This is a genomic window from Autumnicola aciditolerans (genome assembly GCF_041679265.1).
Taxonomy (GTDB): domain Bacteria; phylum Bacteroidota; class Bacteroidia; order Flavobacteriales; family Flavobacteriaceae; genus Autumnicola.
In genome coordinates, this window is the sequence record NZ_JBGFSM010000019.1 from 1 (window position 1) to 47910 (window position 47910).

Consider the following 47910-nt stretch of genomic DNA (forward strand, 5'->3'; position numbering starts at 1 on the left):
TAGTTCAAAGTTTGTAGTTTAGAGTTCGGAGTTTTTTCCGCCAAACATTAAAATGGTAGAGAAGATTTTCTCGAATTATCCTTCCGTCTTTATCAGCAAAAACTGATAAAGCCACCTTCCCTTGAAAAAGGGGAAGGAGCAAAGTTAACCACCTCTTCATGATGGCCGAAAAATAGGCTCACAATTGCAAAAAGCTCCCCTCCTTTTTGCTCGAACTTTCTAGTTCAGAATTCAAAGTATCATTCTCAATAGTACAAAATACCCCGCTCCCCTCCCTTTTTTAAGGAGGGCCCGCCTGAATGACTGTCTCGGGCAGGGTGGCCGTAGGCCGGGGTGGTGTTAATAGTTCAAAATTTGTAGTTTAGAGGTCGGAGTTTTTTCCGCCAAACATAAAAATGGTAGAGAAGATTTTCTCGAATTTACCCTTCCGTCTTTATCAGCAAAAACTGATAAAGCCAACTTCCCTTGAAAAAAGGGAAGGAGCAAAGTTAACCACCTCTTCATGAAGGCCGAAAAATAGGCTCACAATTGCAAAAAGCTCCCCTCCTCTTTTGCTCGAACTTTCTAGTTCAGAATTCAAAGTATCATTCTCAATAGTACAAAATACCCCGCTCCCCTTCTTTTTTCAAGGAGGGCCCGCCTGAATGACTACGTCGGGCAGGGTGGCCGTAGGCCGGGGTGGTTTTTAAGTTCTTAGTCCAAAGTTTATAGTTGGGAGTTCTTATATGGCTCTTAAAAACCAGCTGAGTTCAGGCAGTACGTAACGTACAACAGAGTACAGAGACAGAGAATATATAACAGGCAACACACAAACACACCACGGGCAACAGAACAGCTTTAGTGTTCTTACTTAATCATACTGCTTCACCAAAAATCGCTTTAAAAACGGAATTTCCAGGAAGAATAAGGATACAAAAGCAATCGCATAAATCATGGTGCGGGACAGATTCCATTGAGGAAAAGCAATAGAACTCATAAAACTAAAGTAAGAACTTACAGAAGAACCGGAAGTTAGCATCGAAAGTCCGATAAGCGTTACCAAAACCACTACTGCTATAGCAACCCATAGCCCAGGGGAAATCAAAGGTTTATACTCTGTTACACGCTGCCTGTCTGCAATAGCCTTCAGCACATTTGCAGAAAAATTTACCGAAGGTTTTTCCAGTCCGGCAGTTTTTATTATTTTCTCTGCTAAAACTTCTTCTCTAGATCGATTTTCCATTTTTCTCGGGTATTTCTTTGAGCATGTATTTCTTCAATAGTGAAAATAAGGCTTTTCTGCTTCGGTAAAGTTTTACTTTAACATTATCTTCTGTTAAACCGGTGATACCGGCAATTTCTTTTACTGGCTGTTCTTCAAAATAATAAAGCGTAACAATTGCGGCATCCTGTTCCGGCAATTTCAATAAACATTTCTGAATTATTTCAGAACGCTCCTGCTCCAGCATTACTTCCAGTCCGCTTTCCAGTTTTGTTGCATCATCTGCAGTAATTTCCTCAATTAACTCTAAAGACGTATGGCGCGAATTTTTCCTTATCCTGTCCAGCGCTTTTCTATACGCAATCCGGTAGAGCCAGCTGGAAAATTTAGACTCGCCCCTAAACCCCGGGAGTGCTTCAAAAGCTTTTAAAAATGCGTCCTGAGCAACTTCTTCAGCTTCCTCCCTAACCTTCAGCATACGGTAAACTATGGTAAAAATGTAGTCCTGATACTTTTCCACCAATACTCCAAAGGCACGGGTATCTCCATGTACTGCCTTGTCTATATAATACTCCTCGGTGTATTGGTTCATTTTACATAAGACGCCAGCACTTCTAATAAGGTTACAGAAATTTAAGAAAAAAAGAAATGAACATTGTTGTAACCCAATCAAAAAAACCAACGTCCTATAGGCAAACGAACAGTAATTTAAACTTAAAAATGAATCATCATGGGATCTGAAGTAATTGTTTTACCCGTAATTTTTGGCTCAATATTCGGAATGTATTATTTGTACATCTCTGCCCGCAATCGTGAGCGCCTGGCTTTAATAGAAAAGGGGGCCGATGCGACCATCTTTTATAACAAGCACCGCAGGGTTACCCCCGTCTGGAGGGTGGTGGTACTCAACCTGGCCTTGTTGTGCATAGGAATTGGCCTGGGCATATTTTTGGCCAATCTCTTTATTTATAGTTTTAATATGGAAGAAGATGTTGCCTATCCTGCAACCATATTTGTTATGGCCGGAATTGGCTTACTTACAGGCTTCTATCTTAGCAAAAAAATGGATAGTGAAGCCTAACAAGCTCTAAAAAACAGGGATTTTACTTTTCCTCCGGGTTGTCCAGGCAAGCCGGGGGATTTTTTTTAACCTTCTGTTATAAATGCAAATAGGCTTTTAACAGGCATTTAGCAGCCAAAGAAAATTCCTGTTGCTAACTTTATAGGTGTAATATTCTAAGTAAATTATAATTATGAAGATTGAAGACAATGAGAAGAAAATCAAACTGGCTGAACAACAGGGAAAAGCACTAGGCGCAGCTGCAGATTATATGAAAAACATGGATAATTATGTTGAAAAGGAAGTACATGATTATATTGTTTCTGTAGTTTCTGAAGAAGCGGAAGGAACTTACCAGTTCCAGGATGGTGAATTGAAATGGCACGTCCCGCCCAAGGATTTTAATACCCACATGGAAATCCTGGTAAGGGATAAGCACGATAAACGTTTTCTTCCTGGTTTAAAAATTTCAGCGAAGGTGTTCGATGAAGATAACCAGCTGGTGGAAGAAAAAGATTTCCCGTTTTTCTGGCATCCTTTTTTAAATCATTATGGTGCTAATTTTAAAATTCCAAAAGAAGGAGAATATACTGTAGAGGTAAACTTTCCTGCACCAGAATTCCCCAGGCATGATGAGATTAAAGGAAAAAGATTTGAAAAAGGCGTAAGTGAAAAGTTTGGGCCGCTCACTCTGGAAGCGGGAAGAAAACCACATGGCCCTGAATAAAATAAACTAACTTTACCTCCACTTCCAGATAATCTAAACTATGCAGGAATCTAAACTTCACTCCAACAACAAAGTTTTATTCTTTAACAAAGATTACATCGCAGAGTTTGTTTATGGCGGAATAGACGGTGCCGTGACTACTTTTGCCGTGGTCGCAGGAGCTGAAGGTGCCAGCCTGGGAATTACGGTAGTGGTAATTTTAGGAATTGCAAACCTTATTGCCGACGGATTTTCTATGTCTGTCGGTAACTATTTTTCTACTAAGGCTGAAAGAGATGTGTACGAAAAGCATAAGCAGGTGGAATACTGGGAAATAGAAAATCTGAGGGAAAAAGAAATTGCTGAAATCCGGGAAATTTATGCTGCCAAAGGCTTTAAGGGAGAACTCCTGGAACAGGTGGTAGAAGTTATTATTGCCGATAAAGAGGTTTGGGTGGATACAATGATGAAAGAAGAGCTGGAAATGGTGAAGAGTGAAAAAACACCTTTTAAAACGGCCGGGGTTACTTTTTTTAGTTTCCTTCTGGTGGGCTCTGTACCGCTTCTTTCCTACTTTTTCGCCGGTACCATCCAGGGAAATGACCAGCAACTTTTTATATACTCCTGTCTCCTTACCGCAATGGCATTGGGACTGGTAGGAAGCCTAAAAACTCTGGTAACAGAAAAAAACATGCTTATAGGAATCCTGGAAACGGTTTTATTAGGCGGATTGGCTGCTATCCTGGCTTACTTTGTTGGGGACATCCTGGAAAACATGGTAATGTAAAGTAAGCCGAGCATACCACCGCTTAAATTTTTAAAATCTGCACGGCTGAAGCTTCCCCACAATAAAAATTGCTTCAAGTGTCTTAAACCGTTTTCAGGGCGATTATAAGATAATATTATGCTTCCCTTAACTAAGAATATTATAAGCTAACGAATATTGCTTTTTTGGTTAATTTTGCTCTACTAACCAAACCAAAGGCATGAAGAAGTTTAAAATAGAAATAAAATGGGGAATTATTTTTTCTTTTGCTTCCCTTTTATGGATGATGTTTGAGAAAAGGATAGGCTGGCATGATGAACTTATTGCAAAGCAGCCTATTTATACTAATCTCTTCGGGCTGGTTGCCATTGCCATTTTTCTCCTGGCTATTTATGATAAAAGGAAACATTTTTACGGCGGTAGAATGAGCTGGAGCCAGGGCTTTGTCTCCGGAATAATTCTTACCGTAGTTATTAGCCTGCTCACGCCACTGGTGCAATATATTACCAGTGCATGGATTACTCCGCATTTTTTTGAAAATGTAATTAAATATACTGTAGAGACAGGACAAATGAAGCGCGCTGCCGCTGAAGAATATTTTAACCTGAGGTCCTACATCCTTATGAGCACCTTTAGTGCACTGGCCATGGGAATAGTTACCGCCGCGATTGCAGCGCTTATTCTTCGGAAAAAATAACCTGCTAAATTTTAAGAAGAAGGTTTGGATCTGGGCAGTTACATAAATATTTTTCCAGTTCCAATTTTGAAGTGACTCCCGGAAAATCCCCAATATTCCCCATTAGATTTTCCATAATCTGAAAATGCAAATGTGGCGCATAATCCCCATTTTCTGAAGAATTTCCCAACGCCGCTATTTTTTCTGATTTCCTTACTTTTGCTCCTTCCTTTAAACCTTCCAGCGAATTCCGGCTTAAATGGCCGTAAAGCGTATAAAATTTTCTTCCATTCTTTTCGTGCTCCAAAATAATGGTGGGCCCATAATCCCCAAAATTGGCATTATCCCTAAAACTATGAATTTTACCCTCAAGTACGGCAAGCACCTCGGTTCCTTCTGCCGCCCAGATGTCCAGGCCAATATGGATGTTCCTGTTCAGGAATTCATCCACATTCCTGTTAAAAAGCCTGCTTCTTTTGTACAAATTCCGAACTTCGTTATAGCCTCCAAAAGCTGCTTTTTTTCCCGCCTTACGCAATGAATTATTTAAAAATAACGAGAAAGCTTCAGAAGATAACATTTCTAACTTCATCAATTCCGGGTTATTTTCAGAAAGATCTATAGCCACAAAATCATCATGATTAAAATTATCTCCCACCACTGGTGTGTAATCCACAGTTAATCCGGATATAAATTCAGCAAAATTTTCGGGTCCCATTCAGCAGTTTTTTTCAGCAAAAAAGATCGTCTTAAAGCAAATTCCCGTCTCATGAAACTATACTTACAGACGACCTTTTAAGGTGGCTAAAAATAAGGGATGTGTTTTACTTTACCAAGACATCGCTAAAACTTGCTTTAATATTTATACTGGCCTTGTCTTCTTTAGATTTATGGAAGCCATTCAATATTACATTATCGTAGGTTTTAGTGGTTTTTAACTGCAGGGCAGAAGGATAATCGATGTCACTCTGGGTGCCGTCATAACTAAAATTAAAGGCGGTATTAGGCAAAGCAAGTTCAAGATCACTGTTTTCAAGGCTAATCCTAAGCGTTTTGAAACCAGGGGCGAGTTTCATTATTTCCAGTTCTCCAAAGGAACCGGTAAGGATTCCTGTTTCACTTATTTCCCCTATAAGCACTTCGCTGGAATTGGAGTTAAGTTTTATACTTATGGCTTTTTCAATTTCACAATCCTGAACATAGCCGGTGGTGAGCACCCCATAATCCCATTGCTTTATTTTCACAGGCGAGTAGGAAACGTTTACATTGGTTTTATTACCTGTTAACCTGTTAGCTGCAAGGGAACCGTGGGAAACATTTGCATTAACATTAGAAGTGGTCCCGGTAAGATTAAGCTCGCCGTGCCTCACATTTAATTTTAACTGTGCGTTCTTAGGCACACTAATTTTAATGCTCCTGTTAGCTTTTGCAGAGTTAAATGGCAATACAATAACATTTGCATTGCTTCCTGCAAATTTGGCTTCCATTTCCTTGCCAAACTGCTCGCCCCATTTTTCCATTTCCTTGCCAAATTGTTCGCCCCAAACTTCCATGTCTTTTCCAAACTTTTCCCCCCATGCTTCCATTTTGGCACCATATTCTTTTTCCCACTTTTCAGAATTTTTCTCTATCTGTGCCGCCCATTTTTCCATATCTTTTTCAAAATCTTTCCCAAATTTATCTTCTACCTGGGCTTCCCACTTCTCCATATAGTCATCAGGATTACGCTGATATGCTTCATAATCAAAATTCATATCGCCCACTTTCGCGGTAAAGTTTTCGGGTAAAGGATTGGCGGCAATGTTCTGTATCATGGGCATAAGGTTCTCCATCATTGGCCCCAGCAATTCCTGCAGCCCCCCCAGGGATTCATTCAAACTGCTCATGTCCATATCATCCATATTAACTTCAGGATTCCAGTTGGCATTGCCGCCGGAAATAATACTCACATCGTTTAATGATCCCGAAGTTTCCAGTTTCCAGCTGTTAAGTAGTTCCTGTAGCTGCTTTTTATCTGAAGTTCCGGGGGTGAGATATGCCTCCACCCTAACTTCATTTCTGTCCCATTTTTCAATACTGATGTTGGTATGCTTGGCATCTACATTTACGTTTACTGTCCCGCTTGTATTGAAGGTTTTTTCCAGTTTTTTGGTTTGTGCCTGCAGCCCGGCGGTTAACAGGAGCAGCATTAGCAGTATATTAAGCCTGTAGGTTTTCATAGTTTTCGTTTTTTGATTCATTGATTTCTTTGATCTTATTCTTTAGCTTGAACAGTAATTCCAGCCTTAGCTGCAAATTGGCCACCATAGCTTCCACCGTTTGTTCGTTGGGGCCGCTTTCATTTAAATCGGCATTCAGGCGCTTGTATTCTTTATCAAGCTCAGCCAGTTTTTTCATAAAAGCATCTATAAGTGCCTTATTATCATCATTAATGGTAAGCTTTGCCAACTCCAGGTTCAGGCTTGCCATGTAATAATTTTCAATTTCCTTATACTGTGGCGACACATCGCTTAGCTGAAATTGTTTTTCGGGCTCATTGCCGCTAGTCTCTGCATTTTTCTCTACCGGAGTTTCCACGATCCTGGTTTCTTCAGCTCCGTTGCCCGGTTTTAAGAAAAACATTGCTATTCCAAAGGCCACTACTAACACAGCGGCTATTTTTAAATAAGGAAAGCGGTTGTTTGTCTTTTCCTGCGGTAATGCCTTGTCCAGTTTTGCTTCAAAGCGGTTTTGATGGCCGCTGCGCAGTTTTTCAGATTCGCGGCTTTCATCATTCCTGAACATATCTCTAATATCCTGTGCCATTTTTCATAAGTTTTAATTCATCCTGCAATTTTTTCTTTCCCCTGTGAACCAAGGTGCGGGAAGCCACCTGTGTGATATCTAATATTTCTGAAATTTCCTCGTGATCGTAGCCTTCAATTAAAAACAACATCAGCGGATATTTATATTTTTCCGGCAGTTGCTCTATCACGGCTTTTACTTCTTCTATTCCAATCCCATCCTCGATCTGCCAGTTATCATCCTCTTCCACCGTGGTCATTGTTCGCTCATTTATGGCCACTAATTCCATCTTTTTCGCCTTTAGCTTATCCAGGCATTTATTGATAACGATTCGTTTAAGCCAGGCTCCAAAGGTCACTTCCCCTGTAAATTGGTGAAGTTTCTGAAAGGCCTTTACAAAAGCCTCCTGCATGGCATCCTCGGCTTCAAAGGAATCCTGGATAAACCTCAGCGCCACGTAATACATACCCTGGCTGTACTTATTATAAAGCCTGAGCTGAGCCCTACGGTCGTTTTGCTTGCAAGCTTCTATTAACTGATGTTGTAACAAAATTCTTTTTGGTTTGGTTGCTATTCAAATTAAAGACGATTCTTTTTTTGACATGTTGCAAAATCGTGGTAATTTTTTCTGAAAAGTAACAGAAATGGGCGCAATATTGCTATTTTTCAGCTATTGACGCGTAAACAGTCTTTTGCTGAAGATCATAATTGCATATTTTTTGAACCTGATCCATAAATTTTCTAAATGAAACCTGTCCTTAAAACCGCTACAAAACTTGTTGCCGGTATTGCCGTATTAACCTTGATTATTGTATTTGTCCTGCGGTACAATACAAAAGCCCACAGCCCAGAAGACACTATACAATATGAAGATAATGGCTTTAAGATGGAGGTATTTTATAACCGGCCCTATAAGAAAGGCCGTGAAATATTTGGAGGCCTTGTGCCTTATGGAGAAGTTTGGCGCACCGGCGCTAATGAAGCAACTACTTTTGAGACCAATAAAGATATACTGGTAGATGGTTCCCTTCTAAAAGCCGGAAAATATACCTTATGGACTATTCCCGGAGTGGATTCCTGGAAGGTGATTTTCAATTCTCATATGTATCCCTGGGGAATTAATGTAGATAAAAGCGCTTACCGGGACCCGCAATATGATGCACTTATATTAGAAATTGGTGTAGATAAACTGCAGGAAGATGTAGAGCAGTTTACTATTTTTTTTACAAAAAGCAATGACCTTATTTTTATGATCTTAACCTGGGAAAACACCAGTGTGCCCATACCCATAAAACCTGAAAATTCCCGAAAGCAGAAACCATTTGACTAAAACATAAAAAAAAGAAGCACCGCGGGGATGCTTCTTTTAGATCATAAGGTACAGTATTTTATTCGTCTTCGTCCAGTAAAAGATTAAGAGTTACATCAATATTATCTCTGGTTGCGCGGGAATAAGGGCAAATTTCATGAGCCTGATTAACAAGTTTCTCGCCGGTTTCCACATCTACCCCGGGAATATAACAATCCAGAATTACCGAAAGGTCCAGGGCCTGTTCTTCTTCTTCCTCCTGCCCTATCGCTACAATTCCGGTAATACTAAAATCTCCTAAATCTACTTTATGACTTTTGGCAACCAGTTGCAGGGCACTACCAAAACAGGCAGAATACCCGGCCGCAAATAATTGTTCAGGGTTCGTATACTCTCCGCCTTCTCCACCCAGTTCTTTTGGCATACTCAGTTTTAAATCCAATACACCATCTTCACTGGTAGCTTGTCCATTTCTACCACCCGTGGTTGTGACGGTGGTTTTATACAATGTTTTCATCTTAGGGGTTATTTAAAAAATTAATTATTATCAGCTTCAATATACAAATAATATTGCCAGACAGAATAGATTCCTAACTTTGTGAAAAACCATCCCACTCTTGAGCAAAAATTCTGAAAAATCGGCGCTAAATGAATCAGGAAGCAAGCCTGCTTCTCCTAACATTAATCCTGATTCTGCCAGCCGCATAAGAGCTTTTCGGAAAAAAAGAGCTTCAGAGACAGACCTGCTGGACCAGCTTCTGGCCGGTAACAAAACAGCATTAGGCAGAAGCATCACTCTGGTGGAAAGCAATCAGCCTGAGCACCAGGAAAAGGCCCGCGTACTTGTTGAAGGCGCCGTAGCATTTGCAAGCCAATCCATACGTATAGGAATTACAGGAGTTCCCGGGGTGGGCAAAAGTACTTTTATTGAGAGCCTTGGGCGTTACCTTCTAAAACAGGGGAAAAAGGTGGCCGTTCTCGCCGTAGACCCCAGCAGCAGCCTTTCCGGAGGAAGTATTTTAGGAGACAAAACCCGTATGGAAGAACTGGTAAAAGAAGAAAATGCTTTTATACGGCCCTCTCCAAGTGGCGATTCCCTTGGCGGTGTGGCCAGAAAAACCCGGGAGAGTATTGTTTTATGCGAGGCTGCCGGATTTGATGTTATCCTTATAGAAACCGTGGGAGTTGGGCAAAGCGAAACCACCGTGCATAGTATGACCGATTTCTTTTTACTGCTGAAGCTTGCCGGTGCCGGTGACGAATTACAGGGAATAAAACGCGGGATTATTGAAATGGCCGATGCCATAGTAATTAACAAAGCTGATGGGGAAAACCAGAAAGCAGCCCGCGAAGCGCGGTTAGATTTTAAAAGGGCGCTTCAGCTTTATCCTCCTAAAGAAAGTGGATGGAAGCCAAAAGTGGCTTTATGCAGTGCACTTTATAGCAGCGGTATTGCTGAAGCCTGGCAAATGGTGGAAGAGTTTCAAAAGCTTACCATTAAAAATTCATTTTTTGAAAATAACCGCCATCAACAAAACAAACACTGGTTGCTACAAAACATTAATGAGCATTTAAAGCGGAATTTTTACCAGCATCCTGAAATAAAAGAAGCTCTTGAGGTACAACTGCAGGAAATTGCCCAAAATAAAACCACAGCCTTTGCCGCTGCAAATGTTCTGCTTCAAAAATACAGGGATTTACAGAAAATTTGATGGGTAACGGCCTCTATAAAGACGCAAACTCTACGGGTGCAATTGGGATTTCTCTTAAAAACCCTAGCCTGCCATACAAGAATCCGGGACATCCTCAAGATTTTCCATTTTTTCATTAAAGCAAATTCCTGCTTTTAATTCATATTAATACCTTTGCGTCCAATTTATTTTTATGGATTACGAATTTACCATCATCGTTCCGCTTTATAATGAACAGGAAAATTTAAGGCGGGTGGAAGAAGAGCTTGACAAATACCTTGAAATTGCAAATAAAAAGACTTGTGTACTTTTTGTAAATGATGGTTCTACAGACGAAAGCCTGGTGATTATTAAAGATATCTGTAAACGGAATATCCACTTTAATTACATTTCTTTTGAAAAGAATTGCGGATTAAGTGCCGCCATAAAAGCAGGTATTGATTATGCAAAAACACCGCTTATTGGTTATATTGATTCTGATTTGCAAACCGATCCGGAAGATTTTAATGTCCTGATGGATTATATAGAAGATTACGACCTGGTAACCGGCCACAGGGCAGACCGCAAGGATTCTTTTGTAAAAAACATGTCTTCTCTTATTGCAAATGGAATAAGGCGGAGTTTCACGCACGATGGTATGGACGATACGGGTTGTCCCCTTAAAATTATAAAAGCCGATTACGCCAAACGTATCCCCATGTTTAAAGGGCTGCACCGGTTTTTACCGGCCATGGTCCTGCTGCAGAAAGGAAAGGTAATACAGGTCCCGGTGCGGCACTACCCACGTATTGCGGGAAAGGCCAAATTTCATCTTATGAACCGCCTGGTGGGGCCGTTTATAGATTGCTTCGCCTATTTATGGATGAAAAGAAATTACATCAATTATAAGGTAGTGGCTAAAAATGAGTAGCTGGCAAATTTATGCAATTGGTTTTACCGCTCAAATCCTCTTCTCCGGCAGGCTGTTGATGCAATGGATACTTTCAGAAAGGCAAAAGAAGGTAATTACTCCTTCCCTTTTCTGGAAAATAAGCCTTTTCGCTTCCTTCCTGCTGTTTGTCTATGGCTATTTGAGGGAAGACTTTTCTATAATGCTGGGCCAGGCAGTTACGTACTTTATCTATATTAGAAACCTACAGTTACAGGGCGAATGGCAAAAGGCTCCAAAAATCCTGCGCTGGTTTTTATATTTTTTCCCGGTCCTGCTCACCATTTATTCTTATAATAACGGCACTTACGATGTACAGAAGTTGTTCTTTAATGAAGATATTCCGCTGTGGTTGCTCATTATGGGTTCCGGTGCACAGCTTATATTTAACCTGCGTTTCTTTTACCAGTGGTTTTATTCTGAAAAGCTGAAGGAATCTGTCCTCCCCCTGGGTTTTTGGATGCTTAGCCTGGTAGGAGCGCTCCTTATCCTCACCTATGCCATTATTAGAAGGGATCCCGTACTTTTTGCCGGCCATGTTCTGGGCAGTTTTATTTACGCCCGTAATATTCTTTTAAGCAGAAGAAATGTTTCCAGGGAAGTAAAGCGATAACTTCAGCTTCTCCCCTAAATCTACTTCCACGCTGCTTAAAATTTCTTTATTCTGAAAAATCAGGAAAAGATTTCACCAGCATAAATCAGGAACCTTGGGGCAAGTGGGAAATTCCTTTAAATTTCGAGCCAAGCCCCAGGAACTTATGCCCCTCCATGAGGGATTAAACGCGAAATTTCTTCCGCAGAAATAAATGAAATTGATAGAACATATAGCCTAGTATTGCTCCTATCAATATTCCGGTTACCACATCTGCCGGATAATGAACGCCCAGGTAAATACGGCTATAGGAAGCCAGCAGCGGCCAGAGCAGGATAAGGTAAATCCATTTTTTATAAATATTCCTGAAGACGAGAATAAGAAACAAAGCCACCCCGGTAGAATTAGAGGCGTGAGCCGAGAAATAGCCGTAATGGCCACATCGCACGGCCACAAAACGGGCCTGCTCCATAATTCCCTCCTGCCGGCAGGGCCTTAGTCTCTGAAAGCCATCCTTGAAAAGGTTTGCAAGCTGATCTGTAGAAGTGATTAAAAGCACAATCACCACAACGCTTACTACCGTATTCTTCCATCCAAAATGGCGATAGAGCAGGTAAATAAAGAAAATATACAAGGGAATACCGGTAAATTTATTGCTTATTGCCAGCCAGAAACCATCCCATGCAGGCGTTCCCAGATTGTTGAGGAACAAAAATAATTCATGATCCAGCCTTATTAATTCTTCCATCTCCTACTCTTCGTAACGGCTAACTTCACGGTCATAAAATTCATTAGCCTGCTCAATTAAAGATTCGGCTTCATTTGCCAGTTCTTCCTCATCACTGGAATCGAAATCCTCCAGCCATTCCACCTCATCATTTTCAAGATTGATGATAAAGCGGGGAAATTCAGTATGAATAATAAATACGGCATCCGGATAATCCGTATTATCGCCGAGTAAAAATTTTGGAAAGTCCATGATTAACTTTGATTTATATTAGATTGCAATTCTGGTTTAAATTTGCTCAACATCAACTTCTTACTCAGGTAAGCAAACCTAAGGTACAACATTAAAGCTGAAGAGGAGAGGCCTGCAAGCAAGCCCAGCCAAATTCCCATACTACCCATTCTCTCTTCACTGCCAAAATACCAGGAAACAGGAAAACCAATTATCCAGTAGGCTATAAAACAGATAAAAGTGGGAATCCTCACATCCTGCAGCCCTCTTAATGCCCCCAGGATTACCACTTGCAGGCCATCGCTTAATTGAAACAGAGCGGCCACAATTAGTAATTGTGCCGCGAGAAATACCACCTCTGCATTATCAATATAGAATGTTGGAAGGATATTTTTAAGCAAGATAAAGCCCACGGCAAAAACCGCTTCTATGAGAAAGACCAGTAAAAATGTGGAAATGGCAATTCTCCTTAAATCCCGAAAATGGCCCAGGCCTTTTTGATTTCCCACCCGTATAGTAGCGGCAACTCCCAAACCTACCGCCACCATAAACGTCATAGACGCGAGGTTTAAGGCAATTTGGTTTGCTGCCTGCGGATTGGTGCCCAGCTGCCCCGCAAGAAAAACCGTAGCTGTAAAAATGGCTACTTCAAAGAACATCTGGAGTGCCGTAGGAAAACCTAATTCCAGCAACCTGCGAAAAACTTTGGCTTCTAAAAATTCTTTTTTAGTCCATTTAAAGTATTCTGCGAATTTTTTCTTTCTTCTTAAAATCTCCCAGATGAACCATAACATAAAGAACCTGGAAATTAAGGTACCAATTGCCGCCCCTTCCAGTTCCAGCCTCGGGAAAATCCAAAACCCATAGATAAGGATGTAATTGAAAATTATGTTTACCACGTTGCTAAGCAAAGTGGCATACATAGAATATTTTGTTTGGGAAAGGCCATCGGCAAATTGCTTAAAGGCCTGAAAGAGCATTAATGGCAGCATAGAAAAAGCTACAATTTCAAGGTAAGGAATGGCCAGTTCCACAACTTCAGGCGGCTGATCTAAATAATACAAAAGCGGCTTTGCCCAAAGCAATAACAAGAAAAGAAGGATGCCATTAATTCCACAGAGAATGATCCCATGATGAAAATAGCTTCTGCCTTTTTCTATATCTCCTGCTCCATCAGCTTCAGCAATGAGGGGAGTTATGGCAAAAGAAAATCCTATTCCCAGGGATAGAGCGATAAAAACAAGGCTGTTACCCAAAGAAACCGCCGCAAGAGGGGCAGCTCCCAGCCTACCAATCATAATGTTATCCACCAATCCCACCATTACATGGCCCAGTTGTCCCAACATTACCGGGAAGGCAAGGTTAAAATTTTTGCCAAATTCTTTTGTATATGCCGATAATTGCAACCTAAGGATTTTTTGGTGTGCAAAGATAGCAGGTTTTAGCAGGTTAAAAATTTATTGACCTTCAAAAATAAAATACGATTAAGAGATACAGAAACAAAAATCCCGGGATAATACTTATGGTTTGCTCCCGGGATTGCTTTTGCTGAACAAAAAATTTTACATCTTCTCCTTCTTTACCGTATCTATATTTTTTAAACCATGCTTATCCACAAGGTACACCAGGGAAGCCATTGTGGCCGCGCCAAGTTCCAGCTCTCTCTTATTCACATGCTCAAAAGTATCGTTAGCGGCATGATGATGGTCAAAATAACGTTGAGAATCTGGACGTAAGCCTGCCAGTACCATATCTCCCTCTTTTAATGGCCCTATATCTGCACCACTTTCCCCCTGTTCGAAGTAATGGATAAGGTAAGGCTTGAAAAATTCCTGCCAGCTTTGGATTTGCGCGAATTGTGCTTTATCTGCATCCAGGGAAAAACCACGGGGGGTAAATCCTCCGGCATCACTTTCTAAGCCAAAAACGTGCTGCTCACCTTTGCTCCTGGCAACTTCGGCATATTTCTTACCGCCACGAAGTCCGTTTTCTTCATTCATAAATAAAACCACGCGCAGGGTTTTCTTCGGCTTATATCCCAATTCTTTGAAAAGCCTTAACACCTCCATAGACTGTACCACCCCGGCACCGTCATCATGAGAACCATCTCCCAGGTCCCAGGAATCAAGATGGCCGCCCACAACCATTATTTCTTCAGGGTTTTCGCTTCCGGTAATCTCCCCTATCACATTATAAGATTGTACTTCTTCATGCTGCTCGCAATTCATCTTGAAGTAAAACTCCAGCTCCTTATTCATTTTTAGAAGTCCGCTAAGGTATGCGGCATCATTGGTACTAATAGCCGCAGCGGGAATTCTTTGAGAAACGGGAGTATCTCCATAACTCATAGCGCCGGTATGGGGGAAATCATCCATTCTTAAGTTCATGGAACGCACAATTACTCCAACGGCACCATATTTAGCCGCTTCTGCCGCGCCGGAATAGCGTTGATCCACACAGCCACCATAAGCCTCAAAGGTATTGATTAGATCTGCCTGCATAGGACGGTTAAAAAACACTATTTTTCCTTTAATCTGTTCTTTACCATACCTTGCCAGGTCTTCTAATCCCAGGACCTCGATTACCCTGGCTTTAGTTCCACCTTGCGGAGTGGCCACGGAGCCACCAAGGGCAGTTACATTTACATTTTTTGTGACACCCGGAGAGGTTTGAATGTAAGCAAATTCTTTTGCCCCACGGGTCCATTTTGGAACCATAACAGGTTGTAACCAAACTTTATCCAGTCCTAATTCTTCCAGTTGAGCTTTGGTATATTCCACTGCCTGCTGTGCCTGATAAGAACCTGAAAGCCGCCCACCAATTTTGTTGGAAAGATAATCCAGCCAGTCATAACTTTTCCCGTTAAGAAGGGACATATCATAAATTTTGCGCAGCATTAAAGAATCTGCTTCTTCAGAATTCATTTGTGAAAAAGCTGAATTTGCACCTAATAGAATTAAAACGCTTAAAATAAATCTTTTCATTGGTGTTGTTCTCAAATTGAAAATAATTTTGCGGAAAGATAAAGATTATTCTTTTTCCAGTTGTTTCCTGTAATCGTCCAAATTTTTAAGGATTCCGGGAGACAAATTTGGCTCCTGTACCTCTTGATATTTGAATAGTTTCTCCTGCATAACTTTGGCAACCAGATAGCGTGCAGCGTGCTTACTGTCTGCCGGGATCACGTACCAGGGCAAATCTTCACCAGCCGTATTATTAATAGCTTCTTCATAACAGCTTCTATATTTATCCCAAAGTTTTCTTTCCTCAAGGTCCCCGGGAGAAAATTTCCAGTTTTTACTGGGCTTTCTTAATCTTCGCAAGAGCCGCTGCCTTTGTTCCTCCTTTGAAATATTCAGAAAAAATTTAAACACAATAATTCCGTTACGGCTGATGTGTTTCTCAAAATTGCGAATTTCTTCATACCTCTTATTCCAGAAGTTTTGATCTATATCGTTAACAGAAGTGATTCCGGGAAGCCTTTCATTTAAAATATAAGTGGGATGAACTTTAGTAACCAGCACATTCTCATAATGTGTCCTGTTGAAAACGCCAAATTTTCCTTTTTCGGGCAGGGCGCAGTAATGCCTCCATAAAAAATCATGTTTCAGCTCTCTTGAGGTTGGTGTTTTAAAACTGTGCACCACCACTCCCCTGCTGTTGAATCCCTTAAAAACCTCCCGCACCAGACTGTCCTTTCCTGCAGTATCCATTCCCTGTAAACAAACTAAAACAGCATAGCGGTTATGGGCGTATAATTTATCCTGCCAGTCTGCCAGTTTCTTTCTGGTTTCCTTTAGTAAATGTTTGAGCTCATCTTTTTCAGGCTTATTCTGGAGTGATGTGGGCAGGGATTCCAGTTGAACAGAATCTGTTATTTTAAATTTATTAATATTTATATCATTCATTTGGGATAAGCTTGGATTCCTAAAGATACAACCTTTAGGAGACTTATTTTTTTTATCTTCGCGGTTAAAGAACATCAGCTTGAATCCAGAAGAAAAAGAAGAAATAATTGAAAAGGTAAGCCTTTTGCTTAAAGAAGTGCCTTCTTCAATGGATATTGTAAAAAAAGGACAGAAAAGGGAAAGAAGGTTCAGGTATCTGGCCACCCATATGGTAGAAAAAGCCATAGAAAAAGATGCCCTTATTGTTTCTGAAAATCGCAAGGGAATTGCCATTCTCTTTAAAACCAGCAAAAAGGAAGAATCTTTCTGGAAAGATTTATGGCAGGAAATTGCTTTGGTATGGAAGGTTACGGGGATAAAAAATGCTTTTAAAATTCTTAAAAACCAGAATTATATCAAAAAACAACGCCCACAAAACGGAGAATATCTCTACTGCTGGTTCTGGGGAATTTTACCGGACTCCCGCGGCGCGGATACCCAGGTGGGAAAATCTATGAAAGATGAATTTTACCGGCAGGCCCGTGAGTATAAAATTCCCTTATACGCTGAAACGCGCATCAGGAAAAATGCCATTGTTTATCAACGGTTTGGATTTGAACTCTTTCATACCTGGCAGCATCCCAGCGGGGACACCATGTATTTTTTAAGGTATATCCCTGATAATATAAAGAAATAGCCTGCAAAAATATGGGTTCCCTATATTATCTTTAATTTTATTTATTCCGAAGAAACCTTACGCAACCTTTCTTACAATTTTTCATCTATACAATACCAAATGTTGATTTATGAAAATGTACAATTTTGCGATTTGTTTTATAACCGCCTGTTTGTTAAGCTGCGATCCAGGCCGCTATGATGAAAGTAACAATTCTATCTTATCAGGAAAATACTCGGGAATTTTTAAAAGAGGAGAGGAAACCGGAAACGTAGAATTAGATTTCTATAATCACAAATTTAAGGGACAGAGTGAAAAAATAAAGTTTCCTGCACTTTGTGAAGGAGCATATGTTATAGAAAAAGACTCTGTTTATTTCGAAAATTCATGCTTCTGGACGGCAGAGTTTGACTGGACACTTATTTTAAACGGAGCCTGGAAGTATGAAACCACAGAAGAGGAATTGGTCTTAACCAATAAACTTGGGGACCAATACATCTTAACACAGGAATAATTCGGCGTAAAGCTGCAGATAGGTATTTTACGGTCATTTTCACATTTCAGCAGAAAATAATTGCAACCGCCATTTCAACAGAAGCCTTTAAAATTTGCTGGCAAAAAGATTTACATCTTCGGCGGTGACCTTCTCTCCCCCAAGAATAATTAACCTTTCCACCACATTTCGCAGTTCCCTTACGTTTCCACGCCAGTCATATTCTTTTAAAATATCCAGCGCCTCCTGCGTAAATTCTTTTTTATTGGTGCCCTGTTCCGAGGCAATTTTGTCGCTGAAATGTTCCACCAGCAGCGGAATATCATCTTTTCTTTCATTGAGCGGCGGTACCTGGATAAGGATTACGGCCAAGCGGTGATAAAGGTCTTCGCGGAATTTATTGGTATCAATTTCAGCCTTAAGGTCTTTATTGGTAGCGGCCACCACGCGTACGTCTACCTTAATATCTTTGTCGCTTCCCACGCGGGATATTTTATTTTCCTGAAGCGCCCTTAAAACCTTAGCCTGGGCAGAAAGGCTCATATCCCCAATTTCATCCAAAAAAATAGTACCGCCATTCGCGGCTTCAAACTTACCGGCACGGTCTTTATTGGCTGATGTAAACGCTCCTTTCACATGCCCAAACAGCTCACTTTCTATTAATTCTGAAGGGATTGCGGCACAATTCACTTCTATCATAGGCCCCTTGGAGCGTTCGCTTTTTTGATGCAGCCAGTGGGCAACCAGTTCTTTTCCTGTTCCATTAGGCCCGGTAATGAGCACGCGGGCATCGGTATGGGCTACTTTTTCTATGAGTTCTTTAATGCGCAAAATGGCTTCAGACTCACCTATCATCTCATAATTTTTACCCACCTTTTTCTTCAGCCTTGAATTTTCCACCACCAGTTCTTTGCGGTCCAGCGCATTGCGAACAGTGTTAAGAAGACGGTTAAGGTCCGGGGGCTTGGAGATATAATCAAATGCTCCCATTTTCATGGTATTAACCGCGGTTTCTAAATCTCCATGCCCGGAGATCATTACCACGGGAATCTCCGGCTTAATCTTTCTAATCGCTTCCAACACCTCTACTCCATCCATCTTAGGCATTTTTATGTCACAAAGCACGAGATCGTAATCTTCATCCTTTATTTTCTCCATTCCTTCCAGGCCGTCAGCAGCTTCTTCAACAGCATAATTTTTATTTTCTTCAGTAAGAATTTTTATAAGTACTCTTCTAATTGCTGCTTCGTCTTCTATCAATAATATCTTTGCCATAAAAAATGCTCTTTTACTCTTTATTCATCCCCTTCTTCTTCAGCTCCTTTACCGGGCTTTGGATAGAACATGTGTATATCCCGCTGTGGGAAAGGAATAGTAATATTATTTAGCCTAAATTTCTTATCAATATTAAATCTTAACTCACTTTTAACTTTAGGATCCACAAAGCTGTCTGAAGTATAAAAATGCAAACCGAACAGTAATGCAGAATCTCCAAAATCCTCAAAAAGCACAAATGGCTCCGGAGTTTTAAGCACCCCTTTTTGCTCCTTTGCGCATTCCAAAAGCACTTTTCTCACTAACTGTGTATCGCTTCCATAGGCCACGCCAACCTTAACCGCTTCCCTTGTGGTTTTATGGTTTTGGGTATAATTAAATATGGTGTCGCTAATAAATTTGTGATTTGGGATCACCATCACCTTATCATCGCGGGTAAGGGTGCGGGTGGTCCTTAATTTTATTTCAAAGACGCGTCCCACCCTGCCATCTACTTCTATAATATCTCCTACAAGAAGGGATTTATCAATAATAATAAATATTCCCCCAATAATATCCTGAAACAACTCCTGCAAAGCAAGGCCAAGACCCACAAACAAAACTGCAGAAGCCGTTAGTAATACGGTAATATCTATACCTGCCGTGCTAAGGGTGATAAGGATCACCACCAGGTAAATAATGTACTTAACAAACTTAAAGATGCTTATAAACTTCATCCTGTCTTCATCAAGTAATTTCCCCATGATAAAGGAACGAAGCAGGCGAAGGATGATACTGGTGGCTATAAAAGCAAAAATCACCAACAATACCAGCCCAACAGTAATTTCTATAGGAATGCCATCTTTAACTTCGTAATCTACAATTACGAAATTCCAGAAATCCTTTATGGCTCCCCAGATATCCTGTTCTATAACTTCAGATATTTTTTCTTTTGTGCCAGATTGCAGCATATTAATACTTAAGCCATTTATAGATCTCTTTGTAGCTGGCCTTTTTACCATACATCAAAATTCCAATCCTGTATATTCGTGCTGCAAGCCACACTACTGCAAGGTTGGTTAACAGGAGAATAAGAATGGATAGCGCAAGTTCCCACCAGGGTACTCCAAAAGGAATGCGCATGAGCATTACAATTGGGGAGGTAAGTGGAATCATTGAAAAAATGGTAGAGACCGTACCATGTGGATTTTCTATTACAGCAAAAAAACCTACATAGATCCCCAGCATTAGGGGGAGGATCACCGGGAACATAAATTGCTGGGTATCGGTCTCACTATCTACCGCCGCACCAATGGCCGCATAGATTGCGCTGTATAAAAAATAACCCCCAATGAAGAAAACAAGGAAAAAGATTAGCAGGCTCAAAATAGGAAGATTCATAACATCCACTATTAACTGCTGAACTTCTGGCTTTACCATTTCCTGAACCTGTTCCTGAGCAGGACTTTGTATGGTGAGCGGATCTATTCCAAAAACCAACGCCAGAATAGTAAAAAGGATCCCTCCCAGAACCACCCATATACTAAATTGGGTAATCCCGGCCAGGGAAGTTCCTATTACCTTTCCTAGCATTAACTGGATAGGCTTTACTGAAGAAACGATAATTTCAATAATACGATTTGTTTTTTCCTCTATTACGCTGCGCATCACCATATTCCCATAGATAATAATAAACATCATGAGCAGGTAGCCGGCAGCTCCGCCAAAAAACATCTTGATGTAATTGGACATTTTTGAACTACGTTCCCCGGCAAAATTCTGTATTTGAACGCTTACCTGAGCCCTGGCATCTTCAATTTGAGAAGTGTCAATGCCGCGATCTTTCAATTCCTGATCGGTCAGTTTATCGGCTATAATTTTTTCAATATTTTGCAAAGTGCCCATTCCCGGAGATTCTTTTCCGAAGAAACGAACAGCTTTGGTGAGATCTGCATGGTTTGTAGTAGACGGAATATGAATCAGTCCGTAATATTCCTGGTTCAGAACCCTTTGTTTTGCATCCTGCAGGTTGAGATTTGAATAATCCAGATACTCCACCTGTTCGTTATCTTTAAATTCTCCTGCAAAAAGTCCCGTCTCATCATGAATACCTATAATACGTTGTTCGCTGCTGTTAAGCATGCTCAAATAGGCAATGAGCATGATCATTCCCACCAGGATCAGCGGACTGAGAAACGTCATTACTATAAACGTTTTGTTCCTGACCCTGGCCAGATATTCCCGCTGAATTATAAGCTTCAGATTACGCATTTTGAGTAACTGTTTTAATAAAAATATCATTAACCGAAGGGATAACCTCCACAAAATGGTTAATTTTTCCTTTTGAAATTAAATAGAGTAACAAGTTGTTTGGAGATTCTCCGTTTTTCAGCTGAACGCTCACCTTTAAATCGTCATTTATGCTCTTGAAATACGCCTTACCCAACACAAATTTTTCCTTAAGTTCCTTAAGCATGGCCTCCTCGTTCTGCACCTCAAGGCCTATTTCATAAGTATTGGATTTATATTGTTTTTTAATATCTGAAACTTTACCATCCAGTAACTTATTGGATTTATTGATGAGCGCCATATAGTCACACAATTCTTCCACACTTTCCATCCTGTGGGTTGAAAAAAGAATGGTGGCGCCTTCTTCTTTTAGCTGAAGGATCTCCCTTTTAATGATCCCGGCATTCACCGGATCAAAGCCACTAAAGGGTTCATCAAAAATAAGTAGTTTGGGATTATGGAGTACAGTGATTACAAACTGTACTTTTTGCGCCATACCTTTAGATAGCTCCTGAATTTTTTTGTCCCACCAGCTGGTAATTTCCAGTTTTTCAAACCAGTATTGCAGGCGCTCTTTAGCTTCAGCTTTAGAAAGCCCTTTTAATCTGGCAAGATAAAGTGCCTGCTCACCAACTTTCATAGATTTATAGAGTCCCCTTTCTTCCGGCAGGTAACCTATATGAACAATGTCATTGGGGTGAAGGGGTTTCCCTTCCAGGAATACCCGGCCTTCATCTGGCATGGTAATTTGGTTAATAATTCTTAACAAGGTGGTTTTGCCCGCCCCGTTAGGTCCCAATAAACCAAAGACACTGCCCCTGGGAATTGTTATTGATACGTCGTTAAGTGCAGTAAATTTCCCAAAGCGTTTGTAGATATTTTCCGCTACTAAAAGATTTTCCATATAAAATTTTCCAGATCGGGTAAAGATATAGAAATAGCCTGAGAGATCTTGGGATTAAAAAAAAATTCTAAATTCTTCGGGTCCTATAAAAACAAAACCCACCCTCAATTGACATTAAGGATGGGAAAAAAATTGCTATGAAAAAGAAAAATTATCACTAAAAAGATTAGTGATACTCAAATATATAAATTTTTTCTTAAAACCAGGGGATTAAGAAAACATATCTTTAACTTTTTCAAAAAACGATTTATCACTTTTCTCCGGATTAGGTTGAAAATTGTCGTCATTAGCCATTTTCTCGAAAAATTCGCGTTGTTCTTTATTTAAAGTTTTAGGGGTCCAAACATTTACATGCACCAGTAAATCTCCTTTGCCATACCCGTTAAGATTGGAAATTCCTTTTCCCCGTAATCTCAGGATCTTGCCAGACTGCACCCCTTCATCTATTTTAATTCTTACTTTCCCCGAAACCGTATCTATTTCACGGGAACTGCCCAGAGCGGCTTCAGAATAACTAATATAAAGGTCATAATGCAGGTTATCTCCTTCCCTTTGCAAGCTCGCATGTTCCTTCTCATCAATTGCCACGAGCAAATCTCCGGGAACACCGTTTCCGGGAGCATCATTTCCTTTACCGGCTACTTTAAGCTGCATCCCATCTTCTACACCCGCAGGTATTTTAATAGAAACGGTTTCTTCTTTGGTAATAAGGCCATGTACATCTGCATTTTCTGGCTTTTTATCAATCGTTTGCCCGCTGCCTCCACAAACATTACAGGGGGAAGCAGTTTGCATCCTACCCAGAATAGTGTTGGTTACGCGGGTGACCTGGCCGGTACCGTTACAGGTAGAGCAGGTTTTATAAGTAGTTCCGGGAGCCTGGACCTTGCGTTTAACTTTAATCTTTTTCTCTACTCCGTTCGCGATCTCTTCAAGGCTTAAAGAAACGCGTATCCTAAGATTACTACCCTTGGTACGTCTCTGACCTCCACCAAAACCGCCGCCAAAACCGGAAAAACCTCCTCCAAAGCCGCCGCCAAAAATGTCGCCAAACTGGCTGAAGATATCATCCATATTCATTCCGCCGGCTCCGCCGCCAAAACCTCCTCCTTCAAAGGCCTGATGCCCATAACGGTCATATCGCGCCTTTTTCTCTTCGTTTCCTAAAACTTCATATGCTTCAGCTGCCTTTTTAAACATTTCCTCAGCTTTAGCATCTCCCGGATTTTTATCCGGGTGATACTTAATAGCCATTTTTCTGTAGGCTTTTTTTATCTCAGCAGACGAAGCTCCTTTGGTTAATCCTAATATCTCGTAATAATCCTCTTTCATGGTTAAATTTTGCGGGTTCTAAAACTGGTTTCTATTTACCGGTAACAACCTTGGGATAACGGATTATCCGTTCCCCCAATTTGTATCCGCGCTCAACAACGTCTACAATCTTTCCTTTAAGATCATCAGACGGGGCCGGGATTTGTGTAATTGCCTCATGAATATCTGCATCAAAGGTTTCCCCTTCTTCCACATTCATAGGTTCCAAACCTTTACTCCTAAGGGTTTCGCGGAATTTATTGTTAATAAGCTCTACCCCCTGCAGAAGATTTTTATCCTCGGTTTTACGTATTTCTGTAAGTGCACGGTCAAAATCATCCAGCACCGGCAGCATTGCGGTCATAACTTCCTGATTGGCCGTCTTAAACAATTCCAGACGTTCTTTGGAAGTTCGTCTTTTATAATTTTCGAATTCAGCAAAGAGACGAAGAAATTTGTCTTTTTCTTTCTTAACTTCTTCCTTTAACAGTTCTGTCTCAGACATCCCAAAATCGGAATCATCATTGGCATCTTCCTGGTTGGCCTCTTTTTCTTCTACCTCCTCTATGGCTTCGTCCAAAACATCTTCTACCCGGTCCTTTACAGATCCCTGGTCTTCTTTTATTTTATCTCCTTTTTTCTTTTTGCTCATTTTATCACATTTTAATCTGTGCAATTCAGGACAAAAGTATTGCCAATTCTATCTTAATGTCAAAATGTCATTGAATTTTCTACTATTGTCTGTTTCCTGTATCTATTTGGATTTTCCCATAAATATAAGCTACAGAACATTATAAAGTTATTAATCTGAATACCAATTCATTAAATAATCAGATATGGCAGGATACCTTGCCTATCTTAAATTTAATCTTCTATTAAAACCTCTTCCAGGATTATTCAGTTTTCCCTTTACAACAATAAATATTATTTATAATATTTTATGAAAATCTCATTAATCTTATTAGTACTTTTGCGCCCTAATCAAAAAAATAATTGTTAATTATGAAAACTAACTTTCTAAGTACTTTTATGTTCGCCTTTATGGCTTTATCCGTGGTGGGATGTAAAAATGATCAAAATCATGAAGCCGAGGTAGAAGAAGCTAAAGAAGCTGCTGTTGCGGAAGGAGAAGTGGTGGAATTTATGGTAGATACCACTGCTTCTGTGATTGAATGGGAAGGTTCAAAACCTACCGGAACCCATACAGGAACAATAAAGCTTGCTGAAGGAACTTTTGCCGCAAATGATTCTTTAGTGGAAAGCGGAAGCTTTAAGATTGATATGGTTACTATTGATGTAAGTGATCTAGAAGGAGACGATAAGCAGAACCTTGAAGCGCACCTTAAAGGTACCGTGGAAGGAAAAGAGGGAGACTTCTTTAATGTTATGGAATATCCTCACGCCACCTTTGAAGTAACCGGAATTTCTGAAGAAAACGGACAAAAAATGATGGAAGGAAATCTTACTATTAAAGACCAGACTAAAAACATTTCTTTCCCAATTGATATTAACCGTTCCGGGGATGAGATAAACATCACCAGTGATGAATTTGTTATTGACAGAACCCAGTGGAGTGTAAACTACGGTTCAAAATCTGTGTTTGATAATCTTGGTGATAATTTTATAAGCGATGATATTCAGTTAAAACTGGACATCAAAGCTACAAAAGCTTAAGATTTACAACAGGTAAAATAGTAGAACAGAATGGCTGCCCGGTAGGCAGCCATTTTCTATTTCAGTAAATCCTGTAGCGCATTAGAAAGATGGGTGAACTTAAAGCTAAATCCCGTACTTTCAATTTTGTTATTGCTTACCAGCTGGCTGGAAAGTAGTATTGTTGACATTTCTCCCAAAAGCGTTTTTAAAACCACTGCAGGTACGTTGGGCAGCCAAACCGATTTCCCCATTGTTTTCGCCACACATTTCACCAGTTCTTTATTTGTTACGGGATTGGGCGCCACCGCATTATAAGTTCCCGCAAGCTCATTCTCTAGCGCATGAATAAAAATATTTGCCAGATCTTCAATATGTATCCAGGACTGCCACTGTTTTCCATCTCCCAAAGGTGCCCCGGCATTAAAGCCCACGGGTTGTTTAAGTTTCTCAAGCATTCCGCCATTTTCTGCAAGTACAAGACCTATTCTTAATTTAGCAACATCTATTCCCAGGTCCTGAAAATTATTTACCGCACTCTCCCATTTAACGACTACTTTCCCAACAAAGCTATCGTCCACTCCGGTATCATCCTCAGCATATAATTTTTCTTTTGAACTGGGGTAAATACCAATGGCACTGGCCGATATAAATTGATCTATGGAATGTTTATTTTTAGAAAGCGTATCAAAAAGCAACATGGCAGATTCTATGCGGCTGTTCAAAATGATTTTTTTGTTTTTTTCAGTCCATGGTTTGGCAATGCTTGCCCCTACAAGATTTATTATAGCACTTACCCCTTCCAGAGCGTTAAGATCTATTTCTCCTTTAGAAGGATTCCAGTAGAAACCTTTATATTGCTCTTTTTTCTCAATCTTGCTTTTGCTGGTGGTAAGGTAGTGAACATCAATGTCCTTCTCTTGGCATCTCCTGCTAATTTCTGATCCTATTAAACCCGTTGCTCCTGTAATTAAAACCCGCATTTTTTATTTGAATATACTAACACAAATACATGCATGCTAAAATTTATTACAGGTTTAACATGTAGGGATCAAATTTTTAACGCCCGTAACATTTCCCGCTTTCCCGGTGGCCCCGATAGTTTTTCAACTTTAAAGCCCACTTTTATCATTGCCCTCCTCACACTGCCCTTAGCGGCGTAGGTGACCAATACTCCGCCTGGCTGCAATGCCTCATACATTTTTTGAAAGATTTCTTCAGACCATAAATGGGGTTGAACCCGGGCGCCAAAGGCATCAAAATAGATTAAATGATACAGGCAAGTATCTTCAATTTCCTCAAATTTTTTCTTCTGCTTTTTCAGCTGAAAATAGTGGGAAACAGCAATTGCTTTCTCCCACCGGATGTGATGCATCTGCATGAACTCTTCTTTAAAGTCTTCTGCCACGAGCATTTCAGGATAATTTAGTAGCGCAATTTCAGGTGAAGAAACGGGATATGCCTCTACCCCGGTGTAATTTATTTTCTTCTGAAGCTTTGCTGCTTCCAAAAAAGTAATAAAGGCATTTAAACCCGTCCCAAAACCTATTTCCAGGATGTTCAGTGCGTCTATTTTAGTTCTTTCCAGGTAATAATGAAGCCCCATTTTAATAAAAACGTGCTGTGCTTCCTGCACCGCCCCATGGCGGGAATGATATTGTTCGTCCCATCCCGGAAGATGTATAGTTACCGAACCATCTGCTGTGGTTATAATTTTTCTTTCCAACCTTTATTTCTTTATAAGCACTCCTTCAGCCAGGAAAGATCTTCTTTTCTCCGGATGGTTAATGGCCGCAATTTGAGCTTCAGATTTTCCGGCATCTTTTGCCAGATGTTTAAGTTCTTCAACCTCCACTTCCTCCACAAATGCCTTTCCCTGAACGATTACTTCCCGGTTTTCAATAGCTTTCGGCACAAAAAAAGCATAGTCTTTAAATTTTACCATTACCTCTTCTTTTCCCGGCATTTTAAGCGTCATCCAACAGCCTTTCATTTTACAAACACTTACCACACGAGTCTTAAAACTCACCTGCATACTATCTCCAACCTGCAGGTTATTATAATGTTCCTCCATTTTAGCCGCGGTTAAAACTTCTTCCGCTTCAATCTCTTCCCCATAAGCTTCATAAGCTGGATGGCTTTCCCTCTTTTGAGCAGAAACTTTAATATTCATACCAAATATTAGGAGCGCTAAAAAAAGACTAAATATGAATTTTTTCATTCTAATAGTTTTTAAATGTATCTACGGGAAATCCAAATTTACCAAAACTTTAGATTTTGATTCTGTTTTAATTTGGGTAAATTTGTGGATATAAACTTAGAGCAATGAAAACCGACACCACTACTGTAGATATCCACAAGACCACAAAGTCTAAAATTGAAAATGTTGATTTTAACAATCTTGTCTTTGGCCAGGTGTTTACAGATCATATGATGGTGTGTGATTATAAAAACGGGGAATGGCAAACTCCTCGGATAAGGCCTTATGGACCATTGGAGCTGGACCCTTCTGCCAAAGTGTTCCATTATGGACAGGCAGTTTTTGAGGGAATGAAAGCTTTTAAGGATGAAGAGGATAAAATATGGCTCTTTAGACCTGAGAAAAATTTTGAACGTATCAATAAATCCAGTGAGCGGCTGGCAATTCCTGCATTTCCGAAGGATTATTTCTTTACGGGAATGGAGGAGCTTTTAAAGCTTGAGAGGGACTGGATCAAAAAAGGCTTCGGGAATTCTCTGTATATAAGGCCTTTTGTTATTGCTACTGAAGCCGGCGTCTCTGCAGCGCCTTCAAAGGAATATAAATTCATGATTATTTGCTCTCCTGCACAGGCTTATTACAGCGGTGAGGTGAGAGTGCAGTTTTCAGAAAAATACAGCCGTGCTGCCGATGGAGGAGTTGGTTTCGCTAAGGCTGCCGGAAATTACGCCGCACAGTTTTATCCTACAAACCTTGCCAAAGAGGAAGGTTTCCAGCAAATCGTATGGACCGATGCCAGTACCCATGAATATTTGGAAGAAGCAGGAACTATGAACATATTCTTCAGGGTTGGAGACAAACTTATTACCGCTCCAACAAATGACAGAATCCTGAATGGAGTGACCAGGGATTCTGTGATTGCCCTGGCAAAAGAATTTAACATAGAAACCGAGGTAAGAAGGGTGACCGTGAAGGAAATAGTAGAAGCAGCACAATCTGGTGAATTAAAAGAAATGTTTGGATCAGGAACAGCTACCGTTATTAATCCTATCCTTGGTTTTGGCTATGGAGGCGAGAAATATGAGCTTCCTAAAATGGAAGATACTTATGCCACATTCTTTAAAGATAAGCTTACCAAAATCCAGTACAACCAGGCTGAAGATAAGTTTGGCTGGAGATATCTGGTAGAGTAAATCGCAAACAACAGCTTGTGGATAAGGAAGAGAGTCTTTTTTTATTCAGATAGAAAGGTTAGAGGGAACTCTCCTGCTGGATGACGAAAAAAACCACCTGTAGGATTGGATTTATAAAATTAAATTTTTCAGATAAATGGCGTACCATTTTCTACCATCCATCCGGCTTTCTTCTAAGGTGGTAACATTAGGCGAAGACTTAAAGTTACAGGAAAACCACCTTTATTTTGCAAGGCCCATATTTTATAGTTTTACTAAAATTCTGTTCCTTTAAAAATACCTTTAATATCTGGTTTTATATAATCTGGACCCTTTAAAACTTTACCGTCTTCACGGTACACGGGTTTGCCATCTGCTCCAAGTTTACTCATATTACTGGCTTGTATGGCATTAAAAACTTCTTCTATCTTATGCTGCATTCCATGCTCTATGATTGTACCGCAAAGTATGTAGAGCATATCACCCAGGGCATCGGCTACTTCAATAAGGTCTTTGTTTCGTGCCGCCTGCAGGTATTCTTCATTTTCTTCTTTCATAAGATTAAAGCGTAACAATTCTTTATTGGTTCCCAGGGAAGCCACGGGATTTTTTCCAACTCCCAGTCCAAAGGCCTGGTGAAATTCCTGTACTGCAGCTATTGCTTTCTTCATAAATAAGAGATTTTCTGGTGTTTTTAAAAGATAAGCTAAGCACTAAGTACTGCCAGGTCTGCTTTAAAAGCTTAACTTTGCGCAAAAATAAAGAAAATGTTCAGCACAGGACAACTGGTTTTTGCAGGCCTTTTTATAGTTGCTTTTGTAACCATTATTGCTATTAGTTATAGAAGAGATATCGCATTGCATAAAAAATACTACAGAGGAAGTATTTTTGTACTGGTAGGATTTATTGCTTTTATACTTCTTCTTTTTCTGATCAAAATACTTCTGAAGCATTAGGAAACAGAGGAAGTTACCTACAAAAATTACGGAAATTAATTATCTTAGCTCTTATTAAATCCCAACACGCATGAAAATCTTCAAATATCTCCTCTTCCTTATCCTTATTCTTATCATTGGAACATCTATTTATGTTGCTACTTTAAACGGAGATTTTCAGATTGAAGAAACCAAAATTATTAACGCTCCAAAAGAGGTTGTATTTAACGAAATAAATGAGCTGAGAAACTGGCAGGATTGGGAGCCATGGAGCGGTGAGGCCGAGGACATGATTCTTAATTACAGTGACAACACTAGCGGCGAGGGAGCTTCCTATTCCTGGAAAAGTGAAAAAATGGGTAATGGAGCCATAACCACAACAAAGGTAAATCCTTTTTCTTCCATTCAGCAGGAAATTACTTTGGACGCCGCTTTTGGGGAATCTCAAAATGAGGTTTACTGGAAGCTGGAGAAAGTGGAAAATGGAACACAGGTAACCTGGGGCATGAAGGGAGAACAAAGCTTTATGGAGAAGGCCGCTTTTATGTTTCGGGAGGAGAGCCTTTCTGAAATGATGCAGCCGAGATTTGCTAAAGGCCTGCAAAACCTGAGCGCAGCCATAGAAAAGAAAATGGATGTGTATGCGATTAGCGTAGATGGAATCACCCAGCATGGCGGAGGATATTATATGTATACCACCACTGCCAGTAAAGTGAGCCAGATCAATGAAAAAATGGGCAATATGATTGAAGATATTGCGGCCTATATGGACCAGAACAACATTGAAAGAACCGGAAATCCATTTGTGCTATATAATGAATGGAACCAAGAAAACAATTCTGCCATATTTTCTGCGGCTTACTTTACTCCCAACGAAGTAATTACTCCCGCTGAAAGTCCGGTCCTTACAGGGTATATGCCAAATCAAAAAGTGGTAAAAACTACTTTAAAAGGAAATTATGATAATCTACAGGAAGCCTGGGATAAAGCTTATGCCTTTATTCAGCAAAATAATTTGCAGCTATCTGAAGAAGGCAAAGCTTTTGAAGTTTACCTCACCGGGCCTGAAAAAAGCAAGAACCCGGCAGAATGGTTAACTTCCATCTATATTCCCGTGCAGTAAAAACATCTCATGAAAAGTGCCGTTTTAGTATTTTTGGGAGGAGGGTTAGGAAGCATCCTGCGCTATTATTTGAGCAAACTTTTAAATAATTCTGCTGTTTCCCAAATTCCATTTGGCACCTTAACGGCAAATATATTTGGCAGTTTATTCATAGGCTTTCTTTTTGGATTAAGCCTTAAGCACCAAAATCTTAATCAGGGAATTTCTTTATTCTTTGCAGTAGGCTTCTGTGGAGGCTTCACCACCTTTTCTACTTTTGCCCTTGAAAATCAGGCATTCTTAAGAACAGGAGATTACCTGAATTTTCTTCTATATACTTCCGGAAGCCTTGTAGCAGGTATTTTGGCGGTATTCCTGGGAATATATCTTTCGCGGCTCACCTGATATTTTGCAATTCCACCATTTTGTCCTGAAGTATGAACAACAGGATAAATTAATTTTTACTTCAAGTTTCTGCTAACTAGTTCAATTCTATCATTTTCAGGCAGGTTACTACAGCAGGATTAACCCTATTACTCGAAAATTTAGCTTAAACCATAAAATTATCTATAATGAAGCGGGAATTTAGCCTGCTTTAAATCAACACCCTTAAAATAATAGGGGTAATAATTCTTAATTTCGTAAAAATACTGTGGCACCCCTCTTAAAATAGGGGTATTTAAGATAATTTTATAAATTTGGTCAAAGTCTTAATGAAAAATTATGAAAAAAATTGAAGCGATTATTCGTAAGTCAAAATTTGACGAAGTTAAAAAAGCATTGCACGAGACCGATGTGAATTTTTTTAGCTACTGGGATGTCACCGGTGTTGGAAACGAAAAACGTGGCCGGGTTTACCGGGGGGTCTCATACAGTACTTCAGATATTCAGCGGAGGATGATCTCTGTAGTAGTTTCTGATGAATTCCTTGAAAGAACCGTAAAGGTAATTCTTGAAGCAGCACATACCGGCTCTGTAGGTGACGGGAAAGTGTTTGTAAGTACTCTAGAAGAAGCTTATCGAATAAGAACAAAAGAATCTGGAGGAGACTCCCTTATATAATCTGACTAACTAACAAAATAACCAAAAATATTATGGAAGTAAACGCTGTTTTAGACTTAATGTGGATCGTAGTCTGCGGAATACTGGTGTTTTTCATGCAGGCCGGGTTTACCCTTGTGGAAGTAGGTTTTACCCGTGCAAAAAATACCGGAAATATTATTATGAAAAATCTTATGGACCTTGCAATAGGTTCGCTTGGGTTTTGGATCATTGGATACACCATTATGTATGGTGAAGATGTGGGAAGCTTTATAGGTGTACCAGAACTTTTTTATTCGGTGCAGGATGATATGCACAATTTGTTTTTCCAGACCGTGTTTTGCGCTACGGCTGCAACAATAGTATCTGGAGCGATCGCAGAGAGAACAAAATTTTCAACATACTTAATTTTTTCATTAATTATCACTACTGTAATTTATCCAATTTCCGGGCACTGGGTGTGGCAGGGAGAGGGCTGGCTTACCAGTCTTGGATTTATTGATTTTGCAGGTTCTACCGTTGTACACTCCGTAGGAGGTTGGGCAGCTTTAGTGGCAGCAACTCTTGTAGGGCCAAGAATAGGAAAATATGTAGATGGCAAGTCCACCGCAATTCCGGGCCACAACATGCTATATGGCGCATTAGGTGTATTTATACTATGGCTGGGCTGGTTTGGTTTTAACCCTGGCTCTGAGCTGGCAATTTCAGGAGACAGTGCCAACAACGTTGCGGGAATTGTGATAACCACCAACCTGGCTGCAGCAGCCGGAGCGGTAACTTCTCTCTTCGTCACCTGGATGAAGTACGGAAGAGCAGATGTTTCTATGACATTAAACGGCGCCCTTGCCGGTCTTGTGGGAATCACTGCAGGCTGTGCGGCGGTTACACCCGGCGGAGCGGCCATTATTGGCGTTATCTCGGGAATAGTGGTTGTATTTTCTATTGAATTTATAGATCAGGTCTTAAAAGTAGATGATCCGGTTGGAGCAATTTCTGTACATGGAGTTGTTGGTGCTGTAGGAACATTATGTGTGGGGCTTTTTGCAACAGATGGCGGCCTCTTTTATGGTGGCGGCTTTGGCCAGTTAGGAGTACAGGCCATTGGCGTAGTGGCCATTGGTGCCTGGGCCATGATCACCGCTTTTATAGTTTTATTTATTCTGAAGAAAACTATTGGACTTCGCGTAACTGAAAAAGAAGAACTTGAAGGATTGGATATGCACGAACACGGGATAGATTCTTATCCTGAATTTGGAAGCAATCTGGACAAATAATAAAGTGAAAAAGAAACGGAGCGTTTGGCAGAACGCTCCGTTATTAATCACTTCACAATTTCAACAATTGATTAGTCTCTTTTCAATTGGTTACTAACTAACATTTAAACCAAATTATTAAGCAATCTCATTATGAAAGTAATTACAACTCCAAAATTAATGAAATTTCTACTCTTTGTAGTAGCAGGTTTCACAGGTTTCCAATCTTCAGCACAGGAAGATGAAGAAGAAACAGCCGGATGGGTCCTTAGCGGAAGCGTTGATACCTACTTCAGGGCCAATTTTAACGGCCTCAACAAGTACGAATATAATGATGGCGGCGATATTATTGCCGGCCCGCAGGCTCCAGCCTCCTCTTTTGCAGATAATCCAGGTTTTGCCATAGGTATGGCCAATGTTATCCTGGGATATGAAGGTGAAAAAGTAGGTTTTGTGGCAGACCTTGTTTATGGGCCCCGGGGGGAAGACGCGGTTTTCCTATCGGTAGGTTCCAGTAATATTGTTAACCAGTTGTATGTGTATTATAAAGTAAATGATGCGCTCACATTTACCCTGGGTAACTGGAATACTTATTTAGGATATGAAGTAATTTCCCCAGCCGCGAATTTTAACTATTCCACTTCATATATGTTTTCTTACGGACCATTTTCACATACCGGCCTGAAAGCAGACTTCAGCTTTGATGATAACTGGACAGGAATGCTGGCAATTATGAACCCAACTGACTGGACCGAATTTAATCCCTACGGAAAGTATTCTTTTGGCGGGCAATTAGGATATTCTAACGATGCGGGTAGTGCTTACCTGAATTTACTTTATGGCGAGCAGTCCCCGGTTTCAGATGAAGCTACTTTCCAGATAGATCTTACCACCGGATGGGACCTTAGCGACATGTTTTATTTAGGATTGAATACTACTTACAACACTACCGATGGAGAAGGGTTTTATGGAGCGGCCTTATACCCGCAGCTGCAGACTTCAGAAAATTTTGCTATAGGGCTAAGAGCTGAATATTTTAAGGAACTGGAAGACGGAGGGCCTGTTTACGGTGCAGATGTAGAAGCATTGGATTTCACTTTAACCGGGAACTATACCATTGGAAACCTCATCATAAAACCTGAATTAAGGCTGGACAGTATCTCTGAAGATGTATTTGTGGATACCGATTTAAACCCGAATGATAATCTTTCTTCTTTCGTGCTTGCCGCTATTTATGCGTTCTAACACATTATTTTTTATATGATTTTACACCGGCAACTATTTCTGTATCCAAATGATTCTCCTCAGGAGGTATGGGGCAGGAATAGTTGCCGCTATAAGCGCAGTAAGGATTATAGGCTTTGTTAAAATCTAAAATTATGGAATCACCCTCCGGTATCCTTAGATCCATATACCGTCCACCGGAGTAGGTGGTTTCACCATTAGTTTCATCAGTAAAAGGAATAAACAGGTAATCATATAATTCAGGATCTGATAAAAATGACTGGTTCTGGTACACGTTCAGTTTTCTTTCCTTCCCATTCAGAAAAAAATACAACTCCCCGTACTTCACATAAACAGGTTCCCTGCTGGTGGTAGTTGGCATTACAAAAGGAGCCTCTCCCGGGGTTTTTACAAAATCAGCTTCCACGGCATAAGCCGTGTCAATCTCAAAAAAATCTAAGCCTTCAAATCTTTTAATATCTTCTTCGGAAAGTGGAGATTCTTCAGGGTTCCTGAATTCTTCATTCAAATGTTCCTGATATTCTCTTGCGCTCTGCAACTCTTCTGAAGCCTGGCCATAACCGCAGACACAAATCAGCAATAACAGCAGGGATATTTGTTTTTTCATAACAGCAATTTTCTCAGGTCGAAATTAAAAAATAAAAAGCTAATAAAATTTAGTATAATTTTGGAGCAATATTTTCAAAATGCTGTCTTCAATTTTTCGTGCTTATATTGGCTCTTTTGGCGACCTGAGGAAAGAAGTATGGTTTCTTGCCCTCATTACTCTTATCAATAGGGCAGGCACTATGGTGATCCCGTTTCTCTCGCTTTACCTCACCAAAAGCAAAAGTTTTTCGCTTGAAGAAGTTGGCTGGATTTTAACTTTCTTCGGAATTGGCTCTGTGGCAGGTTCCTGGCTTGGCGGGAAACTTACAGATACCATTGGCCATTACAAAACCATGGCCGCCAGCCTGATTTTTTCTTCGGTATTATTTGTGCTCCTGCAATATCCGCAATCGTTCTGGGGAATTTGCATAGGTGTATTTTTGGTAATGCTGGTGGCAGATACCTTCAGGCCGGCCGTTTTTGTGGCGATAAGCGCCTATAGCAAACCTCAAAACCGAACCCGCTCGGTAACTTTAATAAGGCTCGCCATTAACCTTGGATTCTCTGTTGGGCCTGCCATTGGCGGCTCTATAATTGCAGGCGCAGGTTACGCGGGCTTATTTTGGGTAGACGGGATTACCTGCCTGCTCGCAGGTATTTTACTGCTGAAGTTACTTCATCCTAAAAAAGCGATCGCAAATGCTGCTGAAGTAAACCTGAAGCCACAATCTGTTTTAAAAGATAAACCTTACCTGCTTTTTATTGCCGCCATGGTATTATTCGGTTTTGTGTTCCTGCAATATTTTTCTACAGTGCCGCTGTTTTACGCCCAGGTGCACCGGCTTAGTGAATTAGAAATTGGAATACTGTTAGGACTTAACGGATTTTTAATTTTTCTTCTGGAAATGCCCTTTATTAAATTTCTGGAAATTAAAAGACGTTCTGCCATTACCTATGTAAGTTTTGGTGCAGCGCTTGCCGGCCTTAGCTTTTTAGCAATGAATCTGGGACAATGGGTTGGAGTGCTGGTTATCGGGATGATCTTGCTTACCATTGGCGAAATGATAGCCTTCCCTTTTTCCAATACCTTTGCCCTCCAACGCGCAGATAAAGGAAGGCAGGGTTCTTATATGGCATTTTATAGTATCGCATTTTCCATTAGCCATATTTTTGGCCATAATTCCGGGATGCAACTTATAAATAGATTTGGCTTTACCTTTACCTGGAACGTTATGATTTTGCTGGCTGTACTGTCCTGCACGCTGCTATTTTGGCTTAAATTTATTCTGAAAAAAGAAACTAATTAGGCTCTTCTGTTTCAACCTGGTAATATTTAGAACGTCCCAGGTATTTGTTTATAAGGTTATTATACTCCGGGCTTAGTTGTAAATCCAGGATCCCGGGAATAGTATAAAGAGCTTCAAAATCATCAAAGCCTGTTTTTAGCAAATCTTCAAGGTAGAGCAAAGCAGTATCATAATCGCCATCATGACCTGCAAGGCTAATAATCTCCAGATAGGCTTCCGGATCTTGTTTATCCAGCACCGTCCTTAGCACACTGGTAAAGATCTTCGTATTAATATTAATATTTCTATCCTTAACTATGGACAGATAACGTTGCCGGGTAACGCTCTTTAAGAAGCCTTCGAGTCGCGTTGCCATTTGCACCTCTGCCATACTACCTTCTTTTTCTATGCGATGTAGCTCGTCAATTTGGTAAGCCCACCAGCCTATATTATCAAAATTAGCCGTGGCAAGATCATTTTCGAGAAAATAAAGATAATCTTCCCTATGCATCTGCTCCTCATTTTCAAGCGTCCTTATCTCCCGGCGCTGTTTTCTAAAAGCTCTTGTTCTGCGAAGTTCTTTTCTTTTTTCTTTTAAAGTATCTTCAAACCTTTCATAATCCTCATATTTTTCCTCCAGCTGCTCCAGTTTTTGATAAGAAGCGTAATATTCACGGGTTCTTCGCAATCTTTCAGCATATCCCAGTTCTGTATTAAACATGTCATTTATTAACGTAGGAGTTGAAGGTCTCCTCCCCTCCTTTATGGCTTGTAAAGTGAAACCACTAACGGCATTAGAAATAACGGTTTCTTCCGGCCATTCACCAGCAGGTTCTGTATAATATCCTATTTCCGCAGGAAAATCCCGTTTTTTAAAAAACCTTGTAAAATCTTCTAATTGCGCCTTCTGAAAATCTTCCTTACTTACCAAAGCACTAAATATAAATTTATCTGCTTTCGCGAGGTATTCAGGATTGATAACCGCGTCTCCTATAGCCAGCACCCCATGTAACTGATTAAAAACCATTGGAATTGCTGAAGCCACCTGCGCTCCTTCCTCCAGTCCGGCAGCATAGGTTAATTTGGTATCTATGGGAATTAACTGCAGCACACTTCCTACCATTTTCAAGGCTTCGGTAAGGTTAGATTTAAGAGAATCCTGCTGGAATTTGGTGTTGGAAGCTGCAATAATGTAGGACTGTTCCTCGGCTACCCTACGAAACAATTGTGCTGCAAGTATGCCACGGCCTTTTGGATCAAAAACAAAAATTACCGGATTTGGCTTTCCGGCGTCAACAGATTGCGGAATATATAAGGCATAAGTACCAGAAATACTATCCTGTACAGGAATGGAATCTGTAACCCTGCCTTTAAGAATTCGCATCTCCTGGGCTCCCGCCGTACCAGCAAGCATCAACAGCAGGATATTTAAAATCCAAAAACCTTTTTTCATGAGCACGCTTTGCAGTAAATATAAAAAAAAGCCTTTACCCTAGGGTAAAAGCTTTTCATTTGTCTGGTTTAAAAATTGAAAATCATTATTTATTTCTCACCCTCTTCAGCCTTAACTTTTGCTGCTGAGCCTGTTCTGAAAACAAGATGCTTGCCAAGACGCTCACAATTAACAAATCTGCAACTATTAGAAATGCTATTCTCACTGCCGCGATCCCATTAAAACTTATTCCTGAAAACCCAATAATTCCCGTTATTACCGCAATTACCAGATAAAGTAAAATCTTTTTCATAGCTCTTTTTTAACAAATATAATCTCTTGAACACCTATATTTTCTAAAATAAATTACAATTACCAGTTATTTAACGAGAAAATCTCAAATAATCCATTAAATGTTAAAAATTGTTCCTAAAGCTCCTTAATTCTGTGAAATCCTGCAATTGGTTATCTTTATACAAAATTTGCAATTGAATAACTATTCTAAACATAAAGGCCATTCTGAAGATTTTTTTGGAGATTACAGGGATTTCTGGTGGAACAAGGCTTTTCTGGATCTTACTGCCAGAAGACTTCAGCTTAAAAAAATTGGTAGCATGCTGGATGTGGGATGTGGCAAAGGCCACTGGACACGCATTATGGTTCCCTATTTAAGTGAAGATGCTGAAATTACAGCGGTAGATAATGATAAAAAATGGCACCTCTCAAACCCGGAGCTGGAATTTTACTTTAAAAACCGTCAGCAAAATTTCACTCTTATGGGGGCAGATGCGCAGGATTTACCATTCCCTGATCACAGTTTTGAACTGGTGACCTGCCAGACCGTGCTTATTCATCTGCCGGAGCCTAACAAAGCCCTGAAGGAAATGAAGAGGGTATTAAAAAAAGGCGGATTGCTCCTTTGTGTGGAACCTAATAATATCGTGCAAAGCCTGGTGAAGAACTCTCTGTCCAAAAATGATTCTCTGGAGGAAACACTGGACCATATAAAATACCGGCTCATTATAGAAAAAGGAAAGCGAAAATTGGGGAGGGGAGATAATTCTCTGGGGGACCTGCTCCCGGGGATGTTTGCTATGGAAGATTTAAAAGATATTGAAGTTCGCCTTTCAGATAAAGCAATAGCCATGTATCCGCCTTACGACACTAAAGAACAGGTAGCCACCGTAAAACAATGGATGAGTGGCGGTTCATGGAAGTCTGAAACCCAAAAAGACATCGATTTTTTTAGTGCGGCTGGAGAGGAATATATGCCATTTTACTTTGAATACCAGGAGCGTTATAAATCCCGGGATGAGCATATTATAGGAGCACTGCAAAGGGAACAATACCATGCTGCCGGGGGTTCTTTAATGTATCTTGTAAGTGGAAGAAAATAAATTAATTATTAACCGGCCATGGTTTTGGAACCGGCGCATCTTCAATAACATTAGATAGCACAATATGCGTTTTGGTCTCTCCGTAAGTGATCATCCTGTCAATGAATGCCTCCAGGTGAGCCTGGTCATGCAGGACTACTTCCATAATAATATTTTCATTTCCGGTAATACGATAGCAGTTAATAATTTCCTGAAATTCCTTAACTTTTTCCAGAAAAGCTTTTAACCTCCCCATAAATGCGCGCAGGGTAATAATTGCTTTTAGCTGGTGCCCAGCCTGGCGGTAAGAAATTTCGGTTCTGTAACCCTGGATAAGCCCCGCATCTTCCATTTTCTTAATCCTCTCGGATACCGCGGGAGAACTTATACCCACTTTTCTTCCAATTTCAGCATTTGTAGACCTGGCATTGGCCTGCAGGATGGCTAGAATTTCCCAGTTGATTTTGTCGACTTTCATTTTAAAGAAATTTAGCTGTATTTAAAATGTTTTTAAAGTTAATCATATTATTTGCTTTAAAATCAATATCTATAAAAGTTTTCTTGTGATTAAATTTGGTAGAGAAACCACTAAAACCTATTTGCAAGATGTGCTCTGTACCAGAAAGTAACGCTTCGCCTTCGCCTATATACCAAAAGGCTATGGAAATTTTTAGGCTTTCCAGAAGTATTTCTGAATATTTGGTCCAGGATCTTAGCCATTTGCAAAGAAACGGGCAGGAAAATCCGTATATTTATTTTTCCGGAGATATCGTTCAGCAATCTGTTTCGCTTGCGCCGGAAATTTTAAAAGCGGAAAGCAAAATTTTTTCTGAAGAACGGCACCCTCATTTTGCATCCCTAAACCGATTAATCCATCTCTTGCATAAAAACTGTGATCGTCTTGAACTTTCCAACAGCAATGGCAGTGAATTTCTAAAGTTGTTAAGAACAGAGCTCAAAAAATTCAGGAAACTACAACGCATCTGGATGTTACAGATGTAGTGATGTTCTCCCGGCTAATTTACTTTAGAAAAACGTATATTAATTTCCGCCTATACCTGGTCAAAAAAGGCTATGTGAATACCTTCAATAAACATATTGGTACCAATAATTGCAATAATAAGCCCCATTATTTTTTCGATCACCACAATCTTATTCTGTCCGATAAGCCTCACCAGGTAATCGCTTGAAATGAATGCCAGATGATTTAGCCACATGATTAGCCCGAACATTAAAATTATAACCAGCATATCTAAATATCCTGCGGTAGTGGTATAATTTACGGCGGTAACTATAGTCCCCGGGCCTGCCAGAATAGGAATTGCCAGAGGAGAAATGGAAATTCCCTCGTTAAAGTCAATTTCAGTTTGGTTATCTATACTGGACTGTTGCGCCCTTATCATCTCGAAACCTACGAAAAACACCAGGATCCCACCGGTAATTTTAAAAGCCGGAATAGTTAGCCCGAACAGCTGAAAAATATATTTCCCAAGAACCACAAACCCCGTTACAATTACAAAAGCAGTGAAAGTAGCCTTTTTGGAAATAAATTTTTTCCTTTTCCCATCGGCCTGCTTGGTAAGGCTTAAGAAAATAGGCATATTCCCTACCGGATTGTTAATCGCAAAAAACGCGGTAAATGCTCCTATGGCATATAACCAGATATTCTCCATTTTTTTACCTTTTGAGGTACAACAATTTATTCAAAAATTCAGTCTGCAAATGTAGAAGGAAAGTTGGAACTGCATCACCCCGGATCCACTTTCTTTTTTAAAAAAACTATGAAAAATTCGAGTTAAGATTTTATGGAAAATCCTGCAAAGTATTTTTCCCACAGCTCCCGGCCATAATATTCCTACAAGGTTTTGTAAACCTTGCAGGATTTGGAATTATGTAGTTTATTCCTATAATTATGAATGATGAATAACTCCCATTTGAGCCTACATATTTCTCCGGTACTGCCCTCCTACTTCAAACAAAGCCCTGGTGATCTGGCCCAGAGAACAAACTTTTGTAGCCTGCATTAAAACTGCAAATAAATTGTCATTATTTACAGCGGCATCCTTCAGTTTTTCTAAAACATCATCGGCCTTTGTTCCTTTAGCTTTATGTAAAGTGGTAAGGGTTTTTATCTGGTGTTGCTTCTCTTCTTCAGTTGCACGTATCACTTCTCCCGGGGTTACGGTTGGGGAACCGGTGGAACTCAGGAAGGTGTTTACCCCAATAATGGGAAAATCGCCATTATGCTTAAGGGTTTCATAGTAAAGGCTTTCTTCCTGAATTTTCCCCCGCTGGTACATGGTTTCCATCGCACCAAGGACTCCTCCCCTTTCCGTAAGCCTGTCAAATTCCAGTAAAACTGCTTCTTCAACAAGATCGGTAAGTTCTTCAATAATAAAAGAACCCTGGATTGGATTTTCATTTTTGGCAAGGCCCAGCTCCTTATTAATAATAAGCTGGATGGCCATTGCCCGTCTTACAGAGGCTTCGGTAGGTGTGGTGATCGCCTCGTCGTAAGCGTTGGTATGCAAAGAGTTACAGTTATCATAAATCGCGTAAAGTGCCTGCAGGGTGGTACGAATATCATTAAAATCTATTTCCTGCGCATGTAAAGAACGCCCGGAAGTCTGGATATGATATTTAAGCATTTGCGCCCTTGGATTGGCGCCGTACTTATGTTTTAGCGCCTTAGACCAGATTTTTCTGGCCACGCGCCCAATTACGGCATATTCAGGATCTATCCCGTTGGAGAAAAAGAAGGATAAATTTGGCCCGAATTTATTGATATCCATCCCGCGGCTCAGGTAATATTCCACATAAGTAAAGCCATTTGCCAGTGTAAAAGCCAGCTGTGTAATTGGATTTGCTCCTGCTTCGGCAATATGATATCCCGAAATGGAAACCGAATAGAAATTACGTACTTTCTCTTCAATAAAATATTCCTGCACATCTCCCATTAATCTCAGCGCAAATTCCGTAGAAAAAATACAGGTATTCTGGGCCTGGTCTTCTTTAAGGATATCTGCCTGCACTGTACCTCTTACAGAACTTAAGGTTTTTTGCCTTATTTCCTCATAAACCTCTGCCGGAAGTATTTGATCTCCGGTAAGTCCAAGCAGCATTAAACCAAGGCCATTATTCCCCTCGGGCAATTCTCCTTTATAAGAAGGCCGGTCAATATCATTATCGTCGTAAAGCTCTTTCAGCTTGGCTTCAACTTTATCTTCTAAACCATTTTCTTTAATATATTTCTCACATTGCTGATCTATAGCCGCATTCATAAAAAATCCAAGCAGCATTGGTGCCGGGCCATTAATCGTCATACTTACTGAAGTGAGTGCATTGGAAAGATCGAAACCGGAATATAGTTTTTTCGCATCATCAAGGCAGCAGATAGAAACCCCCGCGTTGCCAATTTTTCCGTAGATATCGGGACGGTGATCGGGATCATTTCCATACAGCGTAACCGAATCGAATGCAGTGGAAAGCCTTTTTGCAGGCAATCCTAAGCTCACGTAATGAAACCTGCGGTTGGTGCGCTCCGGCCCGCCTTCTCCGGCAAACATCCTGGTTGGATCTTCTCCCTGCCTTTTAAAAGGGTAAAGCCCGGCAGTATATGGAAATTCTCCCGGCACATTCTCCTGAAGGCACCATTTTAAAACATCGCCCCAGGCTTTGTATTTTGGTAAGGCAACGCGGGGAATTTTGGTGTGGGAAAGCGACTCGGTATGGGTTTCGATTTTTATCTCCTTATCACGGACTTTAAAAGAATAAACTGGCTGCTTATATTTATTTACTTTTTTATCCCAGCCCAGAATCATCTCCCAGTTGTAAGGATCAAGATCCATTTTTACACGATCAAACTCTTTTTTAAGCAGCCCGGTAAATTCTTTATTTTCTTCGGAAGTGGAATCTTCAAGGGCCTCTTCTTCAATTCCATATTTATCCAGCCCGGGTTTTGTTTCGGTAACGCTTTCCAGGGTTTTATAAATTCCGTAGAGCTTTTGAGCAATTTCCGACTGCGACTTTGCTTTTTCATCATAGCTCCGGTTATTTTCTGCTATTTCTGAAAGGTAACGCGTACGTTTGGGCGGAATTACAAAGATTTTCTCGCTCATTTCCCTGGAAATCTCGAAAGTGGAATTCAATTGTGAATTTGTTTTTTCATCAATTTTATCCATGATTTTTTTATAGAGCGTATTCATTCCGGGATCGTTAAACTGGGAGGCAATGGTCCCAAAAACCGGAAGTTTTTCTACATCTTCGTGCCACAAGCCATGATTACGCTGATATTGTTTCTTCACATCCCGAAGTGCATCCTGTGCTCCTCTTTTATCGAATTTATTGATCGCCACCAGATCGGCAAAATCCAGCATATCGATCTTCTCCAGCTGTGTGGCTGCACCAAACTCTGGCGTCATCACATAAAGGGAAACATCAGAATGATCTAAGATTTCGGTATCAGATTGCCCGATACCAGAAGTTTCCAGGATAATAAGGTCATAGCCGGAAACCTTTAAAATGTCTACCGCTTCCGCAACATATTTGGATAACGCGAGATTGGACTGCCGCGTAGCAAGCGAACGCATATAAACCTGCGGACTATTAATAGAATTCATCCTGATGCGGTCTCCAAGCAAGGCTCCGCCCGTTTTTTTCTTGGAAGGATCTACGGAAACAATCCCTATATTTTTTTCAGGAAAATCAGACAGGAAACGTCTTACCAGCTCATCTACAAGGCTGGATTTCCCGGAACCGCCGGTACCCGTAATTCCCAGAACAGGGATTTTGCGCTCTCCTGAAGTTTTGATCTTAGAGAAATGCTTTTGAAATTCGTCGTGGTTATTTTCAGCAAGGGAAATCAGCCTGGAAATGGTATTTACATCCTTTTCCTTTAATAATTTTTCAACATTTTCTTTCTTCTGAAGTGGTGGTGTGGGCTCATCTACCCGCTTCACCATATCGTTGATCATCCCCTGAAGCCCCATTTCACGCCCATCATCGGGCGAATAAATACGGTCAATCCCGTAATCCATCAACTCTTTAATTTCTTCAGGCAGGATTACGCCACCGCCGCCGCCAAAAATTTTAATATGGCAGGCTTCTTTTTCCTGAAGCAGGTCATGCATATATTTAAAATATTCATTGTGGCCCCCTTGGTAAGAAGTCATCGCGATGGCGTTGGCATCTTCCTGGATAGCACAGTTTACCACCTCTTCCACACTGCGGTCATGGCCAAGGTGAATCACTTCTACGCCGGTGGACTGGATGATACGCCGCATAATATTAATGGCGGCATCATGGCCGTCAAAAAGAGAGGCTGCAGTAACAATTCTTATTTTATTCTTAGGAGTATAGGGCTTCTGTTGTTCCATTTCTAATGATATCAAATTTTTGATGCTGCAATTTACGAAAATTGTAAAATTAAGCAGGCTTTCCTGATAATTGTACAATCTTTATTCCGTACTCCACAAGGCAGTTTCAAATTCAGTAATTTTAAAGCCACAACATTATGGTATGTCTAAAATTACGCTGCTTATTCACTGCCCCGATACTTCCGGAATCATATCACAGGTCACTTCTTTTTTTCACAAGCATAAAGGTAATATAATCTATATCGATCAATATGTAGATATAGAGAATAAGATCTTTTTTATGCGGCTTGAAGGGGAATTCAGTATAGAAATAAATATTCCCGGGTTTAAAGAGCAATTTAGAAGCGAAATAGGGGAACCTTACCAGATGTCCTGGCAAATATATTCTGCAGGTGCACCTTTAAAAATGGCAATTTTTGTATCCAAATATGATCATTGCCTGTATGATATCCTGGGCAGGTATAAGTCTGCGGAATTGGATGTAGACATACCAATGATCGTTAGTAATCATGCAGACCTGGAGCCCATAGCCAAAAGTTTTGGAATTCCTTTTTATCATATTCCGGTAGAAAAAGGCAAAAAAGCTGAAGCCGAAACGAAACAACTGGAGCTTCTGGAAAAAGAAAATATTGATTTTATCGTGCTGGCGAGGTATATGCAAATTGTATCGAACGATCTTATTGACAAATTTCCTAACCGTATTATCAATATCCACCATTCTTTTTTACCAGCCTTTGCGGGTGCCAAACCGTATCATTCGGCATACAAAAGAGGGGTCAAAATTATTGGCGCCACCTGCCATTATGTAACTGCTGAACTTGATGCCGGGCCTATTATTGAACAGGATATTACCAGGATCTCTCACAGCCACTCCATTAAAGATCTTATTTTAAAAGGAAGAGACTTGGAAAAAATCGTGCTTGCACGTGGAATAAAACTTCACGTGGAACGAAAAACCCTTACGTATAACAATAAAACTATAATTTTTACCTGAAATTACTAAATCAAGGCTCATTTCCTACAATTTAAGTTTCATTATATTTGAAAAAAAGCAATTATGAAAAAGTATTTATCCCTTTCCCTTTTATTTATCCTCACCTCCTGCGCAGAATTACAGGATATTGCAAGCCAGCTTCCAGAAAGCGGCTATGGAGTAAGCAATACGGAAATTGCCTCCGGATTACGCCAGGCCTTAAATTTTGGAATTGACAAACAGGTTACTAAACTGGCGGAGCAAAACGGCTTTTTCAGCAATGAACTGGTAAGAATAGGATTACCGCCGGAACTGCAAAAAGTAGACAAGACTTTAAGGGATGTAGGACTTGGTTCGCTGGCCGATGAAGGTTTAAGGGTTCTAAATCGTGCTGCGGAAGATGCGGTACAGGAAGCTACTCCTATTTTTGTAAATGCCGTGCAGGAAATCACTTTTACCGATGCCCGGAATATCCTCTTAGGCGAAGATAATGCCGCCACTAATTATCTTCTAAATAAAACAGAATCTCAGCTTTATTCAAAATTTAATCCTGTTATTCAAAATTCATTAGACAAGGTTGGAGCGAACCAGGTATGGAGCAATATCATCCAAAAATATAACAGCATTCCACTTACCAATAATGTAAATCCCGATCTTACAGATTATGTTACCAAAGAAGCTTTGAACGGGGTATATACTATGATAGCAGTTGAGGAAAAGCAAATAAGAGAGCAGGCTGCTTCACGTACCACCGAGCTTTTAAGAAGAGTTTTCGCCCTACAGGATTAACAGGCAATTCTTAACAGAATCATATTTTTTTAACACAAAAGTGGAATTTTAAAAATAATCTTACCAGAACCTTAACTAGTATTTAGTAATTATTACCCATCTTGCTATATATCTTTGTAAAGTGAAGAAATGTAAGAAGAACTATGTTTAAGATTTTTCAACAAAAAAATAAAGAAGAGCGGCTTTGTGATAAATATAAAGAACTTATGCACCGCGCCTATAAAGCCGCTTTATATGATAAAGAAAAGAGTGACAAATTAAATTCCCGGGCAAAAAAAATTCTTTGGGAACTAAGGAGATTAAACTATCGCGAGATAGACGCATGGTCCTGAAGCCCGGCAAAATAATCCATTGCCTTTACCAAACGGCTGCCATACCAGCTAAAATATTCTCCATCTACCAAAATTACTTCCGCCTTTAAAGAATCAAAGATCTGTTTATGCTTTTCCTTAAATGGGAAAGGTTCCGAAGAAAGCAATATAACTTCAGGCTGCAATTCTTCCAGTTTTTCCAAATTAATTTCCGGATAGCGTCCTTCAACTATATTATCGAGCTTATTAAGCTTTAAGAGTGTATTTATAAAAGTATTAGTTCCTGCCAGTATTAAGGGTTTCTTCCAGATAAAATAGGCAGTTCTTTCGGCCTGTCTCCCTTGCAGCTTTTTTACGAGGACCTCCTTTTTCTTCTCAATTTCAGCAATTAATTTTTCAGCTTCCAGATTTTTGCCAAAGAGGTTTCCATATTGACGCATAAGCTCGAAGGCATCTTCCAGGGTTACAATATCTGAAACATGGACCGGCGCAATTTTTTCCAGGTTGGCAACCATTTCCTCGGTATTTTCTTCTTTATTACAAAGAATAAGATCTGGCTTAAGCGCTTTGATTTTCTCCAGGTGTATGGTTTTTGTACCTCCCACCACTTTCTTTTCCTTCCGAAGAGTTTTAGGATGTACACAAAATTTTGTAATTCCGACTAATGCAGACTTTAAGCCAAGATCTACCAACAATTCGGTTTGACTGGGCACCAGCGAAACAATGCGTTTGGGAGTTTCGGGAATTTCGATCTTTCTATGAAGCTGATCTGTAAATTCCATATTCGAGATATTTAAAGTTGCTTTAGCTCCTGTGCCATTTGTTGCTGAAGCACTTCAGCTTTGGCACCGGCTATTTCAGCAAAATTTGAAGAATCTGAAGCATAAATTATTTTTCTTGCTGAATTCACCAAAAGCCCAACATTTTTATTCATTCCGTATTTACATACCTCTTCCAGCTTGCCACCCTGAGCGCCAACTCCCGGTACCAGCAAAAAATTATCAGGAATTATTTTCCGTATCTCTTTAAGATATTCGGCTTTGGTCGCGCCAACCACATACATCAGGTTCTCCGAATTTTTCCAGGTTTTAGAAATTTTCAGCACCTGCTTATACAATTCAAAACCCTCAATTTTTTTGGCTTGAAAGTCAAAAGCGCCTTCATTAGAAGTTAGGGCAAGCAAAATGGTATGCCTGTTTTGAAACTCGAGAAAAGGTTCTACAGAATCCTTACCCATGTAAGGAGCCACGGTAACCGAATCGAAACCCATATCCTGCAGAAAAGTTTTGGCGTACATACGTGAAGTATTGCCAATATCCCCCCGCTTGGCATCTGCGATGGTATAAATTTCCGGATACTCATTATGCAGATAGTCCACAGTTTTTTGAAGCGCTTTCCAGCCCTCTATTCCGCAGGCTTCATAAAAGGCGGTATTGGGTTTATAAGCCACGGCAAAACCCTGCGTGGCATCGATAATGGCTTTATTAAAGGCGAAAATAGGATCTTCTTCAGAAAGAAGATAAGTGGGGATTTTCTCTAAATCTACGTCCAGGCCAACGCATAAAAAAGATTTCTTCTTATGTATTTGTTTAATAAGCTCTTCAGTAGACATTATGAATTATGAATTATGAATTATGAATTATGAATTATGAATTATGAATTATGAATTATGAATTATGAATTATGAATTATGA

At 40.2% G+C, this 47910-nt stretch carries 54 protein-coding genes; 24 read left to right on the forward strand and 30 right to left on the reverse strand.

All coding sequences use genetic code 11. From position 1 onward, the window contains the following. Positions 1–850 precede the first annotated feature (850 nt). Complete coding sequence (locus AB8M93_RS16630; RefSeq protein WP_373059764.1) at positions 851–1222, reverse strand: hypothetical protein; 372 nt, start codon at positions 1220–1222, stop codon at positions 851–853. Next, positions 1206–1793 (reverse strand): RNA polymerase sigma factor, encoded by a 588-nt coding sequence (locus AB8M93_RS16635; RefSeq protein ID WP_373059766.1) that lies wholly within the window; start codon positions 1791–1793, stop codon positions 1206–1208. Before AB8M93_RS16635 ends, AB8M93_RS16630 begins: the two co-directional genes overlap by 17 nt. Before the next feature lie 138 nt (positions 1794–1931). Here AB8M93_RS16635 and AB8M93_RS16640 point away from each other — a divergent pair, with 138 nt between their 5' ends. The 4 genes from AB8M93_RS16640 (at position 1932) to AB8M93_RS16655 (ending at position 4430) form a co-directional block, all read left to right on the forward strand. Further along, positions 1932–2282: a DUF6249 domain-containing protein gene (locus tag AB8M93_RS16640; RefSeq protein ID WP_373059768.1), complete on the forward strand. Its 351-nt coding sequence runs from the start codon at positions 1932–1934 to the stop codon at positions 2280–2282. A 172-nt stretch (positions 2283–2454) separates the two neighbouring features. Then, positions 2455–2988, forward strand: a complete 534-nt coding sequence (locus AB8M93_RS16645) for an iron transporter (RefSeq protein WP_373059770.1) — start codon at positions 2455–2457, stop codon at positions 2986–2988. 40 nt (positions 2989–3028) lie between these two features. Further along, on the forward strand, positions 3029–3754 hold the full coding sequence (locus tag AB8M93_RS16650; RefSeq protein WP_373059772.1) for a VIT1/CCC1 transporter family protein: 726 nt from the start codon (positions 3029–3031) through the stop codon (positions 3752–3754). A gap of 199 nt (positions 3755–3953) precedes the next feature. Next, a complete protein-coding gene (locus AB8M93_RS16655) occupies positions 3954–4430 on the forward strand; it encodes a DUF4199 domain-containing protein (RefSeq protein WP_373059774.1) in 477 nt (158 codons plus the stop codon). A 4-nt stretch (positions 4431–4434) separates the two neighbouring features. Here the strand turns inward: AB8M93_RS16655 and AB8M93_RS16660 are convergent, their stop codons facing one another. The 4 genes from AB8M93_RS16660 to AB8M93_RS16675 all read right to left on the reverse strand — a co-directional run bounded on the left by AB8M93_RS16660 (position 4435) and on the right by AB8M93_RS16675 (position 7743). Then, on the reverse strand, positions 4435–5127 hold the full coding sequence (locus tag AB8M93_RS16660; RefSeq protein ID WP_373059776.1) for a peptidoglycan DD-metalloendopeptidase family protein: 693 nt from the start codon (positions 5125–5127) through the stop codon (positions 4435–4437). Positions 5128–5233: 106 nt separating this feature from the next. Next, the gene (locus tag AB8M93_RS16665; RefSeq protein WP_373059778.1) at positions 5234–6628 is read right to left on the reverse strand and encodes a hypothetical protein; all 1395 of its coding nucleotides are present in this window, start codon (positions 6626–6628) and stop codon (positions 5234–5236) included. Next, positions 6609–7214, reverse strand: coding sequence for a hypothetical protein (locus tag AB8M93_RS16670; RefSeq protein WP_373059780.1), 606 nt, complete (start codon positions 7212–7214; stop codon positions 6609–6611). The genes AB8M93_RS16665 and AB8M93_RS16670 overlap by 20 nt, the downstream gene beginning before the upstream one ends. Then, on the reverse strand, positions 7198–7743 hold the full coding sequence (locus AB8M93_RS16675; protein WP_373059782.1) for an RNA polymerase sigma factor: 546 nt from the start codon (positions 7741–7743) through the stop codon (positions 7198–7200). The genes AB8M93_RS16670 and AB8M93_RS16675 overlap by 17 nt, the downstream gene beginning before the upstream one ends. 195 nt (positions 7744–7938) lie before the next feature. On the opposite strand from AB8M93_RS16675, the gene AB8M93_RS16680 reads away from it, so the two are divergent. Beyond that, positions 7939–8523 carry a DUF2911 domain-containing protein gene (locus tag AB8M93_RS16680; protein WP_373059784.1) on the forward strand — a complete coding sequence of 195 codons (585 nt, stop codon included), beginning with the start codon at positions 7939–7941 and terminating at the stop codon, positions 8521–8523. A gap of 58 nt (positions 8524–8581) precedes the next feature. Here the strand turns inward: AB8M93_RS16680 and AB8M93_RS16685 are convergent, their stop codons facing one another. After that, positions 8582–9019 (reverse strand): organic hydroperoxide resistance protein, encoded by a 438-nt coding sequence (locus AB8M93_RS16685; protein WP_373059786.1) that lies wholly within the window; start codon positions 9017–9019, stop codon positions 8582–8584. Between the two features lie 100 nt (positions 9020–9119). Here AB8M93_RS16685 and meaB point away from each other — a divergent pair, with 100 nt between their 5' ends. The 3 genes from meaB (at position 9120) to AB8M93_RS16700 (ending at position 11734) form a co-directional block, all read left to right on the forward strand. Further along, positions 9120–10214 carry a methylmalonyl Co-A mutase-associated GTPase MeaB gene (gene meaB, locus AB8M93_RS16690; protein WP_373059788.1) on the forward strand — a complete coding sequence of 365 codons (1095 nt, stop codon included), beginning with the start codon at positions 9120–9122 and terminating at the stop codon, positions 10212–10214. A gap of 172 nt (positions 10215–10386) precedes the next feature. Continuing rightward, positions 10387–11103 (forward strand): glycosyltransferase, encoded by a 717-nt coding sequence (locus AB8M93_RS16695; protein ID WP_373059790.1) that lies wholly within the window; start codon positions 10387–10389, stop codon positions 11101–11103. Next, a complete protein-coding gene (locus AB8M93_RS16700; RefSeq protein ID WP_373059792.1) occupies positions 11096–11734 on the forward strand; it encodes a lipid-A-disaccharide synthase N-terminal domain-containing protein in 639 nt (212 codons plus the stop codon). Before AB8M93_RS16695 ends, AB8M93_RS16700 begins: the two co-directional genes overlap by 8 nt. A gap of 163 nt (positions 11735–11897) precedes the next feature. Here the strand turns inward: AB8M93_RS16700 and AB8M93_RS16705 are convergent, their stop codons facing one another. From AB8M93_RS16705 to AB8M93_RS16725, 5 genes are all read right to left on the reverse strand, one after another. After that, positions 11898–12461, reverse strand: coding sequence for a phosphatase PAP2 family protein (locus tag AB8M93_RS16705; protein ID WP_373059794.1), 564 nt, complete (start codon positions 12459–12461; stop codon positions 11898–11900). A 3-nt stretch (positions 12462–12464) separates the two neighbouring features. Continuing rightward, a complete protein-coding gene (locus AB8M93_RS16710; RefSeq protein WP_373059796.1) occupies positions 12465–12692 on the reverse strand; it encodes a DUF8828 family protein in 228 nt (75 codons plus the stop codon). A 2-nt stretch (positions 12693–12694) separates the two neighbouring features. Then, entirely contained in the window at positions 12695–14077 is a 1383-nt protein-coding gene (locus AB8M93_RS16715) for an MATE family efflux transporter (RefSeq protein WP_373059798.1), read from the reverse strand. A 156-nt stretch (positions 14078–14233) separates the two neighbouring features. Continuing rightward, positions 14234–15655: a M20/M25/M40 family metallo-hydrolase gene (locus AB8M93_RS16720; RefSeq protein ID WP_373059800.1), complete on the reverse strand. Its 1422-nt coding sequence runs from the start codon at positions 15653–15655 to the stop codon at positions 14234–14236. 45 nt (positions 15656–15700) lie between these two features. Continuing rightward, entirely contained in the window at positions 15701–16579 is an 879-nt protein-coding gene (locus tag AB8M93_RS16725) for a PPK2 family polyphosphate kinase (protein ID WP_373059802.1), read from the reverse strand. A 79-nt stretch (positions 16580–16658) separates the two neighbouring features. Between AB8M93_RS16725 and AB8M93_RS16730 the strand changes: the two genes are divergently transcribed. After that, positions 16659–17255 (forward strand): hypothetical protein, encoded by a 597-nt coding sequence (locus AB8M93_RS16730; protein ID WP_373059804.1) that lies wholly within the window; start codon positions 16659–16661, stop codon positions 17253–17255. A 109-nt stretch (positions 17256–17364) separates the two neighbouring features. Continuing rightward, positions 17365–17748: a hypothetical protein gene (locus AB8M93_RS16735; protein WP_373059806.1), complete on the forward strand. Its 384-nt coding sequence runs from the start codon at positions 17365–17367 to the stop codon at positions 17746–17748. Positions 17749–17835: 87 nt separating this feature from the next. On the opposite strand, the gene AB8M93_RS16740 is transcribed toward AB8M93_RS16735, so the two are convergent. The 6 genes from AB8M93_RS16740 to AB8M93_RS16765 form a co-directional block, all read right to left on the reverse strand. Next, positions 17836–19002 carry a sigma-54-dependent transcriptional regulator gene (locus AB8M93_RS16740; protein ID WP_373059808.1) on the reverse strand — a complete coding sequence of 389 codons (1167 nt, stop codon included), beginning with the start codon at positions 19000–19002 and terminating at the stop codon, positions 17836–17838. 20 nt (positions 19003–19022) lie between these two features. Continuing rightward, on the reverse strand, positions 19023–19952 hold the full coding sequence (locus AB8M93_RS16745; RefSeq protein ID WP_373059896.1) for a mechanosensitive ion channel family protein: 930 nt from the start codon (positions 19950–19952) through the stop codon (positions 19023–19025). A gap of 1 nt (position 19953) precedes the next feature. Further along, complete coding sequence (locus AB8M93_RS16750; RefSeq protein WP_373059810.1) at positions 19954–21252, reverse strand: ABC transporter permease; 1299 nt, start codon at positions 21250–21252, stop codon at positions 19954–19956. Further along, a complete protein-coding gene (locus AB8M93_RS16755) occupies positions 21245–22174 on the reverse strand; it encodes an ABC transporter ATP-binding protein (protein ID WP_373059812.1) in 930 nt (309 codons plus the stop codon). Before AB8M93_RS16755 ends, AB8M93_RS16750 begins: the two co-directional genes overlap by 8 nt. Before the next feature lie 210 nt (positions 22175–22384). Continuing rightward, the gene (gene dnaJ, locus AB8M93_RS16760; RefSeq protein ID WP_373059814.1) at positions 22385–23506 is read right to left on the reverse strand and encodes a molecular chaperone DnaJ; all 1122 of its coding nucleotides are present in this window, start codon (positions 23504–23506) and stop codon (positions 22385–22387) included. Positions 23507–23537: 31 nt separating this feature from the next. Next, entirely contained in the window at positions 23538–24137 is a 600-nt protein-coding gene (locus tag AB8M93_RS16765; RefSeq protein WP_373059816.1) for a nucleotide exchange factor GrpE, read from the reverse strand. A gap of 350 nt (positions 24138–24487) precedes the next feature. On the opposite strand from AB8M93_RS16765, the gene AB8M93_RS16770 reads away from it, so the two are divergent. Continuing rightward, a complete protein-coding gene (locus AB8M93_RS16770) occupies positions 24488–25159 on the forward strand; it encodes a YceI family protein (protein ID WP_373059818.1) in 672 nt (223 codons plus the stop codon). 56 nt (positions 25160–25215) lie between these two features. Here AB8M93_RS16770 and AB8M93_RS16775 read toward each other — a convergent pair whose 3' ends face one another. The 3 genes from AB8M93_RS16775 to AB8M93_RS16785 all read right to left on the reverse strand — a co-directional run bounded on the left by AB8M93_RS16775 (position 25216) and on the right by AB8M93_RS16785 (position 27359). Beyond that, positions 25216–26121, reverse strand: coding sequence for a TIGR01777 family oxidoreductase (locus AB8M93_RS16775; protein WP_373059820.1), 906 nt, complete (start codon positions 26119–26121; stop codon positions 25216–25218). 68 nt (positions 26122–26189) lie between these two features. After that, positions 26190–26864, reverse strand: a complete 675-nt coding sequence (gene mnmC2 / locus AB8M93_RS16780; RefSeq protein WP_373059822.1) for a tRNA (5-methylaminomethyl-2-thiouridine)(34)-methyltransferase MnmC2 — start codon at positions 26862–26864, stop codon at positions 26190–26192. A 3-nt stretch (positions 26865–26867) separates the two neighbouring features. Then, complete coding sequence (locus AB8M93_RS16785; RefSeq protein ID WP_373059824.1) at positions 26868–27359, reverse strand: DUF4920 domain-containing protein; 492 nt, start codon at positions 27357–27359, stop codon at positions 26868–26870. Positions 27360–27463: 104 nt separating this feature from the next. Between AB8M93_RS16785 and AB8M93_RS16790 the strand changes: the two genes are divergently transcribed. Further along, positions 27464–28531 carry a branched-chain amino acid aminotransferase gene (locus AB8M93_RS16790; protein WP_373059826.1) on the forward strand — a complete coding sequence of 356 codons (1068 nt, stop codon included), beginning with the start codon at positions 27464–27466 and terminating at the stop codon, positions 28529–28531. A 254-nt stretch (positions 28532–28785) separates the two neighbouring features. Here the strand turns inward: AB8M93_RS16790 and AB8M93_RS16795 are convergent, their stop codons facing one another. Continuing rightward, positions 28786–29181: a pyrophosphohydrolase domain-containing protein gene (locus AB8M93_RS16795; protein WP_373059828.1), complete on the reverse strand. Its 396-nt coding sequence runs from the start codon at positions 29179–29181 to the stop codon at positions 28786–28788. Between the two features lie 96 nt (positions 29182–29277). Between AB8M93_RS16795 and AB8M93_RS16800 the strand changes: the two genes are divergently transcribed. From AB8M93_RS16800 to AB8M93_RS16825, 6 genes are all read left to right on the forward strand, one after another. Further along, the gene (locus AB8M93_RS16800; protein ID WP_373059830.1) at positions 29278–29466 is read left to right on the forward strand and encodes a hypothetical protein; all 189 of its coding nucleotides are present in this window, start codon (positions 29278–29280) and stop codon (positions 29464–29466) included. Between the two features lie 70 nt (positions 29467–29536). After that, the gene (locus AB8M93_RS16805; RefSeq protein ID WP_373059832.1) at positions 29537–30568 is read left to right on the forward strand and encodes an SRPBCC family protein; all 1032 of its coding nucleotides are present in this window, start codon (positions 29537–29539) and stop codon (positions 30566–30568) included. A gap of 9 nt (positions 30569–30577) precedes the next feature. Further along, positions 30578–30952 carry a fluoride efflux transporter CrcB gene (crcB, locus tag AB8M93_RS16810; RefSeq protein ID WP_373059834.1) on the forward strand — a complete coding sequence of 125 codons (375 nt, stop codon included), beginning with the start codon at positions 30578–30580 and terminating at the stop codon, positions 30950–30952. Between the two features lie 318 nt (positions 30953–31270). After that, positions 31271–31609 carry a P-II family nitrogen regulator gene (locus AB8M93_RS16815; protein WP_373059836.1) on the forward strand — a complete coding sequence of 113 codons (339 nt, stop codon included), beginning with the start codon at positions 31271–31273 and terminating at the stop codon, positions 31607–31609. Positions 31610–31641: 32 nt separating this feature from the next. Continuing rightward, positions 31642–32862 carry an ammonium transporter gene (locus tag AB8M93_RS16820; RefSeq protein ID WP_373059838.1) on the forward strand — a complete coding sequence of 407 codons (1221 nt, stop codon included), beginning with the start codon at positions 31642–31644 and terminating at the stop codon, positions 32860–32862. 132 nt (positions 32863–32994) lie between these two features. Beyond that, the gene (locus AB8M93_RS16825; RefSeq protein WP_373059840.1) at positions 32995–34086 is read left to right on the forward strand and encodes a porin; all 1092 of its coding nucleotides are present in this window, start codon (positions 32995–32997) and stop codon (positions 34084–34086) included. A 4-nt stretch (positions 34087–34090) separates the two neighbouring features. On the opposite strand, the gene AB8M93_RS16830 is transcribed toward AB8M93_RS16825, so the two are convergent. Beyond that, positions 34091–34693, reverse strand: a complete 603-nt coding sequence (locus AB8M93_RS16830) for a DUF1684 domain-containing protein (RefSeq protein ID WP_373059842.1) — start codon at positions 34691–34693, stop codon at positions 34091–34093. Positions 34694–34775: 82 nt separating this feature from the next. On the opposite strand from AB8M93_RS16830, the gene AB8M93_RS16835 reads away from it, so the two are divergent. Next, positions 34776–35981, forward strand: a complete 1206-nt coding sequence (locus AB8M93_RS16835) for an MFS transporter (RefSeq protein ID WP_373059898.1) — start codon at positions 34776–34778, stop codon at positions 35979–35981. Here AB8M93_RS16835 and AB8M93_RS16840 read toward each other — a convergent pair. Then, positions 35974–37413, reverse strand: coding sequence for an alpha/beta hydrolase family protein (locus AB8M93_RS16840; RefSeq protein ID WP_373059844.1), 1440 nt, complete (start codon positions 37411–37413; stop codon positions 35974–35976). The genes AB8M93_RS16835 and AB8M93_RS16840 overlap by 8 nt on opposite strands. Positions 37414–37498: 85 nt before the next feature. Beyond that, positions 37499–37705, reverse strand: a complete 207-nt coding sequence (locus tag AB8M93_RS16845; protein WP_373059846.1) for a DUF1328 domain-containing protein — start codon at positions 37703–37705, stop codon at positions 37499–37501. Positions 37706–37880: 175 nt separating this feature from the next. Between AB8M93_RS16845 and AB8M93_RS16850 the strand changes: the two genes are divergently transcribed. Then, on the forward strand, positions 37881–38789 hold the full coding sequence (locus AB8M93_RS16850; protein ID WP_373059848.1) for a class I SAM-dependent methyltransferase: 909 nt from the start codon (positions 37881–37883) through the stop codon (positions 38787–38789). A gap of 1 nt (position 38790) precedes the next feature. Here AB8M93_RS16850 and AB8M93_RS16855 read toward each other — a convergent pair whose 3' ends face one another. Further along, entirely contained in the window at positions 38791–39246 is a 456-nt protein-coding gene (locus AB8M93_RS16855; protein WP_373059850.1) for an Lrp/AsnC family transcriptional regulator, read from the reverse strand. Between the two features lie 182 nt (positions 39247–39428). Between AB8M93_RS16855 and AB8M93_RS16860 the strand changes: the two genes are divergently transcribed. Further along, a complete protein-coding gene (locus tag AB8M93_RS16860; protein ID WP_373059852.1) occupies positions 39429–39770 on the forward strand; it encodes a hypothetical protein in 342 nt (113 codons plus the stop codon). Positions 39771–39820: 50 nt separating this feature from the next. On the opposite strand, the gene AB8M93_RS16865 is transcribed toward AB8M93_RS16860, so the two are convergent. Both AB8M93_RS16865 and AB8M93_RS16870 read right to left on the reverse strand, forming a co-directional pair. Next, positions 39821–40441 (reverse strand): MarC family protein, encoded by a 621-nt coding sequence (locus AB8M93_RS16865; protein ID WP_373059854.1) that lies wholly within the window; start codon positions 40439–40441, stop codon positions 39821–39823. A gap of 267 nt (positions 40442–40708) precedes the next feature. Continuing rightward, positions 40709–44143, reverse strand: coding sequence for a methylmalonyl-CoA mutase family protein (locus AB8M93_RS16870; protein ID WP_373059856.1), 3435 nt, complete (start codon positions 44141–44143; stop codon positions 40709–40711). 142 nt (positions 44144–44285) lie between these two features. Between AB8M93_RS16870 and purU the strand changes: the two genes are divergently transcribed. From purU to AB8M93_RS16885, 3 genes are all read left to right on the forward strand, one after another. Next, positions 44286–45137 carry a formyltetrahydrofolate deformylase gene (purU, locus tag AB8M93_RS16875; RefSeq protein ID WP_373059858.1) on the forward strand — a complete coding sequence of 284 codons (852 nt, stop codon included), beginning with the start codon at positions 44286–44288 and terminating at the stop codon, positions 45135–45137. Positions 45138–45200: 63 nt separating this feature from the next. Further along, positions 45201–45905 (forward strand): DUF4197 domain-containing protein, encoded by a 705-nt coding sequence (locus AB8M93_RS16880; protein ID WP_373059860.1) that lies wholly within the window; start codon positions 45201–45203, stop codon positions 45903–45905. A gap of 143 nt (positions 45906–46048) precedes the next feature. After that, entirely contained in the window at positions 46049–46237 is a 189-nt protein-coding gene (locus tag AB8M93_RS16885) for a Lacal_2735 family protein (protein ID WP_373059862.1), read from the forward strand. On the opposite strand, the gene AB8M93_RS16890 is transcribed toward AB8M93_RS16885, so the two are convergent. Together AB8M93_RS16890 and pyrF are read right to left on the reverse strand one after the other, a co-directional pair. After that, positions 46210–46998: an ABC transporter substrate-binding protein gene (locus tag AB8M93_RS16890; RefSeq protein ID WP_373059864.1), complete on the reverse strand. Its 789-nt coding sequence runs from the start codon at positions 46996–46998 to the stop codon at positions 46210–46212. The genes AB8M93_RS16885 and AB8M93_RS16890 overlap by 28 nt on opposite strands. A gap of 11 nt (positions 46999–47009) precedes the next feature. Next, positions 47010–47828 carry an orotidine-5'-phosphate decarboxylase gene (gene pyrF, locus AB8M93_RS16895; protein ID WP_373059866.1) on the reverse strand — a complete coding sequence of 273 codons (819 nt, stop codon included), beginning with the start codon at positions 47826–47828 and terminating at the stop codon, positions 47010–47012. Between the last annotated feature and the right edge of the window lie 82 nt (positions 47829–47910).

What these genes read in the sequence shown, in the direction of transcription:
- AB8M93_RS16795 (WP_373059828.1), bottom strand. Translation starts at nt 29,181, where the DNA reads ATGAAGAAAGCAATAGCTGCAGTACAGGAATTTCACCAGGCCTTTGGA.
- AB8M93_RS16740 (WP_373059808.1), bottom strand. Translation starts at nt 19,002, where the DNA reads ATGGCAAAGATATTATTGATAGAAGACGAAGCAGCAATTAGAAGAGTA.
- AB8M93_RS16880 (WP_373059860.1), top strand. Translation starts at nt 45,201, where the DNA reads ATGAAAAAGTATTTATCCCTTTCCCTTTTATTTATCCTCACCTCCTGC.
- AB8M93_RS16770 (WP_373059818.1), top strand. Translation starts at nt 24,488, where the DNA reads ATGAAAACTAACTTTCTAAGTACTTTTATGTTCGCCTTTATGGCTTTA.
- AB8M93_RS16670 (WP_373059780.1), bottom strand. Translation starts at nt 7,214, where the DNA reads ATGGCACAGGATATTAGAGATATGTTCAGGAATGATGAAAGCCGCGAA.
- AB8M93_RS16785 (WP_373059824.1), bottom strand. Translation starts at nt 27,359, where the DNA reads ATGAAAAAATTCATATTTAGTCTTTTTTTAGCGCTCCTAATATTTGGT.
- AB8M93_RS16890 (WP_373059864.1), bottom strand. Translation starts at nt 46,998, where the DNA reads ATGGAATTTACAGATCAGCTTCATAGAAAGATCGAAATTCCCGAAACT.
- purU (WP_373059858.1), top strand. Translation starts at nt 44,286, where the DNA reads ATGTCTAAAATTACGCTGCTTATTCACTGCCCCGATACTTCCGGAATC.
- pyrF (WP_373059866.1), bottom strand. Translation starts at nt 47,828, where the DNA reads ATGTCTACTGAAGAGCTTATTAAACAAATACATAAGAAGAAATCTTTT.
- AB8M93_RS16885 (WP_373059862.1), top strand. Translation starts at nt 46,049, where the DNA reads ATGTTTAAGATTTTTCAACAAAAAAATAAAGAAGAGCGGCTTTGTGAT.
- AB8M93_RS16680 (WP_373059784.1), top strand. Translation starts at nt 7,939, where the DNA reads ATGAAACCTGTCCTTAAAACCGCTACAAAACTTGTTGCCGGTATTGCC.
- AB8M93_RS16745 (WP_373059896.1), bottom strand. Translation starts at nt 19,952, where the DNA reads ATGCTGCAATCTGGCACAAAAGAAAAAATATCTGAAGTTATAGAACAG.
- AB8M93_RS16855 (WP_373059850.1), bottom strand. Translation starts at nt 39,246, where the DNA reads ATGAAAGTCGACAAAATCAACTGGGAAATTCTAGCCATCCTGCAGGCC.
- AB8M93_RS16700 (WP_373059792.1), top strand. Translation starts at nt 11,096, where the DNA reads ATGAGTAGCTGGCAAATTTATGCAATTGGTTTTACCGCTCAAATCCTC.
- AB8M93_RS16710 (WP_373059796.1), bottom strand. Translation starts at nt 12,692, where the DNA reads ATGGACTTTCCAAAATTTTTACTCGGCGATAATACGGATTATCCGGAT.
- AB8M93_RS16645 (WP_373059770.1), top strand. Translation starts at nt 2,455, where the DNA reads ATGAAGATTGAAGACAATGAGAAGAAAATCAAACTGGCTGAACAACAG.
- AB8M93_RS16790 (WP_373059826.1), top strand. Translation starts at nt 27,464, where the DNA reads ATGAAAACCGACACCACTACTGTAGATATCCACAAGACCACAAAGTCT.
- AB8M93_RS16705 (WP_373059794.1), bottom strand. Translation starts at nt 12,461, where the DNA reads ATGGAAGAATTAATAAGGCTGGATCATGAATTATTTTTGTTCCTCAAC.
- AB8M93_RS16825 (WP_373059840.1), top strand. Translation starts at nt 32,995, where the DNA reads ATGAAAGTAATTACAACTCCAAAATTAATGAAATTTCTACTCTTTGTA.
- AB8M93_RS16805 (WP_373059832.1), top strand. Translation starts at nt 29,537, where the DNA reads ATGAAAATCTTCAAATATCTCCTCTTCCTTATCCTTATTCTTATCATT.
- AB8M93_RS16635 (WP_373059766.1), bottom strand. Translation starts at nt 1,793, where the DNA reads ATGAACCAATACACCGAGGAGTATTATATAGACAAGGCAGTACATGGA.
- AB8M93_RS16735 (WP_373059806.1), top strand. Translation starts at nt 17,365, where the DNA reads ATGAAAATGTACAATTTTGCGATTTGTTTTATAACCGCCTGTTTGTTA.
- AB8M93_RS16750 (WP_373059810.1), bottom strand. Translation starts at nt 21,252, where the DNA reads ATGCGTAATCTGAAGCTTATAATTCAGCGGGAATATCTGGCCAGGGTC.
- AB8M93_RS16640 (WP_373059768.1), top strand. Translation starts at nt 1,932, where the DNA reads ATGGGATCTGAAGTAATTGTTTTACCCGTAATTTTTGGCTCAATATTC.
- AB8M93_RS16865 (WP_373059854.1), bottom strand. Translation starts at nt 40,441, where the DNA reads ATGGAGAATATCTGGTTATATGCCATAGGAGCATTTACCGCGTTTTTT.
- AB8M93_RS16860 (WP_373059852.1), top strand. Translation starts at nt 39,429, where the DNA reads ATGGAAATTTTTAGGCTTTCCAGAAGTATTTCTGAATATTTGGTCCAG.
- AB8M93_RS16655 (WP_373059774.1), top strand. Translation starts at nt 3,954, where the DNA reads ATGAAGAAGTTTAAAATAGAAATAAAATGGGGAATTATTTTTTCTTTT.
- dnaJ (WP_373059814.1), bottom strand. Translation starts at nt 23,506, where the DNA reads ATGAAAGAGGATTATTACGAGATATTAGGATTAACCAAAGGAGCTTCG.
- AB8M93_RS16815 (WP_373059836.1), top strand. Translation starts at nt 31,271, where the DNA reads ATGAAAAAAATTGAAGCGATTATTCGTAAGTCAAAATTTGACGAAGTT.
- AB8M93_RS16665 (WP_373059778.1), bottom strand. Translation starts at nt 6,628, where the DNA reads ATGAAAACCTACAGGCTTAATATACTGCTAATGCTGCTCCTGTTAACC.
- AB8M93_RS16685 (WP_373059786.1), bottom strand. Translation starts at nt 9,019, where the DNA reads ATGAAAACATTGTATAAAACCACCGTCACAACCACGGGTGGTAGAAAT.
- AB8M93_RS16660 (WP_373059776.1), bottom strand. Translation starts at nt 5,127, where the DNA reads ATGGGACCCGAAAATTTTGCTGAATTTATATCCGGATTAACTGTGGAT.
- crcB (WP_373059834.1), top strand. Translation starts at nt 30,578, where the DNA reads ATGAAAAGTGCCGTTTTAGTATTTTTGGGAGGAGGGTTAGGAAGCATC.
- AB8M93_RS16695 (WP_373059790.1), top strand. Translation starts at nt 10,387, where the DNA reads ATGGATTACGAATTTACCATCATCGTTCCGCTTTATAATGAACAGGAA.
- AB8M93_RS16725 (WP_373059802.1), bottom strand. Translation starts at nt 16,579, where the DNA reads ATGAATGATATAAATATTAATAAATTTAAAATAACAGATTCTGTTCAA.
- AB8M93_RS16765 (WP_373059816.1), bottom strand. Translation starts at nt 24,137, where the DNA reads ATGAGCAAAAAGAAAAAAGGAGATAAAATAAAAGAAGACCAGGGATCT.
- AB8M93_RS16820 (WP_373059838.1), top strand. Translation starts at nt 31,642, where the DNA reads ATGGAAGTAAACGCTGTTTTAGACTTAATGTGGATCGTAGTCTGCGGA.
- AB8M93_RS16775 (WP_373059820.1), bottom strand. Translation starts at nt 26,121, where the DNA reads ATGCGGGTTTTAATTACAGGAGCAACGGGTTTAATAGGATCAGAAATT.
- AB8M93_RS16755 (WP_373059812.1), bottom strand. Translation starts at nt 22,174, where the DNA reads ATGGAAAATCTTTTAGTAGCGGAAAATATCTACAAACGCTTTGGGAAA.
- AB8M93_RS16870 (WP_373059856.1), bottom strand. Translation starts at nt 44,143, where the DNA reads ATGGAACAACAGAAGCCCTATACTCCTAAGAATAAAATAAGAATTGTT.
- AB8M93_RS16840 (WP_373059844.1), bottom strand. Translation starts at nt 37,413, where the DNA reads ATGAAAAAAGGTTTTTGGATTTTAAATATCCTGCTGTTGATGCTTGCT.
- AB8M93_RS16630 (WP_373059764.1), bottom strand. Translation starts at nt 1,222, where the DNA reads ATGGAAAATCGATCTAGAGAAGAAGTTTTAGCAGAGAAAATAATAAAA.
- AB8M93_RS16720 (WP_373059800.1), bottom strand. Translation starts at nt 15,655, where the DNA reads ATGAAAAGATTTATTTTAAGCGTTTTAATTCTATTAGGTGCAAATTCA.
- AB8M93_RS16800 (WP_373059830.1), top strand. Translation starts at nt 29,278, where the DNA reads ATGTTCAGCACAGGACAACTGGTTTTTGCAGGCCTTTTTATAGTTGCT.
- AB8M93_RS16650 (WP_373059772.1), top strand. Translation starts at nt 3,029, where the DNA reads ATGCAGGAATCTAAACTTCACTCCAACAACAAAGTTTTATTCTTTAAC.
- AB8M93_RS16845 (WP_373059846.1), bottom strand. Translation starts at nt 37,705, where the DNA reads ATGAAAAAGATTTTACTTTATCTGGTAATTGCGGTAATAACGGGAATT.
- AB8M93_RS16830 (WP_373059842.1), bottom strand. Translation starts at nt 34,693, where the DNA reads ATGAAAAAACAAATATCCCTGCTGTTATTGCTGATTTGTGTCTGCGGT.